The 56,303-nt window shown below is 72.2% G+C and carries 52 protein-coding genes (2 of these 52 only partly in view); 18 read left to right on the top strand and 34 right to left on the bottom strand.

Annotated features, from left to right (window positions below):
* From ACIP64_RS32210 to ggt, 6 genes are all read right to left on the bottom strand, one after another.
* On the bottom strand, positions 1–1,331 hold the 5' portion of the coding sequence (locus ACIP64_RS32210; protein ID WP_401593639.1) for an NCS1 family nucleobase:cation symporter-1. 208 nt of this gene lie to the left of the window's left edge; 1,331 of the gene's 1,539 nt are visible here — the first part of the coding sequence; its start codon is at positions 1,329–1,331; its stop codon lies beyond the left edge, outside the window.
* 16 nt (positions 1,332–1,347) lie between these two features.
* Positions 1,348–2,367: a TIGR03842 family LLM class F420-dependent oxidoreductase gene (locus ACIP64_RS32205; protein ID WP_401593636.1), complete on the bottom strand. Its 1,020-nt coding sequence runs from the start codon at positions 2,365–2,367 to the stop codon at positions 1,348–1,350.
* Positions 2,368–2,384: 17 nt separating this feature from the next.
* Complete coding sequence (gene hydA / locus ACIP64_RS32200) at positions 2,385–3,791, bottom strand: dihydropyrimidinase (protein ID WP_401593633.1); 1,407 nt, start codon at positions 3,789–3,791, stop codon at positions 2,385–2,387.
* Between the two features lie 340 nt (positions 3,792–4,131).
* Entirely contained in the window at positions 4,132–5,439 is a 1,308-nt protein-coding gene (locus tag ACIP64_RS32195) for an aspartate aminotransferase family protein (RefSeq protein WP_401593631.1), read from the bottom strand.
* Positions 5,440–5,453: 14 nt separating this feature from the next.
* Positions 5,454–6,299, bottom strand: coding sequence for a nitrilase-related carbon-nitrogen hydrolase (locus ACIP64_RS32190; protein ID WP_401593628.1), 846 nt, complete (start codon positions 6,297–6,299; stop codon positions 5,454–5,456).
* A 310-nt stretch (positions 6,300–6,609) separates the two neighbouring features.
* A complete protein-coding gene (gene ggt / locus ACIP64_RS32185; RefSeq protein ID WP_401593626.1) occupies positions 6,610–8,421 on the bottom strand; it encodes a gamma-glutamyltransferase in 1,812 nt (603 codons plus the stop codon).
* An 88-nt stretch (positions 8,422–8,509) separates the two neighbouring features.
* Between ggt and ACIP64_RS32180 the strand changes: the two genes are divergently transcribed.
* Complete coding sequence (locus tag ACIP64_RS32180; protein WP_401593623.1) at positions 8,510–9,277, top strand: hypothetical protein; 768 nt, start codon at positions 8,510–8,512, stop codon at positions 9,275–9,277.
* Positions 9,278–9,315: 38 nt separating this feature from the next.
* Here ACIP64_RS32180 and ACIP64_RS32175 read toward each other — a convergent pair whose 3' ends face one another.
* From ACIP64_RS32175 to ACIP64_RS32165, 3 genes are all read right to left on the bottom strand, one after another.
* Positions 9,316–10,230 (bottom strand): SGNH/GDSL hydrolase family protein, encoded by a 915-nt coding sequence (locus ACIP64_RS32175; protein WP_401593621.1) that lies wholly within the window; start codon positions 10,228–10,230, stop codon positions 9,316–9,318.
* Between the two features lie 164 nt (positions 10,231–10,394).
* The gene (locus ACIP64_RS32170) at positions 10,395–10,679 is read right to left on the bottom strand and encodes a TfoX/Sxy family DNA transformation protein (protein WP_401593619.1); all 285 of its coding nucleotides are present in this window, start codon (positions 10,677–10,679) and stop codon (positions 10,395–10,397) included.
* 29 nt (positions 10,680–10,708) lie between these two features.
* Positions 10,709–11,230 (bottom strand): ATP-binding protein, encoded by a 522-nt coding sequence (locus ACIP64_RS32165; RefSeq protein ID WP_401593616.1) that lies wholly within the window; start codon positions 11,228–11,230, stop codon positions 10,709–10,711.
* A 138-nt stretch (positions 11,231–11,368) separates the two neighbouring features.
* Between ACIP64_RS32165 and ACIP64_RS32160 the strand changes: the two genes are divergently transcribed.
* Positions 11,369–12,226, top strand: coding sequence for an XRE family transcriptional regulator (locus ACIP64_RS32160; protein WP_401593614.1), 858 nt, complete (start codon positions 11,369–11,371; stop codon positions 12,224–12,226).
* A gap of 18 nt (positions 12,227–12,244) precedes the next feature.
* On the opposite strand, the gene ACIP64_RS32155 is transcribed toward ACIP64_RS32160, so the two are convergent.
* Positions 12,245–12,685 (bottom strand): DUF6278 family protein, encoded by a 441-nt coding sequence (locus tag ACIP64_RS32155; RefSeq protein WP_401593611.1) that lies wholly within the window; start codon positions 12,683–12,685, stop codon positions 12,245–12,247.
* Between the two features lie 324 nt (positions 12,686–13,009).
* Here ACIP64_RS32155 and ACIP64_RS32150 point away from each other — a divergent pair, with 324 nt between their 5' ends.
* Positions 13,010–13,855 carry a hypothetical protein gene (locus ACIP64_RS32150; RefSeq protein WP_401593608.1) on the top strand — a complete coding sequence of 282 codons (846 nt, stop codon included), beginning with the start codon at positions 13,010–13,012 and terminating at the stop codon, positions 13,853–13,855.
* Here ACIP64_RS32150 and ACIP64_RS32145 read toward each other — a convergent pair.
* The 13 genes from ACIP64_RS32145 to iolC form a co-directional block, all read right to left on the bottom strand.
* Positions 13,780–14,559 (bottom strand): exodeoxyribonuclease III, encoded by a 780-nt coding sequence (locus ACIP64_RS32145; RefSeq protein WP_401593606.1) that lies wholly within the window; start codon positions 14,557–14,559, stop codon positions 13,780–13,782. The two genes, ACIP64_RS32150 and ACIP64_RS32145, sit on opposite strands and share 76 nt — an antisense overlap.
* 58 nt (positions 14,560–14,617) lie before the next feature.
* Entirely contained in the window at positions 14,618–15,265 is a 648-nt protein-coding gene (locus ACIP64_RS32140; RefSeq protein ID WP_401593603.1) for an MBL fold metallo-hydrolase, read from the bottom strand.
* 104 nt (positions 15,266–15,369) lie between these two features.
* Positions 15,370–16,647 (bottom strand): alpha/beta fold hydrolase, encoded by a 1,278-nt coding sequence (locus ACIP64_RS32135; RefSeq protein WP_401593600.1) that lies wholly within the window; start codon positions 16,645–16,647, stop codon positions 15,370–15,372.
* A 77-nt stretch (positions 16,648–16,724) separates the two neighbouring features.
* Positions 16,725–17,255: a hypothetical protein gene (locus ACIP64_RS32130; RefSeq protein ID WP_401593597.1), complete on the bottom strand. Its 531-nt coding sequence runs from the start codon at positions 17,253–17,255 to the stop codon at positions 16,725–16,727.
* The gene (locus ACIP64_RS32125; RefSeq protein ID WP_360908943.1) at positions 17,252–18,388 is read right to left on the bottom strand and encodes an ROK family glucokinase; all 1,137 of its coding nucleotides are present in this window, start codon (positions 18,386–18,388) and stop codon (positions 17,252–17,254) included. The genes ACIP64_RS32130 and ACIP64_RS32125 overlap by 4 nt, the downstream gene beginning before the upstream one ends.
* A gap of 205 nt (positions 18,389–18,593) precedes the next feature.
* Positions 18,594–19,403: an ATP-binding cassette domain-containing protein gene (locus ACIP64_RS32120; protein WP_401593593.1), complete on the bottom strand. Its 810-nt coding sequence runs from the start codon at positions 19,401–19,403 to the stop codon at positions 18,594–18,596.
* Positions 19,370–20,392: an ABC transporter permease gene (locus ACIP64_RS32115; RefSeq protein ID WP_401593590.1), complete on the bottom strand. Its 1,023-nt coding sequence runs from the start codon at positions 20,390–20,392 to the stop codon at positions 19,370–19,372. Before ACIP64_RS32115 ends, ACIP64_RS32120 begins: the two co-directional genes overlap by 34 nt.
* Positions 20,389–21,399: a sugar ABC transporter substrate-binding protein gene (locus ACIP64_RS32110; RefSeq protein ID WP_401593588.1), complete on the bottom strand. Its 1,011-nt coding sequence runs from the start codon at positions 21,397–21,399 to the stop codon at positions 20,389–20,391. The genes ACIP64_RS32115 and ACIP64_RS32110 overlap by 4 nt, the downstream gene beginning before the upstream one ends.
* A gap of 83 nt (positions 21,400–21,482) precedes the next feature.
* Entirely contained in the window at positions 21,483–22,238 is a 756-nt protein-coding gene (locus ACIP64_RS32105) for a GntR family transcriptional regulator (RefSeq protein WP_401593585.1), read from the bottom strand.
* 169 nt (positions 22,239–22,407) lie between these two features.
* Positions 22,408–24,279: a 3D-(3,5/4)-trihydroxycyclohexane-1,2-dione acylhydrolase (decyclizing) gene (gene iolD / locus ACIP64_RS32100; RefSeq protein ID WP_401593582.1), complete on the bottom strand. Its 1,872-nt coding sequence runs from the start codon at positions 24,277–24,279 to the stop codon at positions 22,408–22,410.
* Positions 24,276–25,181 carry a 5-deoxy-glucuronate isomerase gene (iolB, locus tag ACIP64_RS32095; protein ID WP_401593579.1) on the bottom strand — a complete coding sequence of 302 codons (906 nt, stop codon included), beginning with the start codon at positions 25,179–25,181 and terminating at the stop codon, positions 24,276–24,278. Before iolB ends, iolD begins: the two co-directional genes overlap by 4 nt.
* 37 nt (positions 25,182–25,218) lie before the next feature.
* Positions 25,219–26,097 (bottom strand): deoxyribose-phosphate aldolase, encoded by an 879-nt coding sequence (locus tag ACIP64_RS32090; RefSeq protein ID WP_401593576.1) that lies wholly within the window; start codon positions 26,095–26,097, stop codon positions 25,219–25,221.
* A gap of 41 nt (positions 26,098–26,138) precedes the next feature.
* Positions 26,139–27,086, bottom strand: a complete 948-nt coding sequence (iolC, locus tag ACIP64_RS32085; protein WP_401593574.1) for a 5-dehydro-2-deoxygluconokinase — start codon at positions 27,084–27,086, stop codon at positions 26,139–26,141.
* Positions 27,087–27,363: 277 nt separating this feature from the next.
* Between iolC and ACIP64_RS32080 the strand changes: the two genes are divergently transcribed.
* The 8 genes from ACIP64_RS32080 (at position 27,364) to ACIP64_RS32045 (ending at position 35,622) form a co-directional block, all read left to right on the top strand.
* Complete coding sequence (locus ACIP64_RS32080; protein WP_401593572.1) at positions 27,364–28,377, top strand: sugar ABC transporter substrate-binding protein; 1,014 nt, start codon at positions 27,364–27,366, stop codon at positions 28,375–28,377.
* Positions 28,374–29,456, top strand: coding sequence for an ABC transporter permease (locus ACIP64_RS32075; protein ID WP_401593570.1), 1,083 nt, complete (start codon positions 28,374–28,376; stop codon positions 29,454–29,456). The genes ACIP64_RS32080 and ACIP64_RS32075 overlap by 4 nt, the downstream gene beginning before the upstream one ends.
* Positions 29,457–29,463: 7 nt before the next feature.
* Positions 29,464–30,351 carry an ATP-binding cassette domain-containing protein gene (locus tag ACIP64_RS32070; protein ID WP_401593568.1) on the top strand — a complete coding sequence of 296 codons (888 nt, stop codon included), beginning with the start codon at positions 29,464–29,466 and terminating at the stop codon, positions 30,349–30,351.
* Positions 30,352–30,625: 274 nt separating this feature from the next.
* Positions 30,626–31,537 carry a sugar phosphate isomerase/epimerase family protein gene (locus ACIP64_RS32065; protein WP_401593565.1) on the top strand — a complete coding sequence of 304 codons (912 nt, stop codon included), beginning with the start codon at positions 30,626–30,628 and terminating at the stop codon, positions 31,535–31,537.
* 31 nt (positions 31,538–31,568) lie between these two features.
* Positions 31,569–32,588: a Gfo/Idh/MocA family protein gene (locus tag ACIP64_RS32060; RefSeq protein WP_401593563.1), complete on the top strand. Its 1,020-nt coding sequence runs from the start codon at positions 31,569–31,571 to the stop codon at positions 32,586–32,588.
* A 133-nt stretch (positions 32,589–32,721) separates the two neighbouring features.
* Complete coding sequence (locus tag ACIP64_RS32055) at positions 32,722–33,768, top strand: Gfo/Idh/MocA family oxidoreductase (protein WP_401593560.1); 1,047 nt, start codon at positions 32,722–32,724, stop codon at positions 33,766–33,768.
* Between the two features lie 125 nt (positions 33,769–33,893).
* Positions 33,894–34,592, top strand: coding sequence for a hypothetical protein (locus ACIP64_RS32050; protein ID WP_401593557.1), 699 nt, complete (start codon positions 33,894–33,896; stop codon positions 34,590–34,592).
* Between the two features lie 94 nt (positions 34,593–34,686).
* The gene (locus ACIP64_RS32045) at positions 34,687–35,622 is read left to right on the top strand and encodes an aminoglycoside phosphotransferase family protein (protein WP_401593554.1); all 936 of its coding nucleotides are present in this window, start codon (positions 34,687–34,689) and stop codon (positions 35,620–35,622) included.
* Positions 35,623–35,632: 10 nt separating this feature from the next.
* On the opposite strand, the gene ACIP64_RS32040 is transcribed toward ACIP64_RS32045, so the two are convergent.
* Positions 35,633–36,370: an SAM-dependent methyltransferase gene (locus tag ACIP64_RS32040; RefSeq protein WP_401593552.1), complete on the bottom strand. Its 738-nt coding sequence runs from the start codon at positions 36,368–36,370 to the stop codon at positions 35,633–35,635.
* A 250-nt stretch (positions 36,371–36,620) separates the two neighbouring features.
* Positions 36,621–37,802, bottom strand: a complete 1,182-nt coding sequence (locus ACIP64_RS32035) for a cytochrome P450 (RefSeq protein WP_401593550.1) — start codon at positions 37,800–37,802, stop codon at positions 36,621–36,623.
* A 185-nt stretch (positions 37,803–37,987) separates the two neighbouring features.
* Between ACIP64_RS32035 and ACIP64_RS32030 the strand changes: the two genes are divergently transcribed.
* Positions 37,988–38,443, top strand: a complete 456-nt coding sequence (locus tag ACIP64_RS32030) for a tellurite resistance TerB family protein (RefSeq protein ID WP_401593547.1) — start codon at positions 37,988–37,990, stop codon at positions 38,441–38,443.
* A gap of 52 nt (positions 38,444–38,495) precedes the next feature.
* Here ACIP64_RS32030 and ACIP64_RS32025 read toward each other — a convergent pair whose 3' ends face one another.
* From ACIP64_RS32025 to ACIP64_RS31995, 7 genes are all read right to left on the bottom strand, one after another.
* A complete protein-coding gene (locus ACIP64_RS32025) occupies positions 38,496–39,377 on the bottom strand; it encodes a hypothetical protein (RefSeq protein WP_401593545.1) in 882 nt (293 codons plus the stop codon).
* A complete protein-coding gene (locus ACIP64_RS32020) occupies positions 39,374–40,384 on the bottom strand; it encodes a hypothetical protein (RefSeq protein ID WP_401593543.1) in 1,011 nt (336 codons plus the stop codon). Before ACIP64_RS32020 ends, ACIP64_RS32025 begins: the two co-directional genes overlap by 4 nt.
* Complete coding sequence (locus ACIP64_RS32015; RefSeq protein WP_401593540.1) at positions 40,381–42,603, bottom strand: hypothetical protein; 2,223 nt, start codon at positions 42,601–42,603, stop codon at positions 40,381–40,383. The genes ACIP64_RS32020 and ACIP64_RS32015 overlap by 4 nt, the downstream gene beginning before the upstream one ends.
* Before the next feature lie 129 nt (positions 42,604–42,732).
* On the bottom strand, positions 42,733–43,644 hold the full coding sequence (locus ACIP64_RS32010) for a LysR family transcriptional regulator (protein WP_401593538.1): 912 nt from the start codon (positions 43,642–43,644) through the stop codon (positions 42,733–42,735).
* A 4-nt stretch (positions 43,645–43,648) separates the two neighbouring features.
* Positions 43,649–44,842 (bottom strand): glycine C-acetyltransferase, encoded by a 1,194-nt coding sequence (locus ACIP64_RS32005; protein WP_401593536.1) that lies wholly within the window; start codon positions 44,840–44,842, stop codon positions 43,649–43,651.
* A 74-nt stretch (positions 44,843–44,916) separates the two neighbouring features.
* Positions 44,917–45,945: an L-threonine 3-dehydrogenase gene (gene tdh, locus ACIP64_RS32000; RefSeq protein ID WP_401593534.1), complete on the bottom strand. Its 1,029-nt coding sequence runs from the start codon at positions 45,943–45,945 to the stop codon at positions 44,917–44,919.
* Between the two features lie 226 nt (positions 45,946–46,171).
* Positions 46,172–46,654: a peroxiredoxin gene (locus tag ACIP64_RS31995; protein WP_401593531.1), complete on the bottom strand. Its 483-nt coding sequence runs from the start codon at positions 46,652–46,654 to the stop codon at positions 46,172–46,174.
* Between the two features lie 155 nt (positions 46,655–46,809).
* Between ACIP64_RS31995 and ACIP64_RS31990 the strand changes: the two genes are divergently transcribed.
* Positions 46,810–47,421: a TetR/AcrR family transcriptional regulator gene (locus ACIP64_RS31990; RefSeq protein ID WP_401593529.1), complete on the top strand. Its 612-nt coding sequence runs from the start codon at positions 46,810–46,812 to the stop codon at positions 47,419–47,421.
* Positions 47,422–47,457: 36 nt separating this feature from the next.
* On the opposite strand, the gene ACIP64_RS31985 is transcribed toward ACIP64_RS31990, so the two are convergent.
* Both ACIP64_RS31985 and ACIP64_RS31980 read right to left on the bottom strand, forming a co-directional pair.
* Positions 47,458–48,267 (bottom strand): AIM24 family protein, encoded by an 810-nt coding sequence (locus tag ACIP64_RS31985; RefSeq protein WP_401593526.1) that lies wholly within the window; start codon positions 48,265–48,267, stop codon positions 47,458–47,460.
* Between the two features lie 34 nt (positions 48,268–48,301).
* Positions 48,302–49,579, bottom strand: coding sequence for an ROK family protein (locus ACIP64_RS31980; RefSeq protein ID WP_401593524.1), 1,278 nt, complete (start codon positions 49,577–49,579; stop codon positions 48,302–48,304).
* Between the two features lie 138 nt (positions 49,580–49,717).
* Between ACIP64_RS31980 and ACIP64_RS31975 the strand changes: the two genes are divergently transcribed.
* The 5 genes from ACIP64_RS31975 to ACIP64_RS31955 form a co-directional block, all read left to right on the top strand.
* The gene (locus tag ACIP64_RS31975; RefSeq protein ID WP_401593522.1) at positions 49,718–51,034 is read left to right on the top strand and encodes an ABC transporter substrate-binding protein; all 1,317 of its coding nucleotides are present in this window, start codon (positions 49,718–49,720) and stop codon (positions 51,032–51,034) included.
* 14 nt (positions 51,035–51,048) lie between these two features.
* Positions 51,049–52,059, top strand: coding sequence for a carbohydrate ABC transporter permease (locus ACIP64_RS31970; RefSeq protein WP_401593519.1), 1,011 nt, complete (start codon positions 51,049–51,051; stop codon positions 52,057–52,059).
* The gene (locus ACIP64_RS31965) at positions 52,052–52,912 is read left to right on the top strand and encodes a carbohydrate ABC transporter permease (protein ID WP_401593516.1); all 861 of its coding nucleotides are present in this window, start codon (positions 52,052–52,054) and stop codon (positions 52,910–52,912) included. The genes ACIP64_RS31970 and ACIP64_RS31965 overlap by 8 nt, the downstream gene beginning before the upstream one ends.
* A gap of 32 nt (positions 52,913–52,944) precedes the next feature.
* Positions 52,945–54,303 (top strand): GH1 family beta-glucosidase, encoded by a 1,359-nt coding sequence (locus ACIP64_RS31960; protein WP_401593513.1) that lies wholly within the window; start codon positions 52,945–52,947, stop codon positions 54,301–54,303.
* A 71-nt stretch (positions 54,304–54,374) separates the two neighbouring features.
* Positions 54,375–56,303 carry the 5' portion of an RICIN domain-containing protein gene (locus ACIP64_RS31955; protein ID WP_401593511.1) on the top strand. The gene runs 24 nt beyond the window's last position, so only the first 1,929 of its 1,953 coding nucleotides appear in the window; the start codon lies at positions 54,375–54,377; its stop codon lies beyond the right edge, outside the window.

Genomic DNA, 56,303 nt, shown 5'->3' with positions numbered 1-56,303 from the left:
GCCGCCACCGCCCGCCAGTTCCAGCCGGCGCGGTACCAGTAGCGGCCCCCGCCGGACCGGTACAGCTCGGCGAGTGCGAGGTGGGTGCCCCGGACGACCCAGTAGTCGGCGATCAGGATGCCCGCGACCGTGCCGAGGATGCCGCCGACGACCCCGAGCCAGGTGTAGATGTACAACTCGGGCGTGGAGATCAGCTTCCACGGGAAGATCAGCACGCCCACGACGCCCGTGATGAGGGCGCCGGTGCGGAAGTCGATGGTCCTGGGGGCGAGGTTGGACAGGTCGTAGGCGGGCGAGACGACATTGGCGGCGATGTTGACACTGATCGTCGCCACCAGGACGGTGACCAGGGCGTAGAGCAGGCCGAAGACGCTGTCGGCCTTGCCGGCCAGCTCGACGGGATCCCAGATGGCCTTGCCGTAGACCGCCTCGGAGCCCGAGGTGACGAGCACGGACAGCACGGCGAACAGGGTCATGGTCGTCGGCAGGCCCAGCGTCTGCCCCCGGACCTGGGCGCGCTGCCCCGCGCCGAAGCGCGTGAAGTCGGGGATGTTGAGGGACAGCGTCGACCAGAAGCCGATCATGCCCATGAGCGCGGGGAAGAAGACCTGCCAGAAGTCCGGCCCCCAGCCCAGGGAGGACGGCTGGCCCAGCAGCTGCCCGAAGCCGCCCGCTTTCGCGGCGATCCAGCCGAGCAGGACCAGGGCGCCGACGATGACGAAGGGCGCCGCCCAGTTCTCGAAGCGGCGCAGCGTCTCCATGCCCCGGTAGATGATGGCCAGTTCGAGCGCCCAGAAGACCGCGAAGCACAGCCACAGCGTCCACGGGTAGCCGCCGATCCGTGCCGCGCCGGCCCAGCCTCCCCAGATGTTGCCGAGCAGCACGAAGATGCCCTGCCCACCGATCCAGGTCTGGATGCCGAACCACGCGCAGGCCACCGCCGCCCGCAGCAGTGCCGGCAGGTTCGCGCCGCGCACGCCGAAGGAGGCGCGGGCCAGCACGGGGAAGGGGATGCCGTACTTGGGCCCGGCATGGCCGGTGAGCAGCATCGGGGCGAGCACGATGACATTGGCCAGGGCGATGGTGAACACCGCCTGCTTCCAGTCCATGCCGAGCGCCACCAGACCGGAGGCGAGCGTCCAGGACGGGATGTTGTGGGCCATGCCGACCCACAGGGCGGTGAAGTTGTACGTGGTCCAGGTGCGTCGGGCCAGCGGGACCGGCAGCAGGTCCTCGTTGGCGTGCCGGCCGTGCGGGACGGCGGCGCCGGGTGCCAGCTCGACGCGGCCGTCGCTGTGCGTGATCTGGGCGGGGGCCGCGGCCTCCTCCATGTGCGCGGTTCCCCGGTCAGCCGGTGAGGGCGGGGATCACGGTCGCGCCGTAGGCGTCGATGGTGGCCTCCTTGGCGTCGTGCATGTCGTACAGCGCGAACTGGTCGACGCCCAGGGCCTTGAGGGCGGTCAGCTTCTCGATGTGCTGCTCCGCCGTGCCGATCAGGCAGAAGCGGTCCACGATCTCGTCGGGGACGAAGTCCGTGTGCCGGTTTCCGGCCTTGCCGTGCTCGGCGTAGTCGTAGTCCATCCGCGCCTTGATGTACTCCGTCAGTTCCTCGGGGACCGCGCCTGAGTGGTGGCCGTAGCGGGAGACGAGGTCGGCGACGTGGTTGCCGACCATGCCGCCGAACCAGCGGCACTGCTCGCGGGCGTGCGCCAGCACCTGCGGGGAGTCGTCCTCGGTGACATAGGCCGGTGCCGCGACACAGATCCGCACCTCGCCCGGGTCGCGCCCTGCGGCGACGGCGGCGTCCTTGACCGTCTTGACCATCCACTCGGTGAGATGGACGTCGGCGAGCTGGAGGATGAAGCCGTCGGCCTTTGCTCCGGTGAGCGCCAGCGCCTTCGGTCCGTACGCGGCCATCCACACGGGGAGCCGGGAGCCCTCCTTGACCCACGGGATGTGGATGACATGCCCGCCGAGGTCGGCCTCCCGGCCCTCCGCGAGCTCGCGGATGACGTGCATGGCCTCCTCGATCCGGGCGAGGGTGTTGGGCTTGCGCCCGGCCACCCGCATCGCCGAGTCACCGCGCCCGATGCCGCAGATCACCCGGTTGCCGAACATGTCCGCGAGCGTCGCGAACGTGGACGCGGTCACCTCCCAGGTCCGCGTGCCCGGGTTGGTGACCATCGGCCCCACGATCAGCCGCTCCGTCCGCGCCAGGATCTGGCTGTAGATGACGAACGGCTCCTGCCACAGCACCGCCGAGTCGAAGGTCCAGCCGTAGGCGAACCCGTTGCGCTCCGCACGCCTCATCAGTTCCACGACGCCCGAGGCGGGCGGGTCCGTCTGCAGGACGAGTCCGAATTCCATGGCTCAACACGCCTCTCTCAGCCGAGGTACTGACAGGTGCCCCGCGGGGTGTACCGGCCGTGGCCGGCCCGCCCCACATAGGTGCGGCCCTCGATGACCGGCTCGCCGCGGGAGAACACCGTCTCCACCCGCCCGGTGAGCCGCTTGCCCTCGTAGGCCGAGTAGTCGACGTTCATGTGGTGGGTCGCGGCGGACACGACCTGCTCCGCCGCGGGGTCGTAGATCACGATGTCCGCGTCCGCCCCCGGCGCGATCGTCCCCTTGCGCGGATACAGCCCGAACATCCGCGCCGGAGCCGCGCACGCGATCTCGATCCACCGCCGCCGCGAGATGTGACCGTCCACCACCGCCTGGTGCAGCAGGTCCATCCGGTTCTCCACCCCCGGCAGACCGTTGGGGATCTTCGAGAAGTCCCCGCGGCCCAGCTCCTTCTGCCCCACGAAGCAGAACGGGCAGTGGTCCGTGGACACCACCTGGAGATCATCGGTCCGCAGGGCACGCCACAGCGCGGCCTGGTGCTCCCTGGGCCGCAACGGCGTCGAGCACACGTACTTCGCCCCCTCGAAGTCCGGCTCCGCGAGGTTGTCCGTCGACAGGAACAGATACTGCGGACACGTCTCACCGAAGACCGGCAGGCCCTTGTCCCGGGCGAGGGCGATCTGCTCGACGGCCTGCTCGGCCGACACATGGACGACGTAGAGCGGGGAACCGGCGACCTGGGCGAGGCGGATGGCACGGTGGGTGGCCTCGGCCTCCAGGAGCGCGTGGCGGACCTCGCCGTGGTAGCGGGGATCGGTCTTCCCGGCGGCCAGCGCCTGCTCCACGAGTACGTCGATGGCGATGCCGTTCTCCGCGTGCATCATGATCAGGCCGCCGTTGCCGGCGCCGCGCTGCATCGCGCGCAGGATGCGGCCGTCGTCGCTGTAGAAGACCCCCGGATAGGCCATGAACAGCTTGAAGGAGGTGACGCCCTCCTCGACCAGGATGTCCATCTCCTTGAGGGTGTCCTCGTTCACGTCGGAGAGGATCATGTGGAAGCCGTAGTCCACGGCGCACTGGGCGTCCGCCTTGGCGTGCCAGGCGTCGAGCCCGGCGCGCAGCGACTCGCCCACGGACTGCACGGCGAAGTCCACGATCGTGGTGGTCCCGCCCCACGCGGCGGCCCGCGTTCCCGTCTCGAAGGTGTCCGAGGCATGGGTGCCGCCGAAGGGCAGCTCCATGTGCGTGTGCGCGTCGACGCCGCCCGGGATGACGTACTTCCCGGTCGCGTCGAGGACCCGGTCGGCGGCTTCCGTCCAGCCCCGGGCGGCATCGGATTCGTGGGCGGCGAGTGCGGCGACCCGGCCCCCCTCGACGAGCACGTCGGCGTGGATCTCGTCGGCGGCGGTGACCACCAGTCCGCCGCGGATGACGGTGCGGCTCATGCTCCCACTCCTTCCATGGCTGAGGGCGGGGTCGCCGGTGACTCGATGCCATGTCGGAACGGCTCTACGCACGTAGACCCCGGCCGTGGGAAGAACGTACGACCCGTCACCCACGGTGGCAATACCGCTGCCGCCGATCGTCGGGCCGACCGTCCTCCCGGTGACCGCCCCCAAGGCGAACGTTCACAATATGCCACGAAACGGGCGTGGGCGGCACTATAGGTGCGGCTTCCGCGCCCTGACGCGTGGAGATGAAGCGGCGTCACATCAGGCGCGGATCGGGCCGATGGAAGCGGTCCGGGCGGCGGCGCGCCGCCCGGACCGGGGAACGGACGGAGCGTCAGGCCGCTCCGCCGCCCACTTCGCTCTGCGCCTGCTTCAGCGCCGCCTCCAGGATGGACGCGCCCTCCTCGGCCTCGGCGACGGTCAGCGACAGCGGCGGTGCGATCCGCAGCGCGTCACCGGCGCGGCCTCCCTTGCCGATCAGCAGACCGCCCTCGCGGGCCGCCTCCATGACGACGCCTACGGCGGCGGCGTCGGCGAGTTCGACGCCGAGCATCAGTCCGCGGCCGCGGACCTCGCGGACGACCGGCAGCCCGGCGGAGATGGCCTCCAGACGGGACTTCAGCAGCCCGCCGACACGCCGGGCGTTGCCTTGGAGGTCGTGGTCGAGGAGGTACTGGAGGTTCGCGAGCGCGCCGGCGGTGGTGATGGGGCTGCCGCCGAAGGTGGAGATGGAGTTGGCGGTGAGGCAGTCCATCACGTCGGCGCGGGCGACGACACCGCCCATGGACAGGCCGTTGCCGACGCCCTTGGCGAAGGTGAGGATGTCCGGCGGGCCGGAGCCCTCGTGCGCCTGCCAGCCCCAGAAGTGGTCGCCCGTGCGGCCCCAGCCGGTCTGCACCTCGTCGCTGATCCAGAGGATGCCGTGCCGGTCGAGCACCTGCTTGAAGGCGGCCAGCAGCCCGTCCGGGCCGGAGGTGAAGCCGCCGACGCCCTGGACGGGTTCGGCGATCAGGGCGGCGACCCGGCCGTTGGCCTGGCCGAGCACGTCCTCCAGGTCCTCGACGCAGGCGCCGATGAACTCCGCGTCCGACAGGTGCGCGTACGGGCCGCGGGTGCGCACGCCGCCGTGCACGTACAGCGTCTGGAGCGGCGACAGGCTGGTCGGCGACCACGCGGTGTTGCCGGTGATGCCGATCGCCGAGAACGAGCGGCCGTGGTAGCTGTTGCGCAGGGCCAGGATCTGGTTGGACCCGCGCAGGGTGGTGGCCAGCAGGAGCGCCGTGTCGTTCGCCTCCGTGCCGGAGGTGGTGAAGAAGACCCGGGCGTCGGGGATGCCGGAGAGGGCTGCGATGCGCTCGGCGAGTTCGACGGCCTGGGTGCTCAGGTAGAGCGTCGAGGAGTGCAGCATCCGCCCGGCCTGGTCGCGGACGGCCGCGGTGACCTCCGGCAGGGCGTGGGCGGTCATGGTGGTGAGGATGCCGCCGAAGAAGTCCAGGTACTGCCGGCCCTCGGCGTCCCAGACGTGGCGGCCCTCGCCGTGGGTGATCTCGATCGGGTCGGCATAGTAGGTCGTCAGCCACTGGGGCATGACGGCCTTGTGGCGGGCGTGGAGCGCGGCGTGCTGCTGCGAACGTTCGGTCATGGTCATATCAACGATCACGCCTCCGTGAGGGTGCCGTAGGCGTCCGGGCGGCGGTCCCGGTAGAAGGCCCACTGCTGGCGCACCTCGGGGATCAGGTCGAAGTCCAGGTCACGGACGACGAGTTCCTCCTCCTTGCCGGAGGCGGGCTCGCCGACGAACTGGCCGCGCGGGTCGACGAAGTACGAAGTGCCGTAGAAGTCGTTGTCGCCGTACTCCGGTTCCTGGCCGACGCGGTTGATGGCCGCGATGAAGTACTCGTTGGCGACGGCGGCGGCCGGCTGCTCCAGTTTCCAGAGGTAGGCCGACAGGCCGCGATGGGTGGCCGAGGGGTTGTAGACGAGCTGGGCGCCCGCCAGGCCGAGGGCGCGCCAGCCCTCGGGGAAGTGCCGGTCGTAGCAGATGTAGACGCCGACCTTGCCGACCGCGGTGTCGAAGACGGGCCAGCCGAGATTGCCGGGCTTGAAGTAGAACTTCTCCCAGAAGCCCTTGACCTGCGGGATGTGGTGCTTGCGGTACTTGCCGAGGTACGAGCCGTCGGCGTCGATCACCGCCGCGGTGTTGTAGTAGAACCCGTCCTGCTCGATCTCGTAGACGGGGACCACCATGACCAGGCCCAGTTCCTCGGCCAGCGCCTGCATGCGCCGCACGGTCGGACCGTCCGGCACGGGCTCGGCCCAGCGGTAGTTCTCGGCCTCCTGCACCTGGCAGAAGTAGGGAGCGTTGAACACCTCCTGGAACCCGATCACCTTGGCGCCCTGGGCGGCGGCCGCACGAGCGTGCGCCTCGTGCTTGACGATCATCGACTCGGTGTCGCCGGTCCACGTCGCCTGAACCAGCGCCGCTCGTACGACATTGGGCATGACAGCTCCTTTGACGCGGTGCAACACCGGACCGGCGGGCTGGTCTACGCACGTAGATCCGGCGGTGGGAAGAACGTAGGGCCCACTGCCCACTGTGGCAATACCGGCGCCTTTACTCAACGAAGCCGATCGGATTTCGCGACCGGACAGACCCGCTCGGCGCAGTGCGGCCGCCGCGTCGCGGCGCGGGACCGAGGCCGGTCCACCCCCTCAGCGGCGGGGCCGGCCCGCTCCGGCGGGGCCGCGACCGGTGCGGCGCTGCCCCGCCGCGCTCACGGCGGGAGCCGCGGCACGTGCCGTCACCGCCCGCTCAGCGGCCGTCGCTCCGGACCACCATCGCGGACCCGCCGCCGCGGCGCACCGGCTCGGCCGCGGCCAGCCAGCGGCCGTCCGGCAGCCGCTGGACACCGGTGGCCGCGCCGATCTCGGCGCCCTCCACCAGGTTCTGGCCGAGCGCCTTCAGCTGCGCCGCCGCGGGACCGGCCAGGAACGCCGCCTCCGCCTGCGTGGTGGCGGTGTTGCGCTGACTCGCGCGCGGGGCGGCGATGGCGTCGACGAGCGGCAGGCCGCGGTCGACGTGCTCGGTCAGCACCTGCAGGACGGTGGTGATGATCGTGGCACCGCCCGGTGAGCCGAGCGCGAAGTCGACCTTGCCGTCCTTCAGCACGATCGTCGGCGAGATGGAGGAGCGCGGCCGCTTGCCGGGACCGGGCAGATTGGGGTCGTGGACAGCGGGGTTCGCCGGCACGAACGAGAAGTCGGTCAGCTCGTTGTTGAGCAGGAAGCCGCGGCCGGGCACGGTGATGCCGCTGCCGCCGGTCTGCTCGATGGTGAGCGTGTACGCCACGACGCCGCCCCACTTGTCGGCGACCGTCAGGTGCGTGGTGTTCTCGCCCTCGTAGGTGGTGGGGGCGGCCGTGCCGCCCGCGCCGCAGGCCGCAGGGTGCGCGGGGTCGGCGGGTGCGAGCGGGCTGGTCAGCGTCGCGTCGTCCTTGATCAGGCAGGCGCGCGAGTCGGCGAACCGCTGCGACAGCAGCCCGGCGGTGGGGACCTTCTCGAAGGCGGGGTCACCGACCCAGCGCCCCCGGTCGGCGAACGAGATGCGGCTCGCCTCCAGGAAGCGGTGCAGGTACTGGGCGTCCGACAGCCGCGACAGGCTTCCGGTGCGCTCGAGGATGTTGAGCGCCTCGCCGACCGTCGTGCCGCCGGACGAGGAGGGCGCGATCCCGTACACGTCCCGTCCGCGGTACGCGACCCGGGTCGGCTTCTGCACCTTCGCCCGGTACGCCGCCAGGTCGCGCGCCGTGAGGTCCCCGGGCCGTACGACGCGGGTGGCGGCGGGGTCGACGGGGGGCTTGCGGACGGTGTTGACGATGTCGGTGCCGATCTCGCCGTCGTAGAGGGCCGCGACGCCCTTGCGGCCCAACTCCTCGTAGGTGCGCGCGAGATCCGGGTTCTTGAGGGTGGAGCCGACGGCGGGCAGCTGTCCGCCGGGCAGGAAGAGGGCGGCGGTGGCGGGGAAGTCCTTGAAGCGGGCGAGGTTGCCCTCGGTCTGGCTGCGGAAGGTGGCGTCGACGGTGAATCCGGTGCGCGCGAGCCGCTCCGCGGGTTCGAGCATCTCGCCGAGGCTCCGGGTGCCCCAGGCGTCGAGCGCGGTGTCCCAGGTGGCGGACGTGCCGGGGACGCCGACGCTGAGGCCGCTGGTGACGGCGGCGTCGAAGGGCAGCGGCTGCCCGTTCTCGACGAAGAGCCGGTCGGTGGCGCTGCGGGGCGCGGTCTCCCGGCCGTCGATCGTGTGGACCTTGTGGTCCCTGGGGCTGTAGTAGACGAAGTAGCCGCCGCCCCCGATGCCGGAGGAGTACGGCTCCGTGACGCCCAGCGCGGCCGCGGTGGCGACCGCGGCGTCCACGGCGTTGCCGCCGCGGCGCAGGACCTCGATGCCGGCGGCCGAGGCGTCGGCGTCGACGCTGGAGACGGCGCCGCCGTAGCCGACGGCGAGCGGCGCCTTGTCCGGTGGTCCGTGATGGGCCGCCGGGCCGCCGGGCGGGGCCGCCGCGACCGACAGGGCCGCGGTGGCGGTGACGGTGAGCAGCGACAGGATCCGTGCGGCGTGACGACGCATACGTGGACCTCCACTAGGGCGACCGTTCAGGCAGCGTAACCCGACCCCGGGTTCCTCGTCAGGAACACCTCAACTACCATCCCGGGCCATGAGCGACGACGTGCGCAATATCGTGCTGGGTCTGGCCGCGAGCGGCCTGAGCGCCGCACTGGGATGGTTCGTGCGCACTTATGTGTGGCGCCGCAGGCTCCGCCGCAAGCAGCGCTTCTTCGGCCTGCCCGCCGGTTCCGAGTGCCTGCTGGTGGTCAACCGCGACCCGGGCGCGCGCGAGTGGAGCGTGGCGCGTCACGACGTCTTCGCGCTCATCGAGCTCTCCGCACTCATCAAGGAGTGCCGCGCCAACGCCGAGATCCTGCCGCACGACACCGCCTGGCAGGGCTTCGGCGCACGCACCGAGTTCTGCATCGGCGGCCCGGTCTCCAATCACCGCATGGCGGCCCACCTGCGGTCGATGCTGCCCGGTGTGGAGGTCGCCAAGGAGAAGAACGGCCCCGACCAGGGCGCGCTGACGGTGGGCGGCGAGACCTACCGCATGGACAAGGGCACCACCGAGTACGTCCTGCTGGCCAGGCTCGCCGCCGACGAGAACACCGGCAACAGCCGCCCGGTCTTCCTGGCCTCGGGCCAGCGCGCGGTCACCAACCAGGCGGCGGTGCGCTACCTGGCGCGCCACTACGGCCGGCTCACCCGCAAGTACGGCGTCAACGGGACGTTCTGCCTGCTGCTGAAGGTCGTCAACTCGCAGGCGTACGGACCGGACGTCGTGGAGATCGTCTCGGACGTCACCAGGGCCGCCACCACGCCCGTCGCCCGCCCGGAGGCCGCGCCCGCGGCGGCCGCCGCCGCCACGGAATGATCAGGTGACGGACGGCCCGGCCGCGGGAGCGGACCGCCTCACCGGTGGACGTGCAGACGGGCCAGGACCGCGGCCGCCATCGCCTGCTCGCCGAGCGCGTTGGGGTGGGCGGGGGCGGCCGGTGCGGCGGGGGTGAGCGGCTCGATCCAGCGCACACCGGGGGCGGTGCACATGTCGTGCCCGACCGTCGGGGTGTAGGTGTCCACGTAGGTCGCGTGGGCGGCCTTCGCGCGGCGGGCGAGCATCGCGTTCAGACGCTTCTCGGTGTCGCGCAGGTAGGCGAAGTCCCCGTCCGCGAAGGGCACCGCCGGCCGGCAGCCGACACCGCTGTCGGGGAGCAGGGCCGGATAGCCGACCACCACGACACGGGCGTGCGGGGCGCGGCGGTGGACGGCGCCCAGCACCGCGTCGATCTTCGGCGCGGTGGCGTCGATCGCCGCGCGCAACTGGTCGCTGCCGCCGGAGGAGTAGAACCGCTGACAGGGATTGCCGGTGGGATCACTGAGCGCGGCCCCGGCGCAGGTCCGGATGATGCTCCCGAAACCGACGTCGTTGCCGCCGATCTGAAGCGTCACCAGGGACGTCCGGCGGGACAGGGCGTCCAGCTGCGGCGGATTGGTGCCCTGCGCCTTCCACATCTCGGCGGTGGTCGCACCGCCGCAGCTCACGTCGGTGAGGTCCGCGCCACGCAGCCGCGCGGCCACCAGTGAGGGGTAATTGCGATTGGAACGGGCACAGTTGATATCCACCTGAGTGGGGATCAGCGGCCCGGAGGTGTAGGAGTCGCCGAGCGCGACATAGGCGGCGCGGTGGCCGTGCCCGTGCCCCGTCCCGTGACCGCCACCGTGTCCGGCACCCCCGTGCGCGGCGGCGGGCACCGCGCTCCCGGCCGTGAGGACGAGTGCGGCGGCGGCCGCCGCGACACCCAGGATCGACGCACGTCCGACAGCCATCGGGCCCTCCCCCTGTCAACGCTGACGGTTCAGACTCGACGCGGGACGAGGCGAAAGTCAATGACTGTGCGGGAAGTGCACCGAGCGCCGTCCGCCTCGTGCGGCGCCCCGCGCGCGGTCCGCGGCCGGTCCGCCGCACACCGGGGGCGGCGTCGTACTGGGCGCTACTGGCTCCCCGCGGCGGCGTCGGCGTGCCCCTCCCCCAGGACCTTTCCGGCGAGCGCGTCCCGCTCGGGCTTGGGGATGGCGGTCCAGCGGGTGCCGCGGATCGCGCCCTCCAGGGCGAACAGGGTGTGGCTGCGGGCGTCCTCGGGAAGGTCCCCGCGGATCATCGCGAAGGCACGTCCCGCCCCGAGGCGCCGGAGCTCGTCGGCGTCCGTCACGCCGACACGGCGGAGGCGCTCCGCCAGTACAGCTCCGATGTTGGGCATCTGCTGCAGGGAGTCCATGCCCTCATCATGCACCTCCCGACGCCCCGTCAGACAGCGATCTCGGCCCAGACACGCTTGCCGGCCGGGAGAAGCTCGGTGCCCCAGCGGAAGCTGAGGGAGGAGACCGCCTGCAGTCCGCTGCCGTCCTCCGGGCAGGTGGGAGGCGGCCCGGTGAGCCTCAGACACGGCAGCACACGCGAGCCGTCGCGCACCGACAGATGGACCAGGGAGAGCCTCCGCCACAACGTGATGCCCACGTGGCGGCCCCCGGCGTGCCGTACGGCGTTGCCGACCAGTTCCGCCAGGACGGCCTCGCCGGTCTCCAGCAGATGGCCGAGCCCCCAGGTGTCGAGGGCCGCCGAGAGCAGGCGCCGTGCATGGGCCGCCGCAAGCTCGTCGCACGGGACGAAGACCTCGCCGAGGGGCGCCCAGGCCCGCGGCGCGCCGGGCGGTGCGGCGCGCCGTTCCCGGGTGTTCACGCGGTCCGGGGAAGCGGCGGCCGGCGCGTCCGGGCCGCGGGCGGCGGCGAGGCTCAGGACGGGCGGTCTCGGGGCCGGGTTCTCCCGCATGTGTCCACCTCACAGGTCTCGTGGCTGGCGCCGAGCATTCCCGTGAAGCCTCTGTGCACGCGATACCCCCGCGCTATTCTCACCACGACATACCCGCTGGTAACGCCGGTTCCGCCGCGGCGTGGACGGGAGGCGCGGATGTCGGAACCGGGTTCCGGCGACGGGGTCGGGATACCCTCCTGGGCGTGGGAGCGCGACGAGATCCAAGAGGCGCTGCGCGCCCGTGACGCCGGGGCGATCCTCCGTTTCGCCCAGCAGTACGGGGGTGCCAGCCAGTCGCGGATCGCCGCCGCGACCGGGCTGCTGCAGGGCCGTGTCAACGAGATCGTGCGCGGGCGCCGTTCGGTCGTGCGGCTCGACGTCTTCGAGCGGATCGCGCAGGGGCTGCGGATGCCGGACCAGGCACGGATGCTCCTGGGGCTCGCCCCGCGGCGCTTCGCCGGTTACGGCACACGGGATCTGACGGACCATCCGCGGGTCGCGGCCGTGGCCCTGACCAAGTCCGAGGCGGCGGCCGAGATCCGCGAGGCGGCCGGGGGCGCGGAGTCGGTGGACGTGGTGGGTGTCCGGGCCCTGGGGCTGGTCGCGCTCGGCGACTCACTGCTGCGCGGCCCCCTGACGAGCCGCGACCGTACCGGTGTCCCGCGACTGCGGCTGCTGCTGCTCCACCCGGAGAGCCCGGCGGTGGCGCGGATCGCGGAGGAGGTCGGCGAGACCGCGCGGTTCTTCGTGTCGAGCCTGCGGTTCGCGGAGGACATGCTGGCCGCGCTCGCCGAAGAAGGAACGATTCGCCTGGAGGTCTACCGGTACCGGACCACGCCCGTGTGGCGGCTGGTCCGGCTCGACGGCCTCACCTTCGTCTCCGTCATCGGACGGCCCGGCGACGCGCGCGGCTCGATGGTCTACCGGCTCTCCGCCACCCCGCCGGGCTCGGTCCTCCACGGCTTCGAGCGCTTCTTCGAGGCCATGCTCGGCGAGGCGGAACGCGTCATCTGACGTCCCGGACCGGCGGGCCTACGGCTCCGAGGCCTCCGCGTACACCTGCGACAGCTCCGGGGTACCGCCCTCGGCCCACTCGTGGCCCGCCTCGACGACATCCAGTTCGCGTCCGGACGCGAGCAGCACCACGGGCCTGCCGTTGGGCCAAATCTGCCAGGCGGCACCCGGCACCGTGCGCACGATGACCGTACCGAGGTAGAGCCCGGCGTCGTTGCCGAGCCAGGTGAGCTCGTCGGGATCGTCGCGCCAGCGCGGCTGCAACTGGTCGACGCTCTCCAGCGACCTGGGGGTGTCGTCGAGCACGACCCCCTCGGACTCGGCACGGGCCCGCAGCAGCTCGCATTCGGCCAGCAGTTCACCCACGCCCTCGGGATCGTCCACGACCGGCCCCGTCAGGGCCGTGCCCACGACCTCGCCGTACCTTTTGCGCCACTTGTCGAGGAACGAGATCTCCATGCAGGTCAGCGTATGCCGTCTGCGCGAAAACCCGGGCGGTGATGGAGTACGCCTTCATCAAAGTCTCGTGCACAGTCTGTGTCGAGCGCTCCTCGAACGCGTGTCACCCCCCGGGGAGCGATCCGCCGGATGGCCCGCATCCGACTCCGGTCGGGTGATTCCCGCGGCACCGCGCCCGGCCCGGAGGGGCCGCGTCCCGCTTCCACGACCGCGGTGCGGGCGGGATCCGTCGGGGGCCGCCGGAGGACGGCAACAGCACACCGCACACGTTCCGTTGCCGCACAATACGTAGCGTGAAAAACCCGGTGCGAGAAAGGGCACGGGATGTCCGATGAACGGGAGGCCGCACTGCGGACGGCCGACCGCGCCTGGCGCCTGCTCGAGGAACTGGCGGAACGCGCGCCGGGAGCGGTGCGGCTCACCCCCGGTGCCGGCGAGCGCGAGATCGACGGCTGGGGCGTGCCGCTGCCGCCGGAGGCACGCCGCCTGGTGGGCCGGGTCCGGGCCGTCAGGATCGGCGGGCGGGAGGAGTACCGCTTCGCGCCGGAACAGGGACTGACCGCGGGCGGCTGGGCGGTGGGGCCGCCGGGCTCGGCGCATCTGCTGCACGAGGCGGGCCAGGACACGCTCTTCGTCGACGTGGACGCGGTCACCGGTGCCTGGGGGCGCGTGTTCGCCGCGACCGGGGTGTTCCAGGAGACCTGGGCCTATGTCGCGCCGTCCCTGGTCTCCTGGGTGACCGCGCTCGCGCGCGCGGGACTGGCCGCCCTGGAGCGCACGGGCGCGCAGGGCACGGACGGCCGCGGCCCCTCGGACGACGCCGGCGTGCTGGAACGGCTGGCCGAGGCCTCCCACGTCGTCTCCTACCGGCCCGACCTGCGCGGCACCCCGGCCGGCGAGGCCCGGCAGGGTGCCGACCCGGAACTGGCCGCCGTCCTGGCGGGACTGCCGGACGAGGCGCCGGTGGTGGACCTGCGCGAGGTGGCCGCCCCGGTCACCCTGCACCTGCCGTGCCCGCCGGGGCTGCCCGGCGGCTGGGTGGAGTTCCAGCGCCGCCACGGCGGCCGCTTCGCGGTGGGGATGCCCCGCAGCCCTCAGACGTCGAGGTCGACGACCACGGGGGCGTGGTCGGAGGCGCCCTTGCCCTTGCGCTCCTCGCGGTCGACGTAGGCGTCGCTGACGGCCTTGGTGAAGGGCTGGTTCGCGTAGACCAGGTCGATGCGCATGCCGCGGTTCTTGGGGAAGGCCAACTGGCGGTAGTCCCAGTAGGTGTAGGGGCGGTCGTACTTGAGCGGGCGGGGCACCACGTCGCTCAGGCCCGCCTCGCGCAGGCTCGCCAGCGCCTCCCGCTCGGCCGGGGTGACGTGCGTCATCCCCTCGAAGACCGCGGGGTCCCAGACGTCCTCGTCGGTGGGCGCCACGTTGTAGTCCCCGAGGACGGCGAAGGGGCGCTCGCCCGCCGCGTCCTCGGCGACGGCGCTGCGCAGCGCCTCGAACCAGCGCAGCTTGTAGGCGTAGTGCTCGTGGCCGACCTCGCGGCCGTTGGGCACGTAGACCGACCAGACGCGGACCGCGCCGCAGGTGGCCGAGACCGCGCGGGGCTCCTCGGCGTCCTCGTACAGCGGACCGCCGGGCAGGCCGACGACGACGTCCGCCAGGCCGACACGGGAGAGCAATGCCACCCCGTTCCACCGGCCGGTGGCGTTGACGGCGGTCTCGTAGCCGAGGGCGCGCAGCTCGTCGAAGGGGAACTGGGCCTCGGCGCACTTGGTCTCCTGGACGCACAGCACGTCCGGGCTGTTCTGCTCCAGCCAGGCGAGCAGCCGCGGCAGGCGGGCGGTGATGGAGTTGACGTTCCAGGTGGCGATGCGCATGGCACCGAATCTACCGTCCGCCTCCGACAACCGGTCCCGCCCGCCGCCGCGCCGGGCGTCAGCCCAGCTCGACGCTGTCCCCGGGAGCCAGCCGGCCGTGCTCGGCACCGGCCACACCCGGGCCGCCGGGGCCGAGCAGGCGGTCGTAGAGGGTGCTGCCCAGGTCGCTCAGCAGCGCGTCGTGCACGTCGAGGGCCCGGGCCGGCTTGAGCTCGCGCAGGTAGTCGATCACCTCGGAGACCTTGTTCCACGGGGCGTGCACCGGCAGCAGCACGGTCTCGACGGAACGGCTCGGGACGGTGAGCGCGTCACCGGGGTGGAAGACGGTGCCGTCCAGCAGGAAGCCGACGTTGGTGATCCGCGGGATGTCCGGGTGGATCACCGCGTGGAGCTGCCCGTGCACCTCGATGTCGAAGCCCGCGGCGCTGAAAGTGTCACCCTCGCCGACGGTGTGCACCCGGCCGGGGAATGCGGCGGAGACCTGGTCGGCGACGCTCTTGAGCGTCCAGATCTCGCATCCCGGATCGGCCTCCAGTGCGGCGCGCAGTTGCTCCTCGCTGAAGTGGTCGGCGTGCTCGTGGGTGACGAGGACCGCCTCCGCCCCGGCCGCGGCCCCCGGCTCGGTGAAGCCGCCGGGGTCGATGACGAGCGCCCGCCCGTCCTTCTCCAGCCGGACGCAGGCGTGGCCCTTCTTCGTCAGTTTCATGACTCTCCTCCGCGGCGGTGATCCTTTGCATGGCCATCATGGCCGAGGCCGGGCGCCCCGTCCTGGTGCGGGAGGTGATGGGGTTCGGGGCGCCGCGCGCGGTCTCACTCCCCCGGGCGAGTCTCCTCCCGGATCACCTGTCGCGCCACCGTGAAGGCGGCGCCCGCGGCCGGGACGCCGCAGTGCACGGCGGTCTGCAGCAGCACTTCCTCGATCTCCGCGGGGCTCAGACCGTTGCGCAGCGCCGCCCGGATGTGGCTGGCGAGGTCGTCGAGGTGGCCGCCGGCGACCAGCGCGGTCAGGCTGACCACGCTGCGGGTGCGGCGGTCGAGTCCGGGGCGGTTCCAGACCTCGCCCCAGGCGTAGCGGGTGACGAAGTCCTCGAAGTCGACGCCGAAGCCGTCGGCCTGCTCGGCGGCCCGGTCGACGTGGGCGTCGCCCAGCACCTCGCGGCGGATGCGGTCGCCGTCGCCGTAGGCGCCCGCGGCGCCCTGCGGTGCACCGCCGGAGACGGGGGCGGCCGGGGCCGGCGCCTGGGCCACGGGTGCGACAGGCCCGGTCGGCGTGGCGGGGGCCATGGTGTAGCCGGCCGCCGGCTCGGCCCAGGCGGACTCGAAGTGGCGGACCAGCAGCTCGGTGACCGCGCCGGGCTGCTCGACCGGCACCAGGTGCGAGGCGCCGGGGACGACCGCGAGCCGCGCGTCGGTTATCCCGGCCACGAGCGCCCGGGCGTCCGCGGGGGGCGTGACGGGGTCCTCGGCGCCGTTCAGCACGAGCGCAGGGACGGCGATCCGGTCCAGGTCGGCACGGACGTCATGGGAGGCGAGCGCCTCGCAGGCGGCGACGTAGCACTCGGGGTCGGTACTGCGCACCATCTGCACGGCCCAGTCGACGATGGCCGTCTGCGCGCCGCGGAACGTGTCGGCGAACCAGCGCTCCGGGGCGCTCTGGGCGATCTGGTCCAGCCCGTTGGCGCGGACGATCACACCGCGCTGCCGCCAGGCGTCGGGGGTGCCGTAGCGGGCGGCCGAGGAGATCAGCGCCAGGGAGGCCACACGGTGCGGGGCGCGCAGCGCGAGCTGGGTGCCGACGGCGCCGCCGAAGGAGCAGCCGGCGTAGCCGAAGCGCTCGATCCCGGCCTGGTCCAGGGTGCGCAGCAGCCGGTCGGCGAGTTCGGCGGTCGACACCGACGGCTGGGCGGGGGCGCCGCCGTGTCCCGGCAGGTCGTACCGCAGGACGCGCCACTGGCGCGTCAGCTCGGGCACCTGCCGGTCCCACATGTGCCAAGTGGTGCCGAGTGAGGGGCCGAGGACAAGGACCGGGGCGTCCTCGGGGCCGTCGAAGCGGTACTGGAGGGTCTGCGGGGTCTGCTCGTCGCTCACAATTGTCACGCTATCGAGCGAACGGCCGAGCGGTGCCACCGCCCCCCGCCCGGCCTTTTCCGGCCACGGCCCACGCGTCAGGCGAAGTCCATGGTGGAGACGACGTAGACGACGGGCGTGTCCGGGCTCGTCAGGTCGACCGTGATGTCGTGGTCGGGCTTGTCGCCGTGCTGCTGGACCCGCACACCGGCCCAGTGCTGCCCGGAGCCGAAGGCCCAGCGCACGGTGCTCGCCTGCTTGCGGCTCACCGTGACCTCGCCGTCCTTGAGCGCGGCGCGGCTGCTCCCCACCTGGGCGAGGAACGTGTCGAGGCCGCCCTGGCTGGTGGTGAACTGCACATAGAGCGAGCTGGCCGCCCAGTCGTTGGTCTCCAGGAACGCCACGGGGCGCGATCGCGGCGGGATCGGCATCTCATAGATGCGGCGCTGCACCTTGGTGGGCCACGTGTAGGTGAGGGTGGTGGCCGCGGCCAGCTTCTGCTTCTGCTCGCCTCCGTCGCGGCTCTGCTCCGCGGAGATGATCACGTAGAAGACGGGCACGAGGACCAGCAGCGGGACGACCGTCCACTGCACCCAGCGGGACGGCTTCCTCTGAGGGGGACTACTCACTTGCCGACAACCTTCGCGTAGCGCTCGTACCGCTCGACCCGGCGGCGATTGGCCCGCCGGAAGCGACGGGCCACCAGCCGTGCCAGGTCCGCGGCGCCGACCATCCCGGCCTCGGGGCCGAGTTGCGCCTTGACGATACGCGCTTCGGGGCGGTAGCCACGCCCGGTCAGGTGCCGCCGGAACGCGTCGCGGGCGGGGGCGATGAGCAGATCGTCGGCCGCGCTGACGCCGCCGCCGATGACGAAGCAGGAAGGGTCCAGGGCAGCGGCGAGATTGGCGATGCCGACACCCAGCCACTGGCCGATCTCCTGGAAGAGCTCGACGCACATCGCGTCACCCTCACGGGCGAGCTCCGTGATGAGTGGACCGGTGATCTCCCGCACCTGGCCGCCGACCCGGTCGATGATCCCGTGCGCGACCGGCGAGTCCGCCGCCGCCAGTTCGCGGGCCTCGCGCACCAGGGCGTTGCCCGAGCTGTACTGCTCCCAGCAGCCGCGGTTGCCGCAGGCGCAGCGGTGCCCGCCCGGCACCACCTGCATGTGGCCGAACTCGCCCGCCACCCCGTAGCGGCCGCGCTTGACGTGGCCGTCCTCCAGGATCGCGCCGCCGATGCCGGTGCCGAGCGTGATCATGACCAGGTCGCTGTCGCCGCGGCCCGCGCCGAAGCGCCATTCGGCCCAGGCGGCGGTATTGGCGTCGTTGTCCACCATGACCGGGACGCGCAGGCGCTCGGTGAGGCGGTCCTTGAGCGGCTCGTCCCGCCAGGCCAGGTGCGGGGCGAAGAGCACCCGGGAGCGGTCGGCGTCGACCCAGCCGGCCGCGCCGATGCCGACGGCGTGCACATCGTGGCGCTCCGACAGGTCCAGGACGAGCTCGGTGATGGTGTCCTCGACGACCTTCGGGCTCTTGCTCTTGTCAGGGGTCTCGGTGCGCAGCTTCTCCAGGATGTTGCCGTCCGCGTCGACGACGCCGGCCATCACCTTGGTGCCGCCGATGTCGATGCCGACGGTCGGCACGCGCGGAGCGGTGAGGTGCGAACGCCGCTCGCGCCGTCCCACGGTGCTCAGAAGGGTGGAGCTGCTGGAGGATCGCGCGGAACCGCTGCGGTACGCGCGCTCACGGTACGTGCTCATCGGTTCACCGCCGTGGTTCCGGTCCGGGGCTGCTGCTCGGTCGCTCGCAAGGCTCGTCTCTCCGGCGGTCGGGGGTGGGTCCACAGTGATTCTAAGTGGGGGGCGCGCGGCGCTTCGGGGGGCCGCCCCTCACGCTGCGCGACCCCCGCACCGTGCTTCTGCCCCGCCGGTGCGCCCGCAGCGCGCCAGGGGGCGGACAGGTACGTCAGCCGGCGGGGCGGCGCAGCTCGTGGGCCAGGGCTTCGAGGTCGCTGCCCCCCGCCATCTCGCGGGTGAGGTCGTCCAGGGAGATGCCGTCCTTGGTGTACGCGCCGGACACCGTGCCGCGGCGCAGGAGGACGAACCGGTCGCCGACGAGGTGGGCGTGGTGCGGATTGTGCGTGATGAGCACCACGCCGAGCCCCGCGTCCCGGGCCGCGGCGACGTACTTGAGCACGACGCCTGACTGCTTGACCCCGAGCGCCGCCGTGGGCTCGTCCAGGATCAGCACCTTCGCGCCGAAGTGGACGGCCCGAGCGATGGCGACGGACTGGCGCTGACCGCCGGAGAGCGTGCCGATGGGCCGGTCGACGTCGGGCAGGTCGATGCCCATGCGCAGCAGTTCCGCGCGGGTGGTGGCGCGCATGGTGGCGACGTCGAGCCGCTTGAAGGGGCCGCGGCCGACGCGCGGCTCCGAGCCGAGGAAGAAGTTGCGCCAGACCGGCATGAGCGGCACGACGGCGAGGTCCTGGTAGACCGTGGCGATGCCGCGGTCCAGGGCTTCGCGCGGCGAGGTGTGGCGGACCGCCTCGCCCTCGATCTCGTAGGTGCCGGTGTCGTGCTGGTGCAGCCCTGCGATGATCTTGATGAGGGTGGACTTGCCCGCGCCGTTGTCACCGAGGACGCAGGTGATCTCCCCCGCGTGGACCTCCAGCGAGACGTCCTCCAGCGCGCGGACGCTGCCGTACGACTTGCCGACGCCGGTCAGCTTCACCAGGGGGGTCACTTGGCCGCCTCCGCCCGCTTGCGCACCCACGCGTTCAGCAGCGTCGCCAGGAGCAGCATCGCGCCGAGGAAGAACTTGAACCAGTCCGGGTTCCACTGCGCGTACACGATGCCCTTGCTCGTCATGCCGAAGATGAACGCCCCCACCGCCGACCCGATGGCCGAGCCGTGGCCGCCCGTCATCAGGCAGCCGCCGATGACTGCGGCGATGATGTACAGGAACTCGTTGCCGACGCCCTCCCCCGACTGCACCACGTCGAAGGAGAACAGCAGGTGCTGCCCGGAGATCCACGCGCACAGGGCGACGGCCATGTACAGCCCGATCTTGGTGCGGGCGACGGGGACGCCGACCGCGCGGGCCGCATCGGGGTTGCCCCCCGAGGCGAAGATCCAGTTGCCGGCGCGGGTGCGCAGCAGCACCCAGGTGGCGACCGCAACCAGGGCCACCCACCAGGCGATGGTCACCTGGAGGTCCACATCGCCGATCGTCAGGTGCGAGGCGAACAGGGCGCGGGCGGAGGAGAAGCCCTCCATGTCGGCGATGGACTTGGTGCTGACCGTGCCGTCGATGAGCTTGGTCAGGCCGAGGTTCGCGCCCGTGAGCATCAGGAAGGTGCCGAGCGTGACGATGAAGCTGGGCAGCTTCGTGCGCACGAGCAGGTAGCCGTTGAGGAAGCCGATGGCGACGGTGGTCAGCAGGGAGACGCCGACGCCCACCCAGGCGTTGGCCGTCATCTGGTAGCTAAACATCGACGACACCAGTGCCGAGCTGGTGACCAGGACGCCCGCCGACAGGTCGAACTCGCCGCCGATCATCAGCAGCGCGACCGGTACGGCCATGATCCCGATGGTGGACGCCGCGTACAGGATGGTGCCGATGCTCTCCGGCCGCACAAAGGAGTCGGCGCAGACCGCGAAGAAGACGAAGACGGCCGCGGCGCCGACCACCGCGCCCAGTTCGGGGCGGCCCAGCAGGCGCTGGGTCAGCCCGCGCGGCGGCAGAAGGGTTTCCGCGCTCACCTGGTGCCCCGCTTCGCGTAGTCCTCCAGTGCCGCCGCGTCGTCCTTGGTGACGATCTGCGGCCCGGTGAGGACCGGCTTGCCGCCGCCGAGGACGTCGGCGTTGTAGCGGTTGAGCCACAGCAGGTCGATCGCCTCGTAGCCCTGCAGGTAGGGCTGCTGGTCGACGGCGAAGCCGATGGTGCCGGCCTTCAGGGAGGCGGCGACCTGGGCGTTGAGGTCGAAGGTGTCGACCTCCGCCTTGCTGCCGGCCTGCTCCTTGGCTTTGGCGGCAGTGGCGGCGAAGGGCGCTCCCAGGGTGACGACGGCGTCCACCGAGGGGTCGGACTGGAGCTTGGCCTGGAGGGCGGACTGGACGTCGGGCATGTTGGTGCCGTTGACGTACAGGTTCTCCGTGGTGCCCTTGAAGGTGCTCTTCACGCCCGCGCAGCGCTGCTCGTGGCCGACGTTGCCCTGCTCGTGCAGGACGCACAGGACGTGCTTCTTGCCGCGGGTGGTGAGCTCGTCGCCGACGGCCTCGCCGGCGATGGTCTCGTCCTGGCCGATGTGGGCGAGGGCGCCGTACTCCTTGGACTCCGCGGAGCCGGAGTTGATGGTGATGACCGGGATGCCGGCCTTCTCCGCCTTCAGGACGACGTCCTTCATGGCCTCCGGCTTGGCGAGCGTGACGACCAGGCCGTCGACGTGCTGGTCGATGGCCGTCTGGACGAGCTGCGCCTGGTCCTTGCCCTGGTCGCTGCTGGAGTACAGGAACGTGATGTTGTCCTTGGCGGCGGCCTGCTTGGCGCCCTTCTGGACGATGTCCCAGAAGGTGTCGCCCGCCCCCGCATGGGTGACCATGGCGATCTTCCACCGCGGGGTGTCGACGGCCGAGCCGTTGGCCCGGGCCTCCTTGGCGCGCTGCTCCGCGCGCAGGCCGCCGGTGCTGCTGCAGCCCGCGACCGTCGCCCCGATGGCCACGGTCAGTAGCGCGCCGAGCACGCGCCTCCCGGTGTTCACCCTCTCCACCTGGTGCCTTCCCTGCCGAATCCTGGAAAGGACCCAGTATCCGTCACGCGGAGCGATGCTCTGCCCCAGGCGTGACGGATCCCTCAGGCGCGGACGAGCAGCTGGAACTCGAAGGCGTAGCGGGAGGCGCGGTAGATGTGCGTGCCGTACTCGACGGCGCGCCCGGTGTCGTCGTACGTCGTGCGGCTCATGGTCAGCAGCGCCGCACCCGGTTCCTCCCCGAGCAGTTCGCCCTCCTCCTCGGTGGCGGAGCGGGCGCCGACGGACTGGCGGGCGCTGTGCAGGGTGATGCCCGCGGCGCGCATCATCCGGTAGAGGCCGGTCGACTCCAGCCGGGCGGTGTCCAGGTCGATGAGCCCGGGCGGCAGGTAGTTGCACATGTGCGCCATCGGCTCGCCGTGAGTGAGGCGCAGCCGGTGCAGGACGCGGACCTCGCCGCCCTCGGCGACACCGAGCGCGGCGGCGACCTCGGCGGAGGCCGGCACGGCCTCGTTGCGCAGCACCCGGGTGGCGGGGCTCTGGCCGGCGGCCTGGAGGTCGTCGAAGAGGCTGCTCAGCTCCAGCGGGCGCTTGACCTGGCTGTGCACGACCTGGGTGCCCACGCCGCGGCGGCGCACCAGCAGCCCCTTGTCGACGAGGGACTGGATGGCCTGGCGGACGGTCGGCCGCGACAGGCCGAGGCGTCCGGCGAGTTCGATCTCGTTGCCGAGCAGACTGCCCGGGGCGAGCCGGCCGTGCTCGATGGCGCCCTCCAGCTGCTGGGCGAGCTGGTAGTACAGCGGCACCGGGCTCGAGCGGTCCACCTCGAACTCGAGCGGCGCGGACTCTGCTTTGGACACAGGGGGAGCGTATCCGCCGCTCTCGGCCTCAGGAAACTCTGACATCACATTGTCCGAACATGCGAGTCCGCGCCTTCTCGAAGGGCCCGTGGCCTGGTGGTCAGGGGCCGGTGGGTGTGCGGTGGGTCTGCCGTGGCCGGCGCGCGGGGGGGGCGCGCGCCGGCGGCCGTCACAGGTGGCGCCGGCGATCGGCGAGGTGGCGCTCGTAGTTCTTGCGCGCCTCGACCGCGGACTCGCGGGTCGCGGTCTCGGCGACCGGGACGTCCCACCAGGCCTGCGCGGCAGGGGCGGTCGGCGCCGGGTCGGTCTCGACGTACACGCACGTCGGCCGGTCCGAGGCGCGGGCGGCGGCCAGGGCCTCGCGCAGCTCGCGCACCGTTCCGGCGCGCAGGACGTCCATGCCGAGGCTCGCGGCGTTGGCGGCCAGGTCGACCGGGAGCGGGTCGCCGGTGAACGTGCCGTCGGCGGCGCGGTAGCGGTAGGCGGTGCCGAAGCGCTCACCGCCCACCTCGGAGGACAGCCCGCCGATGGAGGCGTAGCCGTGGTTCTGGATGAGGACCAGGTTGAGGTTGACGCCCTCCTGCACGGCGGTGACGATCTCCGTCGGCATCATCAGGTACGTGCCGTCGCCGACCAGCGACCAGACCGGCCGGTCCGGGGCGGCCATGCGGACGCCGATGCCGGCCGGGATCTCGTAACCCATGCAGGAGTAGCCGTACTCCAGGTGGTACTGGCGCGGGGAGCGCGCGCGCCAGAGCTTGTGGAGGTCGCCGGGCAGGGAGCCGGCGGCGTTGATGACGACGTCCTCGTCGCCGACGACGGAGTCCAGGGCGCCGAGCAGTTGCGTCTGGGTGGGCCGGGCGGAGTCGTCGGGCGCGGCGTAGGCGGCGTCCACGACGCGCTCCCAACGCTCCCTGCCCGCGCGGTACTCGTCCTCGTACTCCGCGTCCACACGGTGGCCGGCCAGTGCGCCGGTGAGGGCCTCCAGGCAGGCGCGGGCGTCGCCGACGACCGTACGGGCGCCCAGCTTGTGGGCGTCGAAGCCGGTGATGTTGAGGTTGAGGAAGCGCACCCCCGGCGCCGCGAAGAGGGTGGAGGAGGCGGTGGTGAAGTCGGTCCAGCGGGTGCCGACACCGATGACCAGGTCCGCGGTACGGGCGATGTCGTCGGCGACGGCGGTGCCCGTGTGGCCGATCGCGCCGAGGTCCGCGGGGTGGTCGTGGCGCAGCGAGCCCTTGCCCGCCTGGGTGGACGCCACGGGGATGCCGGTGGCCTCGGCGAGCGCCTTCAGCGCCGCCTCGGCCTCGCTGTGGTGGACGCCGCCGCCCGCGACGACCAGCGGGCGCCGCGCCCCGCGCACGGCCTGTGCGGCGGCGGCGAGTTCGGCGGCCTCGGGTGCCGGCCGGCGGACGTGCCAGACCCGCTCGGCGAAGAACTCCTCGGGCCAGTCCCACGCTTCCGCCTGCACGTCCTGCGGCAGGGCGAGGGTGACGGCACCGGTCTCGGCGGGGTCGGCGAGCACGCGCGCGGCCTGGAGGGCGGCCGGGATCAGCGCCTCGGGCCGGGTGACCCGGTCGAACCAGCGGGAGACCGGGCGCAGCGCGTCGTTCACGGACACATCGCCGGACCAGGGGTGTTCGAGCTGCTGGAGCACCGGGTCGGGGATGCGGTTGGCGAAGGAGTCGCCGGGCAGCAGCAGCACCGGCAGCCGGTTGATCGTGGCCAGCGCGGCGCCGGTGACGAGGTTGGTGGCGCCGGGACCGATGGAGGTCGTGACGGCCTGCGCGGAGAGCCGATTGAGCTGCCGGGCGTAGCCGACGGCGGCGTGCACCATGGACTGCTCGTTGCGGCCCTGGTGGTACGGCATCACGTCCTGGTGCTCCAGCAGCGCCTGGCCGATGCCGGCGACATTGCCGTGACCGAAGATGCCCCAGGTGCCGGCGATCAGCCGGTGGCGGGCCCCGTCACGCTCGGTGTACTGCGCGGACAGGAAGCGCACCAGGGCCTGGGCGACCGTGAGACGGCGGACGGACTGGGTCATCGGGACCTCTCGGAGGCTCGGTCTTCGGCGGGGGCCGTGTACAGGGGCAGTCTCGGGTCGACCGGCTGCTCCGGCCAGGTGGCGCGGATCCAGGCGTGGTCGGGATGGTCGCAGATCAGCCAGGCGCGCTCGGCGCCCGGGCCCGCCATGACGTTGAGGTAGTACATGTCGTGGCCCGGGACGGCCATGGAGGGGCCGTGCCAGCCGTCGGGGATGAGCACGACGTCGCCGTCGCGGACCTCGGCCAGCACATCGGTGTTGCGGCCGTTGCCGGAGGGCGAGACCCGCTGGTAGCCGATGCCCTCCCGGCCGTGCGCGGCCGCGATCTCGAAGTAGTAGATCTCCTCCAGCCGCGACTCGCCCTCGCGGTCCTCGTCGTGCTTGTGCGGCGGGAAGGAGGACCAGTTGCCGCCCGGGGTCAGCACCTCGACCGCGATCAGCCGGTCGCACTCGAACACCCCCGCGGCACCGAAGTTGTTGACCTGGCGGCTGCAGTTGCCGCTGCCGCGCAGTTCGACGGGCACGGCCGAAGCGGGACCGTAGCGGGCGGGCAGGCGGCGTTCGCAGCGCGCGCCGGTCAGCGCGAACCGGCCGCCCGCCTCGCTCACCACGACCACCCGCGCGTCGCGCGGGGCGTACGCGAAGTCGGTGACCCCGGCGAAGACGCTCTCGCGGCCCGCGAGCCGGAAGCTCTCGCCGTCCGCGTCGACGGTGCACGAACCGGACAGGGGGAGCACGATCCACTCGCTGTCGCCGGTGGCGAACTCGTGCCGTCCGCCCGGCGGCAGTTCCAGGACCCGCAGCGAGGAGTGGGTCCAGCCGGCCTGTTCCGGGTGGACGGCGACGGTGTACGGGCCGGCGGCGGCCTTGCCCGCGGCCAGGTGGTTCTCGGTGCCGGTCATCTCGTGCGGCTCGCCTCTCTCACGGTTCGTCCGGTCCTCACAGCAGGCCCACGGCGGTGTCGACGGCCGTCTCCACACTGCCCTGCGCCGGGTAGAGCAGCGACCGGCCCACCACCAGTCCCTGGACGGTGGGCAGCCGCAGCGCCTTGCGCCACTTCTCGTACAGCACGTCCTGTTCCTTGCCCACCTCGCCGCCGAGCAGGACGGCGGGGAGGGTGGAGGTCTCCATGACGGCCGCCATGTCGTCCACGTTCTCCGTGACCGGCACCTTGAGCCAGGTGTAGGCGGAGGTGCCGCCGAGTCCGGACGCTATGGCTATGGACTTGGTGACGGCCCCGGCGCTCAGGTCGTTGCGCACCCGGCCGTCGGTGCGGCGGGACATGAACGGCTCGACGAAGACCGGCAGTCCGCGCTCGGCCATGTCGTCGATGGCGCGGGCGGTGGAGACCATGGTGGCCAGCGATCCGCTGTCCTCGTAGGCGATGCGCAGCAGCAGCTTGCCGGCGTCGAAGCCGAGCCGGGCGATGTCCTGGGCGCGGTGGCCGGTGAAGCGGTCGTCGAGTTCGAAGGAGGCGCCGGCCAGGCCGCCGCGGTTCATGGAGCCCATGACGACCTTGCCCTCCAGCGCGCCGAGCAGCAGCAGGTCCTCCAGGACGTCGGCGGTGCCGAGGACGCCGTCCACGCCCGGGCGGGCGAGCGCGGTGCACAGGCGCTCCAGCAGGTCCATGCGGTTGGCCATGGCGAACTCGTGGTCGCCGACGGCCAGGGCGCCCCGGGCCGGGTGGTCCGCGGCGACGATCATCAGCCGGCCGCTGTCCCCTATCAGGGGGCGGCGGACACGGCGGGCGGCCGCCTCGGCGATCGCCTCGGGGTGCCGGGTCCGCACCTTCACCAGGTCGGAGATGCTGATGCTCAAGGGGAGCTCGCTTTCGGGGCTTTCAGGTGGGGGCGGGCCGCTCAGCGGCGGTCGAGGAGGTCCCGCACCTCGGACTCGGTGGGCATGGCGGAGGAGCAGGCGAGCCGGGAGGCGACGATGGCGCCGGCCGCGTTGGCGTGGCGCATGATCCGCTCCAGGTCCCAGCCGGCCAGCAGGCCGTGGCACAGGGCGCCGCCGAACGCGTCGCCCGCGCCGAGGCCGTTGACCACCTCGACCGGGACCGGCGGCACCTCGGCCGAGGTGCCGTCGCGGTGGACGGCGAGCACGCCCTTGGGACCCTGCTTGACGACGGCGAGTTCGACGCCCGCCTCCAGCAAGGCCTCAGCCGCGGCGCGGGGTTCGCGGACGCCGGTGGCGACCTCGCACTCGTCGAGGTTGCCGACGGCGACGGTGGCGTGGCTGAGCGCCCGCGCGTAGAAGGGCCGTGCCTCGGCGGGGTCCTTCCAGAACATGGGGCGCCAGTCGAGGTCGAAGACGGTGGTGCCGTTCCCGGCGCGGGCCTCCAGCGCGGCGAACGTGGCGGCGCGGCTGGGCTCCTCGCACAGTCCCGTCCCGGTCATCCAGAAGATCCGGGCGGCGCGGATCGCGTCGAGGTCCAGCTCCTCCGGGAGGATCTCCAGGTCGGGGGCCTTGGGCAGCCGGTAGAAGTAGAGCGGGAAGTCGTCGGGCGGGAAGATCTCGCAGAACGTGACGGGGGTCGGCAGCCCGGCGACCGGGGTCACGAAGCGGTCGTCGACACCGAACTCCTTCAGCGCCTGGTGGCAGTACGTGCCGAACGGGTCGTCGCCGGTGCGGGTGACGACCGCGGTGGAGCGGCCGAGCCGGGCGGCGGCGACCGCCACGTTGGTCGCCGATCCGCCGAGGAACTTGCCGAACGTCTCGACCTCGGGCAGCGGCACCCCCGTCTGCAGCGGGTAGATGTCCACCCCGATCCGGCCCATCGTGATCAGGTCGTACGGCTCGGTCATGAGCAGGGACTCCTCGTCGTCTCGCGAGCGGACCGCCGCGCGGCCCCCTCAGGTCTAACCGCGGGACCCGGGAGATGTCAACACTATGTCCTTACATACGAACGTGGACAGGCCGAGGTGTCCTACCGGCTCGTTACTGTGTCGTTACGTCGAGATGAATTGATGTCTTAACAAAGCCTTGACAGCGGCTCGGGCGAGGGGTTTGCTCCCGTCAGCAACGCCACGGGCAACAGGCCGGTCCCCCCTTCTCCCTCCCACCGCAGTGAGGTGCAGGAACATGGAACGCTCTTGGAAAACCCGCAGGATCTCCGCCGTCGCGGCGCTCTCCGTCGCGGCGGTCCTTCTCGCAGCCGGCTGTTCCAGCAGCTCGGGCGGCAAGAAGGCCGAGGAGTCCGCCGACAACGCCGCCGCCGGCAAGGCGGACACCCCCCGCATGAAGATCGCGATGGTCACCCATGCCGCCCCCGGCGACACCTTCTGGGACCTCATCCGCAAGGGCGCCCAGGCCGCGGCGGCGAAGGACAACGTCGAACTCGTCTACTCCGCCGACCCCAACGCCGCCACGCAGGCCAACCTCATCCAGAACGCCATCGACCAGAAGGTCGACGGCATCGCCGTCACGCTCGCCAAGCCGGACGCCATGAAGTCCGCCGTCGCCAAGGCGGAGCAGGCCGGCATACCCGTCGTCGGTTTCAACGCGGGCCTGGACGACTGGAAGGACCAGGGGCTGCTGGAGTACTTCGGGCAGGACGAGAGCGTCGCCGGCGAGGCACTCGGCAACAAGCTCAACGACCTCGGCGCCAAGCACGCCGTCTGCGTCGTCCACGAGCAGGGCCATGTCGCCCTGGAGGCGCGCTGCGCGGGCGTGAAGAAGACCTTCAAGGGGACGACGGAGAACCTGTACGTCAACGGCACGGACATGCCGTCGGTCAAGTCCACCATCACCGCGAAGCTCAAGCAGGGCTCCGACATCGACTACGTGGTGACCCTGGGCGCGCCGTTCGCGCTCACCGCCGTCCAGTCGGTCGCGGACGCCGGCAGCAAGGCCGAGGTCGGCACCTTCGACCTCAACAAGGACCTGGTGAAGGCGGTCCAGGACGGCGACGTGCAGTTCGCCGTCGACCAGCAGCCCTATCTCCAGGGCTATCTGTCGGTGGACTCGCTGTGGCTGTACAAGACCAACGGCAACGTCAGCGGTGGCGGCGTCTCCCCGGTCCTGACCGGCCCGGCGTTCGTCGACAAGGACAACGTCGAGTCCGTGGCGGCGTTCGCCGCGAAGGGCACCCGGTGAGGCCGGTGTCCCCCGCTGCAGCCTCCGCGGCGCCCCCTTCGCCGCCCGCCGCGCCGCTCTCCTCGGCGGACGGCCGGACGAACGGGCGCTCCCTGCTCCGCAGGGCCCTGGCCCGGCCCGAGATCGGCGCGCTGATCGCCGCCGTCGCCGTCTACCTGTTCTTCTTCGCGGTCGCGCCGTCGTTCCGCGAGGCGGGTTCCCTGGCCACCGTGCTCTACCAGGCGTCGGTCATGGGCATCATGGCGCTGCCGGTGGCCCTGCTGATGATCGGCGGCGAGTTCGACCTGTCGGCCGGCGTCGCGGTCACCACCTCCGCGCTGACGGCGAGCATGTTCAGTTTCCAGCTGAGCATGAACGTGTGGACCGGGGTCGCCGTCGCGCTCGTGGTCTCGCTGGCCGTCGGCGCCCTCAACGGCTATCTGCTGATGCGGACCGGCCTGCCCAGCTTCCTCATCACCCTGGCCACCTTCCTGATGCTCCAGGGCCTCAACCTGGCCGTCACGAAGATCTTCACCGGCAACGTCGCCACCGACTCCATCAGCGACATGGACGGCTTCGACCAGGCCAGAAAGGTCTTCGCCTCCGAGATCGGCATCGGCGGGGTGCAGTTGAAGGTCACGGTGCTGTGGTGGCTGGGCTTCGCGGCACTGGCCACCTGGGTGCTGCTGCGGACGAAGTTCGGCAACTGGACGTTCGCCGTCGGCGGCAGCGCGGAGAGCGCGCGTGCGGTCGGCGTCCCGGTGCACCTCACCAAGATCGCCCTGTTCATGGCCGTCGGCTTCGGCGCCTGGTTCACCGGCATGCACCTGCTCTTCTCGTTCAACGCGGTGCAGTCGGGCGAGGGCGTCGGCAACGAGTTCCTGTACATCATCGCGGCGGTCATCGGCGGATGCCTGCTGACCGGCGGCTACGGCTCCGCGATCGGCTCGGTGATCGGCGCCTTCATCTTCGGCATGGTCTCGCAGGGCATCGTGTACGCCAACTGGAACCCGGACTGGTTCAAGTTCTTCCTCGGCGTGATGCTCCTGATCGCGACCCTCGTCAATCTGTGGGTCCGCCGCACGGCGACCAGGAGGTGAGGACCCCATGACCCCCATTCCCACCGAAGCGCCCGCGCGGGAGCAGGCCACCGGAACGCCGGTCGTCGAGCTGACCGGCGTGGGCAAGAGCTACGGCAACGTCCGCGCCCTGCACGGGGTCGACCTGGCCGTCCGGCCGGGGCAGGTGACCTGCGTGCTCGGCGACAACGGCGCCGGCAAGTCCACCCTGATCAAGATCGTCTCCGGGCTGCACCAGCACACCGAGGGCGAGTTCCGCATCGACGGCGAGCCCGTACGGCTGAACACCCCGCGCGAGGCGCTGGACCGCGGCATCGCCACCGTCTACCAGGACCTGGCCACCGTCCCGCTGATGCCCGTGTGGCGGAACTTCTTCCTCGGCTCGGAGCTGACGCGCGGCCCCTGGCCGGTACGCCGCCTGGACATCGCGGCGATGAAGCGGACCGCCGACGGGGAACTGCGGGCGATGGGCATCGTCCTGGACGACCTGGACCAGCCCATCGGCACCCTGTCGGGCGGGCAGCGGCAGTCCGTCGCCATCGCGCGCGCCGTGCACTTCGGCGCGCGGGTGCTGATCCTCGACGAGCCGACCGCGGCGCTCGGAGTGAAGCAGTCGGGCGTCGTCCTCAAGTACATCGCCGCCGCCCGCGACCGGGGCCTGGGTGTCATCTTCATCACGCACAACCCGCACCACGCCTACATGGTCGGCGACCACTTCACCGTGCTCCGGCTGGGCACCCTCGAGCTGAGCGCGAGCCGTTCCGAGGTCACCCTGGAGGAGCTGACCCACCACATGGCCGGCGGCGCCGAGCTGGCGGCGCTCAGGCACGAACTGTCCCAGGTGCGCGGCGTCGACGTGGAGGAACTGCCGGAACAGCCGGAACCGGAAGCCCCGGACGACCCGAAGGAGGTGTGAGCCGGGGCCGGGGAACGCCCCTTGGACGCCGAGGAGAAGGGCGGCCCGCCTCGTGCGGGGCCGCCCTCCCGGGCCGCCGTGGTGCCCGACCTCGACTCCCCACCGCCTGACATGACGTCCATATGTCAGGACTAACTCTTGACGGTGACCCCGTCGGACAGCGAAGCTGCCAGCGGGACCGCGGGCTTCGCGGGCAACCGCACCGTCGCAGCACCGAGCACCACTTCCGAACCACCCGACCGGTCACCGCCGACCGGTGAGAGGAGCCCTCCTCATGACCGCCGCCTCCCCCGCCCTGGACCGGATCCGCATCGGGTCCGCGCCCGACTCGTGGGGCGTCTGGTTCCCCGACGACCCGCAGCAGGTGCCGTGGCAGCGCTTCCTCGACGAGGTCGCCCAGTCGGGGTACGAGTGGATCGAGCTCGGCCCGTACGGCTACCTGCCGACCGACCCCACCCGGCTCACCGAGGAGACCTCCGCCCGCGGCCTGAAGGTCTCCGCGGGCACCGTCTTCACCTCCCTGCACCGCGGTCCGTCGGTCTGGGACGCCACCTGGGAGCACGTCGGCCAGGTCGCCGCCCTCACGCAGGCCATGGGCGCGCGGCACCTCGTGGTGATCCCTTCCTTCTGGCGGGACGACAAGACCGCCGAGATCATCGAACCGCACGAGCTCACCGCCGAGCAGTGGGGCCACCTCGCCTCCGGCATGGAGCGCCTGGGGCGCCAGGTGCGCGACACCTACGGCCTGGACATCGTCGTGCACCCGCACGCCGACACCCACATCGACACCGAGGAGCACGTCGCCCGCTTCCTCGACTCGACCGACTCCGGCCTGGTCAACCTCTGCCTGGACACCGGCCACTACGCCTACTGCGGCGGCGACAGCGTCAAGCTGATCGAGACCTACGGCGAGCGCATCGGGTACCTGCACCTGAAGCAGGTCGACCCGGAGATCCTGGCCGACGTGATCAAGAACGAGGTGCCGTTCGGGCCGGCCGTCCAGCGCGGCGTCATGTGCGAGCCGCCCGCCGGTGTCCCCGCCCTGGAGCCGGTGCTGGCCGCCGCGCAGCGGCTCGGGGTCGACCTCTTCGCCATCGTCGAGCAGGACATGTACCCCTGCGAGCCCGACCGCCCGCTGCCCATCGCCCAGCGCACCCGCGCTTTCCTCCGCTCCTGCGGCGCCTGACGCCCCGCGCACGAAAGGGATGACACGCATCATGACGCAGCACGCAACCCTCCGGGTCGCGGTCGTCGGGACCGGCAAGATGGGCGCCGACCATGTGCGCCGCATCAACGACGTGATCAGCGGGGCCCGCGTGACCGCCGTCGTGGACGTCGACGCCGAGCGGGTCAAGAACGTCGCCGCCGGCATCGAGGGCTGCACGGCCTACACCGACCCCGCGGCCGCCATGGCGGCCGACGACGTGGACGCCGTCCTCATCGCCTCCCCCGGCGCCGCCCACGAGGCGGCGCTGCTCGCCGCCTTCGCGCACGACCTGCCCGTGCTGTGCGAGAAGCCGCTCACCCCGGACGCCGCCTCGGCGCTGCGCGTCCTGGAGGCCGAGCAGAAGCTGGGCCACCGGCGCGTGCAGGTCGGCTTCATGCGGCGCTACGACGCCGAGTACCTGAAGCTCAAGGCCCTTCTCGACAGCGGCGAGCTGGGCCGCCCGCTGCTGGTGCACAACCGGCACCGCAATGCGAGCGTCCCGCCCGGCTACACGAACGCCAACCTCATCAACGACTCGGTCGTGCACGAGATGGACGTGACCCGCTGGCTGCTCGGCCAGGAGATCACCGCCGTGACCGTGCTGCGCCCGCGCCCGTCCTCCAACGCGCCGAAGGGCCTGGACGACCCGCAGCTGGTGGTCTTCGAGACGGACGGCGGCGTGATCGCCGACGTCGAGATCAACGTCAACTGCGGCTTCGGCTACCAGGTGCAGGCGGAAGCCGTGTGCGAGCGCGGCAGCGCGCGCATCGGCGAGGCCCACGACCTCCTCGTCAACACGGCGGGCCGCTGGGGCGGCACCATCGCCCAGGACTTCGTGGAGCGCTTCGTCGACGCCTACGACCGCGAGGTCCAGGCCTGGGTGGACGCCACCCGGCGCGGCGAGGTCACCGGGCCGAGCGCCTGGGACGGCTACGCGGCGGCAGCGGTCTGCGAGGCCGGACTCCGCTCGCAGAGCGAGGGCGGCCGGGTCGAGGTCGCGCTGGTCGAGCGCCCCGCGTTCTACCGCTGAGGAACGGCGGCGCGGCAGGACAGGCGTCGCGCCGCCCCCTGGTGGTCCCGGATCGGGCGCGGACGCGGCGGTTACTCCCTGGCCGCCGCGCCCGCGCCGCCCGCCCGTCCCCGGAAGAAAGGCCTCTCCGCTCATGCGCGTTGTCCTCGTCGGTGTCGGGCGCCTCGGGTCGTTCCACGCGGCGACCCTGCACGGGCACCCCGACGTCACCGAACTCGTCGTCGCCGACGCCGACACCGCGCGGGCCGCGGGAACGGCGGACCGGCTCGGCCCCGGCGCCCGTGCGGCGGGCTCGGTGGACGAGGCGTTCGCCGCGGGCGCCGACGCCGTCGTCATCGCCTCCGCGACCGCCGCCCACGCGGAACTCATCTCGCGTGCGGTCCGGGCCGGGCTCCCCACGTACTGCGAGAAGCCGATCGCCCTGGACCTGGCCTCCACGGTCGCCGCGCTGCGCGAGGTGGAGGAGGCGGGCACCGTCCTGCAGATGGGTTTCCAGCGCCGCTTCGACCCCGGCTACCGCTCCGCCCGCGAGGCCGTGCGGACAGGCCGGCTCGGCAGGCTGCACACGGTGCGGGCCATGACCTCCGACATGGCACCGCCCCCACCGGAGTTCGTGCCGCTGTCCGGCGGCCTCTACCGCGACTGCCTCATCCACGACTTCGACGCCACCAGGTGGGTGACGGGACGCGAGGTCGTCGAGGTGTACGCCATGGGCGCCAACGGCGGCGCCGACTTCTTCCGGGAGGCGGGCGACGTCGACACCGCCGCGGCACTGCTGACGCTGGACGACGGCACCTTGGTGACGGCCACGTCCACGCGCTACAACGGTGCCGGTTACGACATCCGCATGGAGCTCGCCGGCTCCCTCGACCAGATCGCGGTCGGCGTCGGCGCCCGTACGCCGGTCACCTCGGTGGAGCCGGGCGCGGCACCAGGTGTGCCGGATCCCTGGACGGGCTTCGTCGACCGCTTCGGGGACGCCTACCGGGCCGAGATCGACACCTTTGTGCGCGTCGTCGCCGGGAGGGCGGCGAATCCGTGCGACGGGCGGGAGGCGCTGGAAGCACTCCTGGTGGCGGAGGCATGCGAGGTCTCGCGTGCCGAACGGCGGCCGGTCCGGATCGCGGAGATCGCCGCGATCGCGGGGACCGGGGCGGCGGCCGCCGGGCCGGCTTCCTGAGGGGTGCTCCGGGCCCCCTCGTGCCCTGTCACCCGCCCGGGCCGGGCCGGGTGGCGCCACGGACCGCGGCGGTGCTTGCTGGTCCTAGGTCGTTGCCGGGGTGCGTACGTGCGTGAAGGGCTCAGATGTCAGATACGGTCCGGGCCCTGCGCACACCACGAGCCGCCGGAGCGGTGGGCATCGCCTTCGCGGTCCTGCTCGGCGCGGCCATCGTCCTGGTGCGGGTCGCCATCCCCGAGGGGCAGCAGTACGCGGCGAGCGGCGGGCCGCTGAGCGGCAGTTCGCGCCACACGGTGCGCACGGCGCTCGGCCTCATCCCCTTCGCCGGGATCTTCTTCCTGTGGTTCATCGGGGCGGTGCGCGCGCACGTGGGGAACGCCGAGGACAAGTTCCTCGCCACCGTGTTCCAGGGCAGCGGGCTGATCTTCGTGGCGACCCTCTTCGGGGCGGCGGCCTGCGCCGGCAGTCTCCTGGCGACGGCCGACGCGGGCACGGCGGCCGGTGTACGGCAGCCCCAGCTCTGGTACTTCGGCGGGCACTTCACATACAGCCTGCTGACGACGTACGCGATGCGGATGGCCGCCGTGTTCGTCCTGTCGGCGTCCACCGTCGCGCTGCGCCTCGGCACGTTCCCGCGCTGGCTGGCGCTGCTGGGCTACCTCGTCGGCCTGACGCTGCTCTTCGTGGTGCCCGGCGTGGCCTGGGCCGAACTGGTCTTCCCCATCTGGGCGCTGGTGGTGAGCCTGCACATCCTGGTGGCCGGCTTCCGGCGGGAGGCGCAGGACCGGCTGGGCGGGCGGAACGACATCGAAGCAGCGCGCTGAGGGCGCCGGGCCGGTCGGCGCGCCCTGGTGCGCCCGGGCATCGTCCGGACGGAACGGCTTGAAGGCGCCCGCCGCGGCGGGCAGCATGCTGTGCGTGCCTCCTGTGACGATGTCCGCGTCCCTGCCGCTCGTACGGAACGTGAGCGGTCTGCCGGGCGGGCAGCGGTGGCTCGCCCGGCTGCCGGACCTCGTCGGGGAGATGTGCGAGCGCTGGGCGCTGCGGCTCGGGCGGTCCTACGACGGCGGAAGCTGCTCCTGGGCGGCCGAGGCGTGGCTGCCGGACGGAACGCCGGCCGTCCTCAAGGTGGGCTGGCCGCACCCGGAGGCGGAGGGCGACGCGGCGGCCCTGCGGCTGTGGGACGGGCGCGGGGCGGTAAGGGTCCACCGGCACGACGCCCGGCGGCACGCTCTGCTGCTGGAGCGCTGCACACCCGGCGCCGGGCTCGGGGCGGCGGACGGACTCACTGCCGAGGAGCGGCTGCTGACCGGGGCCGGGGTCCTGGCCGAGCTGTGGGGTGCCGCTACGGCGGTGGACGGCGGGTTCGACCGGCTGGCGGACGTGACCGCCGGCTGGGCCGGCCTCGTGGAGGAACGGATGGAGCGGCACCGGCCGCCCTTCGACCCGGGACTCGTCGCGCTCGGCGTACGGCTGCTGCGCGAACTGCCCGGTTCGGCGTCCCGGGAGGTCGTCGTCCACGGCGACTTCAACCCGGGCAACGTCCTGGCCGCGACACGCCGCCCGTGGCTCGCGATCGACCCGAAGCCGATGGCCGGCGACCCCGCTTACGACCCGTGGCCGCTGCTGGAGCAGATCGACGACCCCTTCGCGCATCCCGCTCCGGGGCGGGTGCTGGCGGGGCGGTTCGCCCTGGTCGCCGACGCGCTCGGTGAGGACGTGGCCCGGCTGGAGGCGTGGGCGGTCGCGAGGCGGGTGGAGACCGCGCTGTGGCTCACCGAGCACGGACAGGTCGGGGACGCCGCCGGCGTGCTGCGGGAGGCGCGGACGGTGGCGGACCTCGCCGGGCTGTGAGGACCCCGGTTCACGCGGTGGTGCGCCGCAGCAGGAGGGTGACGAAGCCGAACGTGCCCCGGTAGCCGTGCAGCCATTCCGTGCGGTGGCGGGCGGCCGCGTCGAGGGCCTGGCCGCTGTCGGGGTCGGTGGGGCGGTCGAGCGCCCAGGCGGCCAGGGAACCGGTCCAGGACCACTCGTAGGCGTCCAGCTCCTGGGGTGTGCTGATGTGGCCGTGCACGGGGGTCCAGCCGTCGGCGACGACGCGGTCGACGGTGGTGGGCAGGTCGTCGAAGTCGCCCAGCATCTCGACGAGGGCGGGCGGGGGCTCCTGCTCCCAGAAGCCGTCGCCGACGAGGACATGCCCGCCGGGAGCCAGGTGCTCGCGGACCGCGGACAGGGTCGCGGACAGGCCGCCGAAGGCGTGGGTCGCGCCCACGCTGAGCACGAGGTCGAAGGGGGAGGCGGAGGTGTGCCGGCGGGCATCCTGCTCGTGCAGGACCAGGCGCCCGGCGACGTCGAGGTCCGCTGCCGTCCGCGCCGCCTTGGCCAGGGCGGCCGCGTCGGTGTCCACGCCTTCCGCCGTCACCCCCGGGTGGCCGGCCAGCGCACGCAGCAGCCAGGCGCCCTCCCCGCATCCGAGGTCCAGTACGCGTTCGTCGCCCCGGCGCAGCGCGCGGTCGAGCAGGCCGCGTACCGAGGCGTCGTCGAGCGGGGCGGCTACGGGGTGGTCGCTGTGCGCGATGCGGGAGATCCGTCGGCGGTCCATCGGCGCAGCCTGCCAGTCCCGCCGTGTCACCGCATCGGGTTAATTCCCGCCGGGCGTGCAACGCGGCGGAGCGGAACGGTGGTTTGCCCATTCAGAAAGGTCAGACAGGACGGGACGGATGGGACAGGCAGGCCGGAAGGCCGGAAGGCCGGAAGGCCGGAAGGGGACAACGGGCATGGTGGGCACGATCGACGCGGGGACGGACACCCGCCGCTCCACGGGGCGGGGGCCGGGCGACCGCCGCGGGCGCTCAGCCGAAGCGCACCGGCAGCGAGCGGACACCGCGCATGAGCATCCCGGGCAGCCACTGAAGGGCGTCGAGGTCGGTGTCCAGGGCCAGGTCGGGGCAGCGTTCGAGCAGGGACCCGATGGCGATGCGGCCTTCGAGGCGGGCCAGGGGTGCGCCCAGGCAGTGGTGGAGGCCGTGGCCGAAGGCGACGTGGCCGCGCGTGTCGCGGCGGATGTCGAAGCGGTCGGGCTCGCCGAAGTGTTCCGGGTCGCGATCGGCGGAGGCGAGGGCGACGAGTACCGGCTCCCGGGCCGGGATGACCGTGCCGGCGATCTCCACGGGCTCGGAGGTGAAGCGGAAGGTGGCGGTCTCCACGGGGCCGTCCCAGCGGAGCATCTCCTCCACTGCGCCTTCGAGAAGTCCCTTGTCGGCGCGGAGGAGGGCGAGTTGGTCCGGGTGGGTGAGCAGGGCGCGGACACCGTTGGAGATGAGGTTGACCGTCGTCTCGTGACCCGCGACGAGCAGCAGGAAGGCCATGCCGCTGAGCTCCGGGCGGGACAGCCGGTCGCCGTCCTCGGCGACCGTGCGGATCAGGGCGCTCATCAGGTCGTCACCGGGCGCGCAGCGCTTGTCCTCGATCAGTTCGTCCAGATACTCGGCAAGCTGCTCGTACGCCGCCCGCTCGGCCTCCGGGCCGGTCGGCGCGACCACCTCGTTCGACCACGCGCGGAAGGCCGCGCGGTCCAGGTCCGGCACGCCCAGGAGCTCGCAGATGACGGTGATCGGCAGCGGATAGGCCAGGGACTCGACGAGGTCCGCCCGGGCGCCGGGCCTGCTGGTCATGGCGTCCAGCAGGCCGTCGGTGATCTCCTGCACCCGGGCTGCCAGTTGATCGATCCGCCGGGCGGTGAACTCGCGGGCGACGAGCTTGCGCAGCCGGGTGTGCTCGGGCGGATCGGACACGAGCATGTGGCGTCCCAGCAGCTCCTCGTCGTACAGGATCCAGCCGAGCGCGCGAGCGTCCTTGGCGAACCGCGGATCGGTCAGCGCCGCCCGCGCCTGGTCGTGGCCGACGATCAGCCACATCTCGCCCTCGGGTGTGCGCACGCGGTGCACGGGGCCGAGCTCGCGCAGCCGGGCGTAGACCGGATAGGGGTCGGCGGTGAATGCCTCACCGAGGGCTGTCAGGTCAACCGTCTCCATCTCTGCACGGTAACCCGGTCGCGGCCGCTCCGAGAGGTGTCCGCCGGTCCGGCGGTGTTTCCCGGCCACGACGACCGGCGGGTGACTTCACGGTCCGCCGCGCGACCGGGCACCTCCGGGAGCGCTGCTTCGTTGGCCCCATTGCCCACGCCGACGCGTGAACAGAGAAACCGAGGAGTTACCCCGTGGCCTTCTGGGACCGGCTCAAGGACACCACTGCCTCCCTGCAGACACAGCTCGTCGCCAAGAAGAACGATCTCAAGAGCGGCGCCTTCCGCGACGCGAGCATGGCTATGTGCGCCCTGGTCGCCGCCGCCGACGGCACCATCGACCCGTCGGAGCGGGCGCGGGTCGCCCAGCTCATCGCCACCAACGAGGTGCTGCAGAACTTCCCCGCCGCCGACCTGCAGCGGCGCTTCGACGACTACCTGAACAAGCTCACCGCCGACTTCGAGTTCGGCAAGGTCAGCGTGCTCCAGGAGGTCGCCAAGGCCAAGAAGAAGCCGGCCGAGGCGCGTGCCGTGGTCCAGATCGGCATCGTCATCGGCGGCGCCGACGGCAACTTCGACAAAACCGAGCAGGGCGTCGTCCGCGAGGCCTGCTACGCGCTCGACCTGGCGCCCGCCGAGTTCGACCTGTAGTCGGCGCCTCCCGTGCCGTGCCCACCGCCGCCACGGCGGGCCCGGCCGGGCCTCAGGCGATCACCGCGATGACCGCCCCGAGGGCGCCCAGGGCCACCAGCGTCAGGAGGGTCAGCACAAAGCCCGTCCTGCCGAGGGCATCCGTCACCCGCCGGACGGAGCCTTCGAGGAACGACTGGCCGTTCTGCCGGTCCCACTTCGCGTGGACGGGCCGCCCCACTCTCGTGCCGAGGGCGTACCAGGGACGGACTGCCAGCAGCGACTCGCTGCCGAGGAGAGAGGTGACGATCAGGAGCGGGCGGTTGACGGGACCGATCAGCCGGGCTGCGTCCAGGCCGAACCCGGGTTGCGCGCCGCGGTGTTCGAGATCGGCGAGCATGCCGGCGGCTGCCGCACGCTCGTCCGGGGAGTCGGGGAGGAGCCGGATCTCGTTCGGGCCCGGCACCGGCACCGCCTCCGGCGCGCACGCACGGGCGCGTTCGAGCAGGGCGTCCCAGCCGGGGACATCGACGGCGAAGCCCGGGGTGCCCGCCGGGTGGCCGTGGGTGACGGGCAGGTCCTCCTGCATGCCGCCGGTGAGGAAGAGCCGTGCGACCGCGAGCAGTTCGGCCGGGGGCAGCGCCTTCTCCCCCACGCCCGGGCCGGTGCCGAGCAGCAGCAGCCGGATGGGCCGGAGCATGTGGTCGCCGACGGCGTCCCCGGAGCGCAGGCCGGTCAGCAGCAGGACCCACAGCGGCCTGCCGCCCGCACCGCCCTTGAGGGCGTAGAGGAGGAGGGAGGCCTTGGTGTCGTCCACGAGGTCGTTGACGGAGCGGCCGGCGCAGCCCCGCAGCAGCACTTCGGGGTCGGCGCCCCGTGCCCCGTCCGCGGGCAGCCATGTGTAGCCCTGCTCGGGGAGCCGGCCGCGGGAGTGGAAGGACCAGGCGACGGTCACCCCCGGCCCCCGGGAGATCCGGCGGCGGGACTCAGGTGCGGGTGGTCCTGGACCACGTGGAGCCCGTCGCGTTCGGAGCCCGACTTCGCGAACGCCGCGACGGCTTCCTGGAGTGCGACGTCCGTGCCGAACACCTCGTCGACCGCCTCCCGCCAGAACCCGCGCCTGCGCCGGTACTCGCTCAGGACGAAGCGCAGCGCGTACCGCAGGGGCTGGTCGGTGTCGACGGGCCGGTACGGCGCGCCCGGCGTCCGGCTGCGGTAGTGGAACTGCACACCGCCGCCCGGTGTCTCCTTGATCGTGGAGAAGACGATGGAGCCGGTGGTCTGCACGGGTGTGACGACGCAGCCCACGCGCGGGCGCACATCCGGGTGGCCGATGTAGTCCAGCAGCGGGCGGTAGCCCTCGCGGACCCGCTCCATCAGGGCCTCGGTCCCCTGTCGGGTGGTGACCCAGCGCTCGCACTTCAGCGGCACGATGACCAGCAGGCGCGGCCGCTGCTCGTCCTCGACGAGCAGTTCCTTGATCCGCTCGTACATCAGGTGCGGGAGGTTGATGCGCTGGTGGTACTCGCCGTCCAGGGCCATGAGCGCGGGGGTGTCGACGGCGAGGACCACGACCGGGCTGTTGAGGAGCGAGGCCCGCACCTTGCGGCCCACCGGGCCGGCGTCGAGGTCCCGCAGCACCTCGCCCGCGTAGTCGGTGAAGCACATCCGGAAGCGCGCCTTGCGGCCCTTGCGGCCGACGGCGATCTCGTAGCGGTGGAGGTCGGTGGTCGTGGTCTGCTCGATGCCGCCGCGGACCTGCACGGACCGGGAGAGCGACTCCAGCACCGAGACCGCGTCGGTGAGCTTGGCGGCGGTCTCCCCCACCGGGGTGAGGTCGAGGTCGGTGGCCCCCGCGACCGAGGCGTACTGGACGTACATGGAGGCCAGGAGGGAGGTCTTGCCGGCGCCCGAGGGGCCGAGCATGCCGACGTCGAGGACGTGGCGACCGGACTCGCTCATGCCGCGGTCCCCTTCCCGGCGGCCGCGCCGCCCTCGGTACCGGCGGTGATGCGGGCCCCGAGCTGCCGGACGGCCTCGGACCAGCGCCGAAGGTGTGCCGCGTCCTCGGCGAGGGCCGCGAAGCGGCCGGGCCAGATCTCGGCCCGTACGTCCTGGTAGAACACCCGCCACTCCTCCTTGGTCCCGGCCGCCGAGATCACCCGGTCGTGGAACTCCTCCACCAGGGAGAAGACCGCCGCGCTGGGTTCGGCGAGCACCTTGTGCAGCTCGCCGCGGCAGGCGAACAGCGCCTCGTCGTAGGCGACTTCCAGCATCTCCAGCACTTCCTGGCCACTGGGCGACCGGTCGTGCGGGAAGGGCATGGTGGGGCTGTCGGCGTGCAGCCCGTCCAGGCAGGTGCGCACCCGGTGCTGGAGCATGCCCCGGTAGGACAGCGTGAAGCCGGCCAGCAGCTCCAGCGCGTAGCGGATCTCGCTGCCGCCCTCCTGCCGCACGCGCGGGATGCGCTCGGAAGTGCGCAGCAGGAACTCTTGGCCCTCCGCACCGCCGAGTCCGGCCAGCCCGCCCAGGCTGCCCGGGCCGCGCAGCACACCGGCGACCTCGTCCTGCATGCGGGCGGTGCGGGCGTGCAGCGCGACGTCGCACTCCAGGAAGCGGCGGGAGAGCCGGGCGCGGGACTCGTTCAGGTACTTGCCGTAGGCGACGCTGAGGCCGCCCTCGGCGTCGGCGCGGGCGACGAGCTGGGCGACCGACGGATGGCCGGGGTCGTTCTGCGCACCGTCGAGGATCTCCTCGACGGCGTCCGCGAGCAGGCCGTCGGTCAGGTCACGGTCCTCCCGCAGGCTCCGTACGAGGGCGGCCAGGGCGTTGGCCATCTGCTCGTAGGTCTGCTCGAACAGGCCGTTGAAGGGCAGGAACCAGATCTCCGAGGGCTGGGCCAGGTCGGCGAGCCGGCCCGCGCGGGCGGCCAGCCGGGCGGTGCGCTCGCGCAGTTCGGCCAGCTTCTCGGCGCGCTCGGCCAGGTGCCGCTCGTCGAGTTCGTCGAGGTGGGCCACGAGGTGGTCGAGCACCGCGTCGGTCATGGCGGCGACCTCGTCGGGCCGGGTGCAGTCCACGATGTGCGCCCCGGCGACCTGGAAGCGGGAGGCCGGGAGCCACTCGTCCACCATCTTGCGGGCGTTGGCCGAGTTGTCGCCCGCGGGGCCGCTGACCCGGTTGACCACCAGGAAGGAGCAGCGGGCGAGTTCGGCGCCGGTCAGTCCCTCGCGCACGTGGTCGTAGAGCTGGTGGTCGTAGGTGTCGAGGCCGTCGCCGAGCGGGTCGGGGCGGCGGACGAAGACCACCACGTCGATCTCGTCGCGCAGGGCGCCCACGATGCGCTGCGCGTCCTGGAGGTTGGTGTCGCCGAGGCCCGGGAGGTCGATCAGCGACAGTCCGGTCCAGTCCTGCTGCGCGAAGTGCGTGGTGATGCGGACGTGCCGGACCGCGCGGAAGGCGTGGTGGCGCTGCTCGTCGCGCTCGTCGGACTGCGCGACGAACTCGCGGACGCGCTCGGGGCCGATGGGGTAGGGCGAGTTGGTCGTCAGGTAGTGGCGGTACTCCGACAGTGCGGCGTGGAAGGCCGCCAGGTGCCCGTAGCGGCTGCCCTCGACGGCGCCGTCGCCCTCGGGCGCCGGCGGCAGGGGCTGGGCGAACTCCGTCAGGGTGGTGGGGGCGGGGCCCAGGCCGAGTTCGGCGTAGTAGGGCGCGATCACCTCGTGCAGGAAGGAGCGTTCGGTGTGCAGGAAGACCTGCGCCCGGGTGGGCGCGCCGTCCTCGTGGCGCAGCACGCTGGTGACGCCGGTGCAGAAGCCGCCGTCGCCGGTCGGCACCTCGCGGTCCGACAGCCCGGTCAGGCTCCTGATCATCCGGCTCTTGCCCTGCCGGGCCCGCCCGATGACGCCGACGTTGAGGGTGGCGCGCCGGAACCGCGACGCGGCGGCCTCCGTGACGGCGGCCTCGGTGGGCAGTTCCTCCAGCAGGTCGCCCAGTTCGGCGCCGAGGGCCAGCAGCCGGTCCTGCGCCTCGTCGGGCACCAGGGCCAGCATCTCGGTGCGGAGCGCGTCGAGTTCGCGCAGCCGGCCGAGGGTGTCGGTCACCCAGCCGTGGGCCCCGTCCAGCCATTCGGCCCGCCGGGCCCGCCGGGCCCTGATCTCCTCGATCCGTTCGGCACGCGACATGGTCTCCCCCGTCCCCGGACGCCTGCTCCCCTGCTCCCCCGGACGCTGCCGATGATGTCACCGCGGCACGGAGGGCGTCCGGTGTTTGCCGGAGTCGCCCCCGCGGGCCGCACCGGGCGGGACGGAACCCTAAGCCGCGTCCTCCGCGGCGACGCGCAGGGCGTCCAGGACGGGGCGCAGCAGCGGGTGGTCCTCGGCACCGCGGCGGACGGCGGCGAAGACACGGCGGGTGGCGACGACGTCGTGGACGGGGCGTACGGCGACCCCGGACAGGTCCATGTCGCGCAGGGCGCTGCGCGGCACCAGCGCGACGCCCGCGCCCGCAGCGGCGAGTGCCACGACGGCGCGGAAGTCGTCGGAGGAGTGCTCCAGCCGCGGCTGGAAGCCGGCGTACTCGCAGGCGAGCACGACCACGTCGTGGCAGGGGTTGCCGGGGTAGGGCCCGATCCACGTCTGGTCGGCGAGGTCTGCGACGCGGACGGCCGGGGTGGCAGCTTCCGCGAGGGGGTGGCCCGCGGGCAGGACGGCGTCGAAGGGCTCGGCGTACAGCGGGACGCGGGCGAGCCGCTCGTCGGCGCTCGGGGCGCCGCGGTACTCGACCGCGACGGCTATCCCGGCGCGGCCGTCGAGCACCATCGGCAGCGACTCGTCGCCCTCGGCGTCGCGGACCCGGACGCGGATGCCGGGCGCGGAGCGGCCGAGCGCCGTGATGGCGGGTGCGAGCACGAGCGCGATGCCGGTGGCGAAGGAGGCGACGGTGACCTCTCCGGCCGCGCCGGAGGTGTACGCGGCGAGCTCGGCCTCGGCCCGTTCCAGCTGCGCGAGGACGGCGTTGGCGTGCGTGAGCAGGATCTCACCGACGGGGGTCAGCTGGACGCCCCGCCCGCCGCGTTCCAGCAGCCGGTGACCGGTCTCGTTCTCCAGGGCGGCGAGCTGCTGGGAGACCGCCGACGGCGTCAGGTACAGGGCGGCGGCCGCGGCGGTCACCGTCCGGTGGTCCGCCACGGCCCGCAGGGTCCGCAGCCGTCGTGCGTCAATCACCCATTCATCCTGCCAGGGCCTCGCGCGAAGCGATGAACGCGGCCACCGCCTTCTCGACGTCCTCGGTGGAGTGGGCGGCCGACAGCTGCACGCGGATGCGGGCCTTGCCGTGCGGCACGACGGGGTACGAGAAGCCGATCACGTAGACACCGCGCTCCAGCAGCAGGTCGGCCATCCGGCCCGCCTCCGCGGCGTCGCCGATCATGACGGGCGCGATGGGGTGGTCGCCGGGCAGGATCTCGAAGCCTGCCTCGGTCATGCGGGAGCGGAAGAGCGCGGTGTTCTCCGCGAGGCGGACGCGCAGGTCCTCGGAGTCCTCGATCAGGTCCAGGACCTTCAGCGAGGCGGCCGCGATCACCGGGGCGAGGGAGTTGGAGAACAGGTACGGGCGCGAGCGCTGGCGCAGCAGCGCGACGATCTCCGCGCGGGCGGCGACGTAGCCGCCGGAGGCGCCGCCGAGGGCCTTGCCGAGGGTGCCGGTGATGATGTCGACCCGGTCGACCACGTCGTGCAGCGCGTGGGTGCCGCGGCCGCCGGGGCCGGTGAAGCCGACGGCGTGCGAGTCGTCGACCATGACCATGGCGTCGTAGCGGTCGGCGAGGTCGCAGATCTCGCTCAGCGGCGCCACGTAGCCGTCCATCGAGAAGACGCCGTCGGTGACGATGAGGCGCCGGCGGGCGTCGCCGGCCTCCTTCAGGCGGGCCTCCAGCTCGGCCATGTCGCGGTTGGCGTAGCGCAGGCGGCGGGCCTTGGACAGCCGGATGCCGTCGATGATGCTGGCGTGGTTCAGGGCGTCGGAGATGACCGCGTCGCGCTCGTCGAGCAGGGTCTCGAAGACACCGCCGTTGGCGTCGAAGCAGGAGCTGTAGAGGATCGTGTCCTCGGTGCCGAGGAACGCCGACAGCCGCGCCTCCAGCTCCTTGTGGACCTCCTGCGTGCCGCAGATGAAGCGCACGGACGCCATGCCGTAGCCCCAGCGGTCCAGCGCCTCCTTGGCGGCCGCGGTGACCTCGGGGTGGTCGGCGAGGCCGAGGTAGTTGTTGGCGCAGAAGTTGAGGACGTCGCCGGGGCGGCCGCCGGAGGTGACGCCGACGGACGCGTTCTGCGGCGTGCCGATCACGCGCTCGGGCTTGAACAGGCCCGCCTCACGGATCTCGTCGAGGGTGCCGCGCAGGTCGTCGCGGACGGATTCGAACATGGGGGTCTCCCGAGTGTGTGGGGCGCGGACGGCAGCAGGCGCCCCGAGGTCGGACGAACCGGGCCGCAGAGAAATCAGGCGGTCCAGTCGAGGACGATCTTGCCGCAGCGGCCGCCGGCGGCCTCGTCGAAGGCGGCGTCGAAGTCGCGGTGGGAGTAGCGGCCGGTGACCACGGGGGCGAGGTCGAGACCGCCCTCCAGGAGCACCGACATGGCGTACCAGGTCTCGAACATCTCGCGGCCGTAGATGCCCTTGATGGTGATCATCGAGGTCACGATCTTGGCGAAGTCGACCGCGAACTCCTGGGACGGAAGGCCGAGCATCGCGATCCGCCCGCCGTGCGTCATGTTGTCGATCATGTCGCGCATGGCCTCGGGGCGGCCGGACATCTCCAGGCCGATGTCGAAGCCCTCGCGCAGGCCGAGCTCGCGCTGGCCCTCGGCGATGGTGGACTCCGAGACGTTCAGGGCAAGGCTGACCCCGATCTTGCGGGCGAGGTCGAGGCGGTAGTCGCTGACGTCGGTGATGACGACATTGCGCGCGCCGGCGTGCTTGGCGACGGCGGCGGCCATGATGCCGATCGGTCCCGCGCCGGTGATCAGCACGTCCTCGCCGACCAGCGGGAAGGACAGCGCGGTGTGGACGGCGTTGCCGAAGGGGTCGAAGATCGCGGCGATGTCGAGGTCGACGGGGACGCGATGCACCCACACGTTGGACGCGGGCAGTGCCACGTACTCGGCGAAGGCGCCGTTGCGGCCGACACCGAGGCCGACGGTGTTGCGGCACAGGTGGCGGCGGCCGGCGAGGCAGTTGCGGCACTTGCCGCACACGAGGTGGCCCTCGCCGCTGACGAGGTCGCCGGTCTTGATGTCGGCGACGTCGGAGCCGATGGCCGCGACCTCGCCGACGAACTCGTGCCCGAGGACCAGCGGGGTGCTCACGGCCTGCTGGGCCCAGCCGTCCCAGGAACGGATGTGCAGGTCGGTGCCGCAGATGCCGGTCCGCAGCACCTTGATGAGGACGTCACCGGGGCCGATCTCCGGCTCGGGGACGTCCCGCAGCCACAGGCCGGGCTCGGCCTTCTCCTTCACCAGTGCCTTCACTCTTGCGACTCCTGCCGGCAGACGATGTGGCCCGGTCCGCGCGGGGGGACGCGGACCGGGCACGGAAGAACCCGGGGCGGAGCGGCGGCGCCCGTCGGCGCCTGCTCGCGCGGTGCGCCGGGCAGACAGCAATCTGCCCGGCTCCGGGCGTTCAGTCCATCGATCTTTTCTTAAGCTCGGCAACAGCGCAGCTTCACGCTCGCCCGTAAGGGGGGCGCGGGGCGGCTCAGCGGGGGGCGAGGGCCGCCAGCTGAGCGACGATGGCGTCGGTGTCCTGGTAGGTGAGCCCGATGCGGGCCACGTGCTTCCAGCGCACGATGCCCTCGGCGTCGACGATGAACACCGAGCGCTTCAGGCCGAGTCCGGGCAGCGAGATGCCGTAGGCCTTGACCACCGAGCGGTCGGTGTCGGCGAGCAGCGGGAAGCGCAGGTCGCGCTTGCGGGCGAAGTGCTCGTGGCTGTCGAGGTCGCTGAGGTTGATCCCCCACACCGTGGCGCCGAGGTCGCGGAAGCGGTCCAGGTCGGAGGTGTACGAGCACAGCTGCTTGGTGCAGACCGCCGAGTCGTCGCCCGGGTAGAAGGCGAGCACGACCGGGGCACCGCGCTGCGCGGACAGCGAGTACTCGGCGCGCTCGGCGCCGGCGTCGGTGAGCAGCACCCCGGAGAGGGTGAAGTCGGGGGCGGGGGCGCCGATCTCGGGCACGGCCATGGGGGTGGGGTCCTCTCGTACGGCGGGCACGGGCGCGGTGCGGGCCGGGGTGGCGGCCCACGGACGGCTCCGGGCGGCACAGAAAGACGAAGGGTGAGACAGAACGTTCGTTCTTGCCGGGACACTACGCGTGGCCGTCGGCTAACGTCAAGGACATGAACGCCCCGCCCGCCGCCCCGCTCGCCCCCTCCGAGGCCACCGTGCCCGCGGACGCCCCGCCGCGCGAGCGCATCCTCGCGACCGCGTCCCGGCTGTTCTACGCCGAGGGGATCCACGCGGTGGGCATGGACCGGATCGTCACCGAGGCGGCGACCACCCGGGCCACGCTCTACCGGCACTTCGCGGGCAAGGAGCAGCTGGTCCTCAGCTACATCCAGGAAACGGACCGGCAGATCCGCTCGTACACCGAGGGCGCCCTCGGCGGACTCGGCGCGCAGGAGGCGCTGCTCGCGGTGGCCGGGGCGCTGGGCGACCAGTTGTGCGCGCCCGGTTTCCGCGGCTGCCCCTTCCTCAACGCCGCCGCCGAGTACCCGGACCCGGACGACCCCGTGACGCACGCCATCGTCGCCCACCGCACCTGGCTGCGCGGAGTGGCGGAGCGGCTGCTGGCCGAGGCGGGCGCCCCGCACCCGGCGGAGGACGCGGTGACGCTGATGATGCTGCGTGACGGCGCGGCGATGACGGCCGCGCTCAGCGACCCGGCGGAAGTGCGGGCCGCCCTGGACCGGGCGCTGCGCAACGTCCTGGAGTCCGCCGGGGTGGTGTGAGCCGGAGGCGCCTGCCGGAGGGCGGGAGGGCCGGTGTCAGCCCGCGTGGGTGGAGAACAGTCCGCCGGTCGGGCCCTGCTTGTCGCCGCCCTGGGCCTTCTTCAGCGCGTTGGCCAGCCCCTCGATGGTCAGGGACTGCAGGATGACGCGGCCGTTGCCCTCCAGGGTGGCCAGGGACAGGCCCTCGCCGCCGAAGACGGCGTTCATGATCCCCTGGCGGTTGAGCCCGCCGATGCGCTGCACGCCGTACTGGATGCCCTCCTCGAAGGCGACGATGCAGCCGGTGTCGACCTCGATGCGGCCGCCGAAGTCGGCGGGGTTGAGGTCGATGAAGTTGCCCGCGCCCGCGATGATCACCGTGCCGCGGCCGGTGAACTTCTCCAGGATGAAGCCCTCACCGCCGCTCATGCCGGTGCGGCCGCCCTGGAAGGCGATACCGAACTCGACGGTGGACTCGGCCGCCACGAAGGCGTCCTTCTCGGCGAACCAGGCGCGCGAGCCGTCCAGCTCCAGGGCCCGCATCTCGCCGGGCAGCACCCCGGCGAAGCCGACCGTTCCCTCGCCGCCGCTCGCGCTGAAGTACTGGAAGGCGATGCTCTCGCCGGCGAGCATGCGCTGGCCGACCTGCATCGCGGTGCCCATGGCCTGGCGGAGCATGCCGCCCATGCCGCCCCCGCCGCCCTGCTGCTGCGCGTTGCCGCCCGGCCCGGCGAGCCGTGTGTCCATGCTCACATTCGCGGTCTTGAAGAGGAACTTGCCGGCCTCGCAGTAGACGGTCTGGCCGGGTTCGAGGGTGCACACGGCCATCTGCATGGCGTTGCCGACGATCTGCTGCTTGAGGGTCACCGCGGTCTCCGGGTCGTTCTGGGGGTGGGCTGCTTCAGGCGGACGTCCCTGACAACGACCGGCCCGGACGATTCGGTTCCGCCTGCTCGTCGGACCGCGGGGCGGGGGCGGGCACCCGGCCGCCGGCGTCGAGGAAGCGGGCGAGCGGCAGGGTGGCCGCGCCGACCGTGACCGCGTCGGGGCCGAGCAGCCCGAGCTCGATCGAGGTCTGGGCGCAGGGGTGGCGCAGCGCGTACGCGGCCGTGGCCTCGCGGACGGCGGGCAGCAGCCGGGGCCCGATCATCAGACCGGTCCAGCCGGCGAGCACGATCCGCTCGGGGTTGAAGAGGTTGACGAGGTCGGCGATGCCCGCGCCGAGGTACTCCGCGGTCTCGTCGAGCAGCTCCACCGCCGTGCGGTCGCCGGCCTCGGCCGCGGTGACCAGGGCGGCGATCGCCGTCTCCTCGCCGACCCCGGCCGGGGCGTCCGCGCCCCAGCGGTCGATGAGGGCCTCGGCGCCGACGTACGCCTCCAGGCAGCCGCGGGATCCGCAGCGGCAGAGGCGGCCGCCGACCTGGAGGGTCGTGTGCCCCCATTCGCCGGCGCTGCTGCTGGCGCCGCGGTAGGGCTTGCCCTCGGCGACGACGCAGGCGCCGACTCCGGAACCGAGCAGGGCGATCACGGCGCTGCGGGCGCCGCGTCCGGCGCCGAACCACAGCTCGGCCTGCCCGAGCGTCTTGGCGCCGTTGTCGATGTGGAGGGGGAGGCCGGTGCCCTCGGCGAGCAGCGCGCCGAGCGGGACGGCGTCCCAGTCGATGGTCTGGCCGTGCACGATCGCGCCGGCGCCGCCGGTGCCCTGCTCGACGATGCCGGGCACGCCGATGCCGACGCCGAGCACGTGGGCGGGGTCGGCCTGGCTGTCCTCCAGGACCGCCGCGAGCCCTTCGAGGATCAACCGCACGACCAGGGCGACGTCGTGGCCGCTGTCGGCCAGCGGCCGCTCGGTGGAGGAGAGTTCGGTCAGGGCGAGGTCGAAGAGGGTGACCCGGACGCCGGTCTCGCCGACGTCGACACCGATGACGAAGCCGTGCCGGGGAGCCACCTTGAGCATCACACGCGGGCGGCCGCCGTCGGACTCCACCGAGCCGGCCTCCTCCACCACGCCGTCCCCGATGAGCTCGGCGACCACGTTGCTGATCGATCCCGTGCTGAGGCCGGTGTCCCTGGCCAACTCTTGACGGCTGAGCGGGCCTTCGAAGTAGAGGTGGCGCAGGATCGACGAACGGTTGCCCCGCCGCAGGTCACGGACGGTGCGCTTGCTTCGGTCTGCCATGGTGTTCCCTCCCCGGCTGAATCTATCGCTGCGCCAAGTCTTGACGCCAGGTTTTCTCAGACGTTAAATCACGCCTTGAATTAAGGCGTGACGCTCTTCATCTCCCGAAGCCATCACCCCCTGAGAGGGTCCCCGGTCATGCACATCATCCGTACGACAGCCGCCGCCGCGGTCGCGGCCGCGCTCATCGCATCCGCCACCGCCTGCGGCGGCGGCTCCTCGACCGACGGCAGCGGCGGCGGCGGCTCCAAGACGCTCACCTACTGGGCCAGCAACCAGGGCAGCAGCCTGGAGAACGACAAGGAAGTCCTGGAGCCCGAGCTCGCGAAGTTCGAGAAGCAGACCGGCATCAAGGTCAAGCTGGAGGTGGTCCCCTGGTCCGACCTCCTCAACCGGATCCTCGCCGCCGCCACCTCCGGTCAGGGCCCGGACGTGCTCAACATAGGCAACACCTGGTCGGCCTCGCTCCAGGCCACCAACGCGCTGATGCCGTTCGACGCCAAGGCGTTCGACGCCATCGGCGGCAAGGACCGCTTCGTCGACGCCGCGCTCGGCGCGACCGGCGCCGAGGGCAAGGACCCGGCCGCGGTCCCGCTGTACTCGCTGGCGTACGGGCTCTACTACAACAAGAAGATGTTCGCCGACGCGGGCATCGCCGCGCCGCCGGCCACCTGGGACGAGCTCGTCGCGGACGGCAAGAAGCTGACCAAGGGCGGCAAGTACGGCCTCGCGGTCGAGGGCGGCAACCTCTCGGAGAACGTCCACCACGCCTTCGTCTTCGGCAAGCAGCACGGCGCCGACTTCTTCGACGCCTCCGGCAAGCCGACCTTCACCACCCCCGAGGCGGTCGCGGCGGTCAAGCAGTACATCGACTTCATCGCCGCGGACAAGATCGCCGCCCCCGGCAACGCCGAGTACGCGGCCAACCAGTCGGTGGCCGACTTCGCCACCGGCAAGGCCGGCATGCTGCTGTGGCAGGCCGCCGGCTCCTCGCTGAAGTCCCACGGCATGAAGCCCGAGGACTACGGCGTCGCCCAGGTGCCGTTCCAGACCAAGGGCGCCACCGGTGACACCGCCGTCAACTCGATGGTCGCCGGCATCAACCTCGCCGTGTTCAAGAAGTCCAAGAACGTCGACGGCGCGCTGAAGTTCGTGAAGTTCATGACCAGCGACGACGAGCAGAAGATCCTCAACGGGACCTACGGCTCGCTCCCGCCGGTCAAGGCGGCCCAGTCCGACCCGGCCTTCTCCTCCCCGGACCTGAAGGTGCTCGCCGACGCGCTCGCCAACAGCGCCGCGCCGCTCCCGCAGGTCGCCAACGAGAGCCAGTTCGAGACCACCGTCGGCACCGCGATGAAGGACCTCTTCGCCGAGGCCGCCGCCGGCCACCCGGTCACCACCGACACCGTCAAGGCCGCCCTCGAGAAGGCCCAGCAGCAGATGCCGGCCTCGTGAGCACGGAGCACCCCATGACCACCACCGTGCCGCCCGTACGGCACACCTCGAAGTCTCCTTCCTCCGGCGGCCGGCGGGCCGCCGGGGGAAGGCCCCGCCGTCGCCTGTTCGGGCTCTCCGCGCGGGTGCGTCGCGGCTCCCTGCCGTACGTCCTGCTGCTGCCCGCGCTCGCGCTGGAACTGCTGATCCACCTGATCCCGATGGTGGTCGGCGTGGTGATGAGCTTCAAGGAGCTCACGCAGTTCTTCATCAGCGACTGGTCGGCCGCGCCCTGGAAGGGCCTGGGCAACTACCGCGTGGCGGTGGACTTCAGCGCGCCCGTCGGCAAGGACCTGCTCAACTCGTTCGTCGTGACGTGCGAGTTCACCCTGCTGGCGGTGGCGCTGTCCTGGCTGTTCGGCACCGCCGCCGCGATCCTCATGCAGGACACGTTCCGGGGCCGGGGGCTGCTGCGCGGGGTCTTCCTCGTCCCGTACGCGCTGCCGGTCTACGCGGCGGTGATCACCTGGTCGTTCATGTTCCAGCGCGACACCGGCATGATCAACCACGTCCTGCACGACCAGTTGCACCTGACCTCCGGCAAGCCCTTCTGGCTGATCGGCGACAACAGCTTCTGGGCGCTGGTCACGGTCTCCGTGTGGCGCCAGTGGCCGTTCGCCTTCCTGTGCCTGATGGCCGGGCTGCAGAACATCCCGCGCGAGCTGTACGAGGCGGCGGCGATGGACGGCGCCGGGATCTGGCAGCAGATCCGCCGGATCACGCTGCCCTCGCTGCGGCCGGTGAACCTGGTGCTGGTGCTCGTGCTGTTCCTGTGGACGTTCAACGACTTCAACACGCCCTACGTGCTGTTCGGGCGGGCCGCGCCGGACGCGGCGGACCTGATCTCGATCCACATCTACCAGTCGTCCTTCGTGACCTGGAACTTCGGCTCCGGCTCGGCGATGTCCGTGCTCCTGCTGCTCTTCCTGCTCGTCGTGACGGCGCTCTACCTGCTCGTCACCTCCCTGAGGAGGCAGGATGACTGACGTCCGCAGCCCCATGGCCTCGCCCCGCTCCTTCGTGTGGACGCGGCGGATCGTGCTGACCCTGCTGGCGGCCTTCGCGCTGGCCCCCGTCTTCGTGATGGTGGTCTCGTCGCTGAAGCCCCTCCAGGACGTGCAGGGGCCGTTCCGCTGGTTCCCGAGCGGCTTCACGCTGCGGCCGTACGCGGACATCTGGCACACCGTGCCGCTGGCCCGCTACTTCCTGAACTCGCTGATCGTCTCGGCCGGCGCGACCGTCGCCTCGGTCACGGTGGCGATCTTCGCGGCGTACGCGGTCAGCCGCTACCGCTTCGCGGGCCGGCGCTTCTTCACGGTGACGATCCTGTCCACCCAGATGTTCCCCGGCATCCTCTTCCTGCTGCCGCTGTTCCTGATCTTCGTCAACCTCGGGAACGCCACCGGCATCGCGCTGTACGGCAGCCGCGGCGGCCTGATCCTGACCTACCTCACCTTCTCGCTCCCCTTCTCCATCTGGATGCTGGCGGGCTACTTCGACTCGATCCCCCGGGACCTCGACGAGGCCGCCCTCGTCGACGGCAACGGCCCGCTCGGCGCGCTGTTCCGCGTCGTCGTCCCGGCCGCCGTGCCCGGCATCGTCGCGGTGAGCGTCTACGCCTTCATGACCGCGTGGGGCGAGGTCCTCTTCGCCTCGGTCATGACCAACGACACCACCCGCACCCTCGCCGTCGGTCTCCAGGGCTACGCCACGCAGACCGACGTGTACTGGAACCAGGTCATGGCCGCCTCGCTCGTGGTGAGCGTGCCCGTGGTCGCCGGGTTCCTGCTGCTGCAGCGCTACCTCGTCGCAGGCCTGACGGCCGGCGCCGTCAAGTGAGCGCCCCCGTTCCCCCCTCCGAAAGGCAGTCCGTGACCTCCGACCTCAGTGCGCTCCCCGCCGGCTTCGTGTGGGGCGCCGCGACGGCCTCGTACCAGATCGAAGGCGCCGTGGCCGAGGACGGCCGCGCGCCCTCCATCTGGGACACCTTCTCCCGCACCCCCGGCAAGGTCGCCGGCGGCGACACCGGCGACACCGCCTGCGACCACTACCACCGTTGGCCCGAGGACATCGGCCTGATGCGGCGCCTGGGCCTCGACGCGTACCGCTTCTCCATCGCCTGGCCGCGGGTGATGCCGCAGGGCGGCGGCGAGGTCAACCCGGCGGGCCTGGCCTTCTACGACCGGCTCGTCGACGGACTGCTGGAAGCGGGCATCACGCCCTTCCCGACGCTCTACCACTGGGACCTCCCGCAGGCGCAGCAGGACCGCGGCGGCTGGCCGGAGCGCGAGACCGCGCTGCGCTTCGCCGAGTACGCCTCGGTCGTGGCCGAGCGCCTCGGCGACCGCGTCACCCACTGGGCGACCCTCAACGAGCCGCTGTGCTCGGCGTGGATCGGGCACCTGCAGGGCGTGATGGCCCCCGGCCTCACCGACCTGACCGCCGCCGTGCGTGCCTCGTACCACCTGCACCTGGGCCACGGCCTCGCGGTGCAGGCGCTGCGCGCCGCCGTCCCGCAGGCGCAGATAGGCATCGTCAACAACCTCAGCCCCTCCGAGCCCGCCTCCGACCGGCCCGAGGACATCGCCGCCGCGCTGCGCGCCGACGGCCACACCAACCGCTGGTGGCTCGACCCGATCCACGGCCGCGGCTACCCGGAGGACATGCTGAAGCTCTACGGGGTCGAACTGCCCGTGCACGACGGCGACATGGAGACCATCGCCGCGCCGCTGGACTGGCTGGGCCTCAACTACTACTTCCGCGAGATCGTCGCCGACGACCCCACCGGGCCGGTCCCGCACACCAGCGCCCTGCGCATCCCGGACGTCCGCCGCACCGCGATGGACTGGGAGGTGCACGCCGACGGCCTGGAGAAGCTGCTCATGCGGCTGACCGAGGAGTACGGCGCGCGGAAGATCTACGTCACCGAGAACGGCTCGGCGTACGAGGACCACGTCGGCCCCGACGGCCAGGTCCACGACCCCGAGCGCACCGCCTACCTGGAGGAGCACCTGGCGGCCTGCGGCCGCGCGGTGCGCGCCGGCGCCCCGCTGGCCGGCTACTTCGCCTGGTCGCTGCTGGACAACTTCGAGTGGGCGTACGGCTACGCCAAGCGCTTCGGGCTCGTCCACGTCGACTACGAGACCCAGAAGCGCACCGTCAAGGGCAGCGGCAGCCGCTACGCCGACATCATCGCCGCCCACCGCCGCCGCGCCCGCAGCGCGGCCTGACCCCCGGGCGCGCCCGCGCCCGCCGATCTCCCTCGCACGCACCCCATGTCCTTCCCCACAAGGAGCACGCGATGCGACAACACCCCCACATCAGACGAGTGATCGCCGTCCTGGCGGCGGTCGCCGCGGCCTTCGCCGTGTTAACCGTTGCCGGTCCGAGCGCGGCGGCCGCCACCGCCGTGCAGGTCACCATGACCACGACCTCGGACGGCAGCACGGTCGTCAAGGGCCTCCAGGCCCAGGCCCCGACCGCCTTCGAAGCGGGCAGCGGCAGCGGCGGGACGGTCATCACGGTCGACCCCGCCGCCCGTTACCAGCCCTTCGAGGGCGGCGGGGCCTCCTTCACCGACAGCGCCGCATGGCTGATGAACTCCTCCGGCGCCCTGTCGGCGGCCACCCGTGACGACACCATGCGCAAGCTCTTCTCCCCCACCGACGGCATCGGCCTGGGCTTCCTGCGCAACCCCATGGGCGCCTCCGACATCGCCCGCAGCCACTACACGTACGACGACACCTGCTGCGACCTGGCCGACTTCTCCATAGCCAAGGACCTCGCCGACGTCCTGCCGCTCACCCAGCGGGCGCGCCAACTCAATCCGGACCTGAAGATCATGGCGGTGCCGTGGTCGGCGCCGGCGTGGATGAAGGACAACGGCAAGCTCACCCAGATGGGCAAGCTGAAGCCGGAGTTCTACGACATGTACGCGCAGTACTTCGTGAAGTACCTCCAGGCGTACGAGCAGCGCGGCGTCCACATCGACTACGTGTCCGTGCAGAACGAACCGCAGTGCTGCGGCGCGAACAGCAGCTACCCCACGATGGAGTGGACGGCGGCCACGCTTCTGGACTTCACCAGGAACCACCTCTTCCCCGCCTTCCGCTCCGCCGGGATCACCACCAAGACGCTGATCCACGACTGGAACCACGGCGACTGGAACACCACCGGCGCCGGCCAGCTCGCCGACGCCGCGCTGCGCGGCGACCCGCTGTTCGGAGGCGTGGCCTGGCACGGCTACACGCCGACCCCGCCGAACTACGCGCTGGGCAGCACGATCCAGAGCCAGTACCCGGGCGTCCCGCAGTACGAGACCGAGCACTCCGGCGGCACCTGGGTCGGCGACCAGCAGCTCGAGGACCTGCGCGACATCACCGGCTTCACCCGCAACTACGCGCGCTCGTACGTGAAGTGGTCACTGGCGCTGGACCAGGCCAGGGGCCCGCACGCGGGCGGCTGCGACAGCTGCAGCGGGCTGATCACGGTGCACAACGGGGACGCGCGCAGCGGCCAGGTCGACTACACCGTCGAGTACTACACGATGGGACAGCTGACGAAGTTCGTCCGCGCGGGCGCCGTGCGGATCGGCAGCAACGCCACGGACCCGGTGTGGAACACCGCGTTCGTCAACAGCGACGGGCAGCGGGTACTGGTCACCCACAACTCCTCGTCGTCCACCCAGCAGGTCACCGTCCGCGAGAACGGGCAGCACTTCTCGTACAGCCTGCCGGCCCGCGCCACGACGACCTTCACCTGGACCGGCGCGCCGACCGGCGACGGTGGCGGCGGCGACGGGATCAGCACCTCCGCCTGGTACCAGGTAACCGGCGTCGGCTCGAGCAAGTGCGTGGACGCCAAGGACCGCGGCACCGCCAACGGCACGGTCGTGCAGCAGTGGAGCTGCGTCGCCGGGCAGACCAACCAGCAGTGGCAGTTCCGCGCGACCGACAGCGGCTACTACCGGGTGGCGAACCGCAACGCGACCGCCACGGAGCAGGTCTGGGACGTCACGGGAGGCGCGTCGGCGACGGGCGACTCCGTGCCGGTGCAGACCTGGCAGTGGTCCTCGGGCACGAACCAGCAGTGGAAGCCGGTGCTCCAGCCCGACGGCTCCTACGTGTTCACCGCCCGGCACAGCGCCAAGTGCCTGGACGTCGCCGCCGCCTCCGTCACCGACGGGGCCCGGATCCAGCAGTACACCTGCAACGGCACCGCCGCCCAGTCC

Source organism: Streptomyces sp. NPDC088733 (assembly GCF_044751185.1).
Taxonomy (GTDB): domain Bacteria; phylum Actinomycetota; class Actinomycetes; order Streptomycetales; family Streptomycetaceae; genus Actinacidiphila.
This window is presented reverse-complemented; position numbering and strand designations above follow the sequence as displayed.

What these genes read in the sequence shown, in the direction of transcription:
- ACIP64_RS32205 (WP_401593636.1), bottom strand. Translation starts at nt 2,367, where the DNA reads ATGGAATTCGGACTCGTCCTGCAGACGGACCCGCCCGCCTCGGGCGTC.
- hydA (WP_401593633.1), bottom strand. Translation starts at nt 3,791, where the DNA reads ATGAGCCGCACCGTCATCCGCGGCGGACTGGTGGTCACCGCCGCCGAC.
- ACIP64_RS32195 (WP_401593631.1), bottom strand. Translation starts at nt 5,439, where the DNA reads ATGACCGAACGTTCGCAGCAGCACGCCGCGCTCCACGCCCGCCACAAG.
- ACIP64_RS32190 (WP_401593628.1), bottom strand. Translation starts at nt 6,299, where the DNA reads ATGCCCAATGTCGTACGAGCGGCGCTGGTTCAGGCGACGTGGACCGGC.
- ggt (WP_401593626.1), bottom strand. Translation starts at nt 8,421, where the DNA reads ATGCGTCGTCACGCCGCACGGATCCTGTCGCTGCTCACCGTCACCGCC.
- ACIP64_RS32180 (WP_401593623.1), top strand. Translation starts at nt 8,510, where the DNA reads ATGAGCGACGACGTGCGCAATATCGTGCTGGGTCTGGCCGCGAGCGGC.
- ACIP64_RS32175 (WP_401593621.1), bottom strand. Translation starts at nt 10,230, where the DNA reads ATGGCTGTCGGACGTGCGTCGATCCTGGGTGTCGCGGCGGCCGCCGCC.
- ACIP64_RS32170 (WP_401593619.1), bottom strand. Translation starts at nt 10,679, where the DNA reads ATGGACTCCCTGCAGCAGATGCCCAACATCGGAGCTGTACTGGCGGAG.
- ACIP64_RS32165 (WP_401593616.1), bottom strand. Translation starts at nt 11,230, where the DNA reads ATGCGGGAGAACCCGGCCCCGAGACCGCCCGTCCTGAGCCTCGCCGCC.
- ACIP64_RS32160 (WP_401593614.1), top strand. Translation starts at nt 11,369, where the DNA reads ATGTCGGAACCGGGTTCCGGCGACGGGGTCGGGATACCCTCCTGGGCG.
- ACIP64_RS32155 (WP_401593611.1), bottom strand. Translation starts at nt 12,685, where the DNA reads ATGGAGATCTCGTTCCTCGACAAGTGGCGCAAAAGGTACGGCGAGGTC.
- ACIP64_RS32150 (WP_401593608.1), top strand. Translation starts at nt 13,010, where the DNA reads ATGTCCGATGAACGGGAGGCCGCACTGCGGACGGCCGACCGCGCCTGG.
- ACIP64_RS32145 (WP_401593606.1), bottom strand. Translation starts at nt 14,559, where the DNA reads ATGCGCATCGCCACCTGGAACGTCAACTCCATCACCGCCCGCCTGCCG.
- ACIP64_RS32140 (WP_401593603.1), bottom strand. Translation starts at nt 15,265, where the DNA reads ATGAAACTGACGAAGAAGGGCCACGCCTGCGTCCGGCTGGAGAAGGAC.
- ACIP64_RS32125 (WP_360908943.1), bottom strand. Translation starts at nt 18,388, where the DNA reads ATGAGCACGTACCGTGAGCGCGCGTACCGCAGCGGTTCCGCGCGATCC.
- iolD (WP_401593582.1), bottom strand. Translation starts at nt 24,279, where the DNA reads ATGACCCAGTCCGTCCGCCGTCTCACGGTCGCCCAGGCCCTGGTGCGC.
- iolB (WP_401593579.1), bottom strand. Translation starts at nt 25,181, where the DNA reads ATGACCGGCACCGAGAACCACCTGGCCGCGGGCAAGGCCGCCGCCGGC.
- iolC (WP_401593574.1), bottom strand. Translation starts at nt 27,086, where the DNA reads ATGACCGAGCCGTACGACCTGATCACGATGGGCCGGATCGGGGTGGAC.
- ACIP64_RS32080 (WP_401593572.1), top strand. Translation starts at nt 27,364, where the DNA reads ATGGAACGCTCTTGGAAAACCCGCAGGATCTCCGCCGTCGCGGCGCTC.
- ACIP64_RS32070 (WP_401593568.1), top strand. Translation starts at nt 29,464, where the DNA reads ATGACCCCCATTCCCACCGAAGCGCCCGCGCGGGAGCAGGCCACCGGA.
- ACIP64_RS32065 (WP_401593565.1), top strand. Translation starts at nt 30,626, where the DNA reads ATGACCGCCGCCTCCCCCGCCCTGGACCGGATCCGCATCGGGTCCGCG.
- ACIP64_RS32060 (WP_401593563.1), top strand. Translation starts at nt 31,569, where the DNA reads ATGACGCAGCACGCAACCCTCCGGGTCGCGGTCGTCGGGACCGGCAAG.
- ACIP64_RS32055 (WP_401593560.1), top strand. Translation starts at nt 32,722, where the DNA reads ATGCGCGTTGTCCTCGTCGGTGTCGGGCGCCTCGGGTCGTTCCACGCG.
- ACIP64_RS32050 (WP_401593557.1), top strand. Translation starts at nt 33,894, where the DNA reads ATGTCAGATACGGTCCGGGCCCTGCGCACACCACGAGCCGCCGGAGCG.
- ACIP64_RS32040 (WP_401593552.1), bottom strand. Translation starts at nt 36,370, where the DNA reads ATGGACCGCCGACGGATCTCCCGCATCGCGCACAGCGACCACCCCGTA.
- ACIP64_RS32035 (WP_401593550.1), bottom strand. Translation starts at nt 37,802, where the DNA reads ATGGAGACGGTTGACCTGACAGCCCTCGGTGAGGCATTCACCGCCGAC.
- ACIP64_RS32020 (WP_401593543.1), bottom strand. Translation starts at nt 40,384, where the DNA reads ATGAGCGAGTCCGGTCGCCACGTCCTCGACGTCGGCATGCTCGGCCCC.
- ACIP64_RS32015 (WP_401593540.1), bottom strand. Translation starts at nt 42,603, where the DNA reads ATGTCGCGTGCCGAACGGATCGAGGAGATCAGGGCCCGGCGGGCCCGG.
- ACIP64_RS32005 (WP_401593536.1), bottom strand. Translation starts at nt 44,842, where the DNA reads ATGTTCGAATCCGTCCGCGACGACCTGCGCGGCACCCTCGACGAGATC.
- ACIP64_RS31995 (WP_401593531.1), bottom strand. Translation starts at nt 46,654, where the DNA reads ATGGCCGTGCCCGAGATCGGCGCCCCCGCCCCCGACTTCACCCTCTCC.
- ACIP64_RS31990 (WP_401593529.1), top strand. Translation starts at nt 46,810, where the DNA reads ATGAACGCCCCGCCCGCCGCCCCGCTCGCCCCCTCCGAGGCCACCGTG.
- ACIP64_RS31980 (WP_401593524.1), bottom strand. Translation starts at nt 49,579, where the DNA reads ATGGCAGACCGAAGCAAGCGCACCGTCCGTGACCTGCGGCGGGGCAAC.
- ACIP64_RS31975 (WP_401593522.1), top strand. Translation starts at nt 49,718, where the DNA reads ATGCACATCATCCGTACGACAGCCGCCGCCGCGGTCGCGGCCGCGCTC.
- ACIP64_RS31970 (WP_401593519.1), top strand. Translation starts at nt 51,049, where the DNA reads ATGACCACCACCGTGCCGCCCGTACGGCACACCTCGAAGTCTCCTTCC.
- ACIP64_RS31965 (WP_401593516.1), top strand. Translation starts at nt 52,052, where the DNA reads ATGACTGACGTCCGCAGCCCCATGGCCTCGCCCCGCTCCTTCGTGTGG.